Consider the following 56,082-nt stretch of genomic DNA (forward strand, 5'->3'; position numbering starts at 1 on the left):
ACCCCCCCCCGCCCCCCCCACCCCCCCCCCCCCCCGCGGGGGCGGCCCCCGGGGGGGGGGGCCCCCCCCGCCGTGGTTCGCGCGAAGGCTACTTCTTGCCCTGGTTCTTGACGGCCTCGATCGACGCCACGGCAGCCTCAGGGTCGAGGTACGTGCCGCCCGGGTTGGTCGGCTGGAAGTCCTCGTCGAGCTCGTAGACGAGCGGGATGCCCGTGGGGATGTTGAGGGCCGCGATGTCCTCGTCGCTGATCCCGTCGAGGTGCTTCACGAGGGCGCGCAGCGAGTTGCCGTGCGCCGTGACGAGGACGGTCTTGCCGGCCTTGAGGTCTTCCTTGATGTCCGACTCCCAGTACGGGAGGAGACGGATGAGGACGTCCTTGAGGCACTCCGTGCGGGGGACGTCGTCGCCGAGGTCCGCGTAGCGCGGGTCGCCGACCTGGGAGAACTCGGAATCGTCCGCGAGCGCCGGCGGCGGGGTGTCGTAGGAGCGACGCCATTCCATGAACTGCTCCTCGCCGAACTCCGCGAGCGTCTGGGCCTTGTCCTTGCCCTGAAGGGCGCCGTAGTGGCGCTCGTTGAGGCGCCAGGAGCGCTTGACGTCGACCCAGCCGCGGTCGGCCTCCGCGAGCGCGATGTTCGCCGTGTTGATCGCACGCTTGAGGCGGGACGTGTAGAGGATGTCCGGGAGCAGGCCCTTCGCGGCGAGCAGCTCGCCACCGCGCCGAGCCTCTTCGCGGCCCTGGTCATTGAGGTCCACGTCAACCCAGCCCGTGAAGAGGTTCTTGGCGTTCCAGTCGCTGTGCCCGTGGCGCAGCAGGATCAGCGTGTAAGTCATGGAGACATGCTATCGGGCGGGCTGATCCAAGCTCATGCGCTCGTCACATGCTGCCATGAGGCTCTCGTCATGCGTCGCAATGACGACGGCGGCTCCCCGGGCCGCTTCTCCCACGAGGAAGCTCGTGACGAGGTTCCGGTTGTCGAGGTCGAGGGAGGCGGTCGGCTCGTCGGCGAAGATGACGTCCGCCGAGCGAAACATTGCACGGGCCAGGCCGACGCGCTGTTTCTCCCCGCCGCTCAGCGTCGAAACCTTGTCCGAGGACCGGCCGCCCAGCCCCACCCGTTCGAGGACCTCCTCGACGGCCGTCTTGTGGCCCGCCCGGAGGCCGAAGAGGGGCAGCCTCGACAGCGCCACGTTGTAGGCGATCGATTCCTCGTCGATGAGCCCATAGTCCTGGAAGACGAACGCCGCGTGCCGCTGCCAGAACCCACGACGACGGCGGTCCTCCCAGCGGGTGGCGTCTTGGCCTTCGACGAGGACTCTGCCGCCGTCGACACGACGGAGGAGGCCGAGCACGTTGAGCAAGGTGGTCTTGCCGGATCCGCTCGGACCGACGAGCGCGAGAGTGCTGCCGGGCTTCGCGGCGACGCTCCGCCGCGTCACGACGTCGTGCCCGTCGATCGTGACGGTCACATTCTCTGCGGTGATTTCCATGGTGTTCCCCTTCAGGCTTTGCGGGCGAGCGTCTTCGCGAAGACGCTCTTGACGGACGTCAGGTGCAGGGCCACCGAGATGGCGAGGTACAGAGGTATCTCGGCCAGGGTCCAGAGGACTTCCGGCCTCCTTCCCCCGCCGAGCACGGCGAACAGGGCGATGCCGAGAGCCGTAGCGAGCGCTGCCTCCCACACGATCCGGCTCGCGAGTGACTTCAGCCAAGGCCAGCCGGCCGCCCTCTGGGCGAAGAGGCGTTTGGCGCGCGAGATGGCATAGATCATGGCCGAGACCGCAATACTCATAGTGAGTGCGAGCAGTACGAGGGCGAACGAGAGGGTCTTGAGACCGGCGGACTGGTTCTGGAGCTGGCTGTTGTAGAGCGCGGCATCGGAGATCCGGTCGACCGACAGGACGGCAGGTTCGAGGGGCGACGACTCGAGGTAGTCCCTGACCCAAGCAGCATCGGTGAAGGAAAGGTTCCCTGACGAGAGCAACGCGCCGATAGTGCTGTCCTTGAGCGCCTCGGCCGGGCGGGTGACAACGACGATGAGCGGATTACTGAAATACGCCATTTCACCGGGGCCCGGGGGCATTGCAGGGAAAGGCTCCGCGCCGGCATAGCGGTAGTACGTGAGGTTCTCACCTATACCGCCCAGTTTTCTCCCCGAACGATTCCACAAACTGAACTGGTCGCCCCAGGTCGCGCGAACTTCTTCAGGAAGGCTCTCGTAATCGACCTTCTCTCCCGCCGAGCCAAGGGCATCGGTATCTGTGGCATTCGACCCAATGAGCGGCGAGATCTTTTGGAGATAGTCCGGGTTGACGAGAACGATGCAGTCAAACTCCCCGACCTCAGCGCGATTCCTCCGTGAGGGATCGCTGCCACTCCGTGGAGCGAGGGCGTACGAGAATGTGAGCTTTCCGGCATGTGAGGCGGCGGCGACCATGTCACGAAGGGGTCCGTCGTATGTGCGGGAGAACTCCTCCGGCGTTCCGCCACTACCCGACAGCCGCAGCGCCACGTTGTCCTTGAGCACGTGCCATTTCGCGTTCTGGTTCGAGAGATTCGTGGCCTCGGCGATGGACGCCCCCACCACGGGGAGCATGACGGCGACCAGCACGAGCGTGGCCGCCTTCAACACCTCGCTCGAGGCGCGGAAATGCCGCTCGGGCGGCTCACGCGAGGCGATTCCGTCGACACTCGGCCACGTCATGGCCCCGATCACGAGCGCGCATGCGAGCATCCCGGCGACGGTGGCTGCTAGTAGGAGCCCCAGCACGGAGAGGAACTCCGCGAGATGGGACGCCTTGCCCTGGAGGGCGACGGCGACGACAGCGACCACGACTCCGACGAGCGCAGGTCCCGCGAACGAGGAAACCACCGAGAGCAGGTCCTCAAGGACAATCCTCGGCGTCGGCGCGCCGTTGAGGACCTTAAGCGCCCGAGCCTTCGCCCGCAATACGTACCACGTGACAACCATCGTCCCGGCGAGGATCACGCATGTGAGAAAGGCCAGCCACGCGCCGGTCCCCACGAGGGACTGGACAAGGATGTCGCTTGCCTTCTTGGGCATGACATTTCGGTCGATCCCATGGGCATCGACCCACAACACAAGTTCCGCGACCGCCTCTCGGGCGCCCGAGTAAACGTAGGGACCGTTGAGGGAGGCCGCACCGAGATCACGCGCCGAACGAAGTTCGCCGTGCATACCCGGCTTGAACCAATCAATGTCCTGCGGTTCTGACGGGCCGCTGCTCCCGAAGACGTAAAGCGAGCGCGAGTTGAAGAAGTCGCTGGGATCCGCCACGACCTTGGCGATCCGCAGACCTGTCCGGTCCGCGAGCGAGCCGAGTTCCGCGACGACCTGATCCTTCGAAATCTTGCTGTGTGTGAAGTCGAGGCTGGCCGTGTAGTCGGAGCGCCACGGAAACGCGCTCTCTTCGGTCGTGATCACGATCCCGGCGAGCAGGGACAGGAAGATGACGATACCGAAGGAGGTGATCCTGACGAGAGCTTTGAGCATGGTGAAGTGGGCCCCTTGGAGGAGTGCTGGAAATGCGGGCTCGCTTTTGGCGCGCGGGACCGCGCGCCAAAAGCGAGATTTGTCAGCGCAGACTACCCGCAGACCCAGTAGTACCAGCGGTTATTGGTCCAAATGGTGGCAGTATGCCACGCATTCGACCATCTCCCAGGCCAAGTTTCGGCGGTGCGCTGGGTGCCCCAGTCATTCACGACGGTCGACCCATGGCACCGATCGACGAGGTAATCCGAGTAGATCCCCCCGTTGTACCCGTAGTTCCACGTGCCGCCCTCGTTGGGGTACTGCGTCCACGCATTTGCGGCCGCCGCGCCTGTCGTCGTCAGGAGGCCGGTCAAGGCGAGGCCGGCCATCACCTTCTTTGCCTTCATGTTGTCCCCACTCCCGTAGATGCAAAGGGGACAAGTCCAACCGTGCAAAGGATCCAGTCCCCCTGATGGATGCCGCGACCGCATGTGTCGCGGTGATCCGACTTTTCCCGGCATTCGGATTCCGGTCAACACTGAATCGCGTAAGGCGGACCACGCCTCAGTGGTGGGCTCGACTTGGAAACCGCCAAGTCGGACGAGGACGCAGTGGTGGACGGGCTGCGCCCCAACGGGCTCCGTGGTGGCCGCAAATAGCCCTCAGTGGTGGGGTGCCACGGCGCCCCACGCGACCGTGAGCTCGCCGAGCCGCCAGCGCGCGGGCCCGTCGGCGAGGGGCCACCCCGACTCCCGCATGGCGCGGGCCATCGCGATCCAGCGCTGACGGTTGCCGAACGGGGCGAGAGACGCGGCGGCGAGCCACGCGCCGTCGAGCGCCTGAAGAAAGTCGTACACGGGCTCGCCGGGGACGTTCCGGTGGATGAGCGCCTTCGGGAGCCGCTCGGCGACGTCGGACGGCCGCTCGAAGGAACCGAAGCGCACGGCAACTGACAGCGTGCGGGGGCCATCGGCGTCGAGCGCCACCCACGCGGCGCGGCGCCCGATCTCGTCGCATGTGCCCTCGACGAAGAGCCCACCCGGCGCGAGCCGCGAGCAGACGAGCTCCCAGATGGCGCCGACGTCGCCCTCTTCGTACTGCCGGAGGACATTGAAGGCGCGGACGAGCGCGGGCGGCTCGGCGACGGAGAGCTCGAAACCGCCGAGCCGGAAGTCGAGGCCGTCCCGCTCGAGCGGCTTCGCGGCGGCGACACGGGTCGGCTCGATCTCGACTCCCGTGAGCCGAAAGTCCTCGCGAACGGCGCGGAGGCGATCGAAGAGTTCGAGGGCGGTCGTGGGCGACGCGCCGTAGCCGAGGTCGACGGCGAGCGGTGCGCCGGGGAACGACCTCAGGCGGCGCGCGTGGGCCCCCGTGATCCAGCGGTCGACGCGCCGCATGCGATTGGGGTTCGTGGTGCCTCGGGTGACGTTGCCCACGGGTCGGCCGCGGGTGGCCCGGATGGGGGCCGCCTTCTGCACCATGGGCGGCGCGTCAGCGTGACGAGACGGCCGGACGCACGTCGGCGAGATACACGCCCGCAGCGGTGGCGGCGGCGATGTTGAAGAGGCTCATGCCGAAGAACGGATTCGGCACGGGCAGCGCGGAGATCACGCCCACGAACGCGGCCGCGCCGGTGATGCCGAGCCAGAAGCCCTTCGTGCGCTTGGAGCCTGCCTCGAACGCGCGCGGCTTCCGCACGGTGCAGTCGATGAAGGCCCAGAGCGTGAGCGCAGCGCAGAAGATCGAGACGAGGAAGGAGATCCCGAAGTCGGTGTAGAAGATCAGAAGGCGGCCGCTCACCATCCCAGCCTACTCAGCGCCGGGCGCTTGGCGGAAAAAGGGGTCTCAGTCGAGCGCGTCGAGCCCCTGGGCAAGATCGGCCCACAAGTCGTCGACGTTCTCGATGCCCACACTGAGCCGCACGAGCCCCTCGGGCACCGTGAGCGGTTCCGCGGTGTGGCGACGACGCCGCTCGATCGTCGACTCGACGCCGCCGAGCGAGGTCGCAGGGAGCCACAGCGCAAGGGAGGCGACGAGCGCGTCAGCCGCGGCGGCGTCGTCCAGCTCGATGCTGATGATCGAGCCGAAGCCATCGAACTGGGCCGCCGCGCGCTCGTGCCCCGGGTCCGAGACAAGTCCGGGGTAGCGCGTGCGGCGCACCGCGGGGTGGCCCTCGAGGCGACGCGCTAGCTCGCCCGCCGTCTCCTGCGAGCGCTCGACCCGCAGCGCGAGGGTGCGGAGCCCGCGGAGGCCGAGCCAAGCCTCCATCGGCCCGGCGATCGCGCCGTGCAGCGTGCGGTGCGCGAGGAGGCGAGCGCGGAGCGCGTCGTCGGCGGTGACGGCGAGGCCGAGGAGGACGTCGGAATGCCCCGCGAGATACTTCGTGGCCGAATGCACGACGACGTCGGCGCCCACGCTGAGCGGTCGCTGGCCGAGCGGCGTGCTGAACGTGTTGTCGACGACGACGAGCGCCCCGACGGCGTGGGCCGCGGCGACGAGCGCGGGGACGTCGGCGACCTCCATCATGGGGTTCGTGGGGCTCTCGATCCACAGGAGATCAGCGCCGTCGAGCGCGGCGACGACCGCCTCGGTGTCCGCGATGTCCACGGAGCGCAGCTCGAGCTCGCCCCGCTCCCCCTTGCTCTGCGCGAGGCCGAGCGTGCCCGAGTACGAGTGCGCGGGCGCGACGAGCACGCCGCCGACGGGCACGAGGCTCAAGGCCCCGGCGATGGCACCCATGCCCGACGAGAAGAGGAGGGCGGGCACGTCGGTGCCTTCAAGTCGAGCGACGGCCTCCTCGAACGGCTCCCACGTGGGGTTCGAGAACCGCGCATAGCCCCGCGCGCCCTCGCCGACCGAGCCGAGCCCCACAAACGTCGACGAGAACACGACGCTCGGGTTGACCGGAGTGTCGTGGCCGCGTTCCGGGCGGCCCGCGGCCACCGCGAGCGTCTCGGGGGAAAGAGCCGCGAGGGCATCGGAGTCCAGGTGGGGGTACGCGTCCGCCATGCCTCCTAGGGTATGACGAGTTCTCGCGCGGACCGCCGCTGGTTCTCCCTCGCGACTTCTCCTCCACATCTAGGCCCTGGGCACGCACCTGGAGCGAGCAGTCGGTAGGCTTGGTGGGTGCCCTCGGACTCCGCGGCTTCTCCCACCACGCCCGCACTCGCTTCTCCCACCACGCCCGCACTCGCTTCTCCTGCCCTGCGCTCCCCTGCCCTGCCTCTTCCAGGCCTCTTTGTCGCGTTCGAGGGCGGCGACGGCGCCGGAAAGTCGACGCAGGCGAGGCTCCTCGCGGAGGCCCTCCGCGACGCGGGCCACGACGTGCTGCTCACGCGCGAGCCCGGCGGGACACCGATCGGCGAGAAGCTCCGCTCCCTCGTGCTCGACCACGGCCACGGCGAAGTCGACCCGCGCACGGAAGCCCTCATCTTCGCGGCAGCCCGGGCGGCGCACGTGGCCCAGGCGATCCGGCCGGCCCTCGGGCGTGGCGAGGTCGTTCTGACCGACCGGTACATCGGCTCGTCAATCGTGTATCAGGGCGTCGGACGCGGGCTTGGCGCCGAGGCCGTCCGCGATCTCAACGCGTGGGCAACGGACGGGCTGTGGCCCGATGTGACCGTGCTGCTCGATGTCGACGAGGCCGAGGGACGCGCGCGGCGCACGGCCGGCGACGCCGCCGAGGACCGCCTCGAGTCCGAGCCGGACGCATTCCACCGGGACGTCCGGACCGCGTTCCTCGAACTGGCCGCGGCACAGCCGGACGCCTATCTCGTGCTCGATGCGCGGCGCGACTCAGCAGACCTCGCAGGCGAGATCCTCGCCGCGGTTGGCCGGGCGCTCGAGGCGAGGGCCGCCGTCGTGCGTTCTGCGCCGGGCCCCCGGGGAGGGCGCCCATGACGGTCTGGGACCAGCTCGTGGGGCAGGCGTCCGTCGTCGAGCAGCTCCGCCGGGCTGCGGCGGGCGAAGGCCTCACCCACGCGTGGCTCTTCACGGGTCCGCCCGGGTCGGGGCGTTCGACGGCGGCCAAGGCGTTCGCGGCGGCGCTCAACTGCGAGGTCGACGACGTCACGGCGCGGGGCTGTGGCGTGTGCGCCGGGTGCCGCGCGGTGCTCGCGGAGTCGCACGGCGACGTGACGTTCGTGCGAACGGAAAGGGTCACGATCACGATCGACGAGGCCCGCGAGCTCGTCGCGAAGTCGGGCGACCGGCCGTCCACGGGGCGGTGGCGGATCATCGTCGTCGAGGACGCGGACCGCATGGCCGAGCGCACCACGAATGTGCTCCTCAAGGCCATCGAGGAACCGACGCCGCGCACGATCTGGATGCTGTGCGCGCCGTCCCCCGCAGACGTCCTGGTCACGATCCGCTCGCGCTGCCGGCCCGTGGGGCTGCGCCTCCCGCCCGCCGCGGACGTCGCGGCTCTGCTCGTCGAGCGCGACGGCGCCGACCCGGCCCTCGCACTGCAGGCCGCCCGCTCGGCCCAGAGCCACATCGGCATCGCACGGCGGCTCGTGCACGACGCCGCGGCCCGCGAGCGGCGGACCGCGACCGTGCGGCTTCCCCTCACGCTCTCGACCGTCTCGCAGGCCGTGAACCTCGCGGAACAGCTCGTGAAGATCGCGACGGACGAGGCCGCGAGCTCGAACGAGGAGCGCGACGCGCGCGAGCGCGCACGGCTCCTCGAGAGCCTCGGCGTCGGCGCCGACGAAAAGCTGCCCCCGACGCTGCGCGCCCAGCTGCGGCAGCTCGAGGAGGACCAGAAGCGGCGCGCCAAGCGGTCCGTGACCGATTCGCTCGACCGAACGCTCACGGATCTGCTCTCGTTCTACCGCGACGTGCTCGTGCTCCAGCTCGGCGGCGCGGTCGAGCCGGTCAATGCCGAACTCGCGGCCGAGATCGCGGAATTCGCGGCCTCGTCGACGGCAGACGTAACCCTCGCGCGCATGGACGCGATCAATACAACGAGACAACGCATCACGACATCCAACGTGGCTCCGCTCCTCGCGGTCGAAGCCATGGCCGTCAGCCTGATCTGAGGAGAAGAACCCCGTGACGACGCCCGCCCCGAGCCAGGGCCCCGCCCTGCCCGCCGCCGGCACGGCCCGCCCGCGCACCCTCGTCGTCGTCCTCGTGTGCCTCGCCGCGCTCACTCTCACCCTCACGGGCTGTCTGCCGCTGCTCGCCCCGCCGTCCACCTCGGGCCCGAGCACAGAGGCGTCCGCGACGGCCGGTGCGCCGCCCGAGCTCGCGAGGTTCTACCAACAGCAGATCCAGTGGTCGCCGTGCGAAACCGAGAGCGGCCGGTCCCAGTTCGAGTGCACGCAGGTCATGGTCCCGATCGACTATGCGAAGCCCGACGGCGACACGATCAAGCTTGCTGTGATCCGGCTCAAGAATTCGAAGGCGAAGTCCAACTTGTTCGTCAACCCCGGCGGGCCGGGGGTCTCGGGGTACGACCTCGTCCGCGACGCGGGAACGACGATGTTCACGGAGAAGCTCCGCGGCACGTACAACCTCATCGGCTGGGACCCGCGCGGCGTCAAGCGTTCCGCCCCGGTCACCTGCCTCGACGCGGCGAAGCAGGACGCCCTCCGTCAGGAGAGCCCGGACGAATCGACCGACGCCGGCCTCGCGGAGGCGTTCGCGCTGCAGGACAAGGTCATCGACGCGTGCAAGGCCAACACGGGGCCGATCCTCGCGCACACGGACACGCTCAGCTCCGTCAAGGACATGGACATCCTGCGAGCCGTCGCGTCGGGGCGCTCGAAGCTCGACTACGCAGGCTTCTCCTACGGGACGCAGCTCGGCTCGGTCTATGCCGGGCTCTTCCCGGACCGTGTGGGGCGCTTCGCGCTCGACGGCGCGCTCGACCCGAGCCTCGACAACCGCGAGATCACGCTCGGGCAGGCGAAAGCCTTCGAGGACGAACTGCACGCCTACCTGCGCTCGTGCCTCGCGAAGTCCGGCTGCCCGTTCAAGGGGAGTGAGGACGATGCGATCGGCCAGGTCCAGTCGCTCGCCCAGTCAGTCCAGAATCAGCCCCTGCGCAACAACGACGGCCGGCTCCTGCCGATCGCCGACTTCATCAACGGCCTCGTGTACGCGCTGTACTCCGACCAGAGCTGGCCGGCGCTCACGCAGGCGTTCGCAGCCGCGCTCCGCGGGGACGGCTCGGGCATGATGCGCATTTCCGACTTCGCGGCGGACCGGGTGCAGGACGGCACGTACTCGTCGAATGGCTCGTTCGCCTTCCTCGCGTACAACTGCCTCGACTACTCCATGGCGTCCGACACCGCGAGCATGCGGGCCGAGGCGGACGAGCTCAAGAGGGCGGCCCCGACCTTGGGAGAGTTCTTCGCGTACGGCGGCGTCACGTGCCGCGACTGGCCCTACAAGCCGGTCGACGCCGACCCCAAGCCAGCCCGCTACACGGGCAGCAGCCCGATCCTCGTCGTGGGCACGACGGGCGACCCCGCAACCCCGTACCCGTGGGCGCAGGCCCTGCGCTCACAGCTCGGCAACGCGTCCCTGCTCACGTGGAACGCCCAAGGGCACACGGCGTACGGACGGGGATCGGCGTGCATCGACGACGCCTTCGACGGCTACCTCGTCGACGGGAAGCTCCCACAGGACGGCAAACGCTGCTGATCCCCGCCGGGCGCTAGCCCACGGCGGCGCCAGCCTCGCGCTTACCCGGCGGGCTGCCTAGCCTGCAGCGACGGCGCCTCGGCCCCACAGGAGCGCGGGGAGGTCCGCGACCGAGCGGACGACGGCGGTCGCCCCCGCCGCGCGCAGCTCGCCTGCGCCTTGGGCCCCCGTGAGCACGCCGACGGCGGCGCCCGCTCCCGCGCGGAGTCCGGACGTGATGTCCGCGGCGGTGTCCCCCGCGACGAGGACCGTCCGGACGTCCTCGACGTCGAGCGCGAGGACTGCCGTGAGGATCATGTCCGGAAACGGCCGGCCCCGGCCGGCGTCCTCGGGGCATAGCGAGAGGTCGGCGAGGCCCATCCACCCGAGGGCCTCGAGGACGCTGTTCTGGGTATGCCGGCCGAACCCGGTCGCGAGGGCCACGAGGACCCCATGCTCGCGCAGCGCGTGAACCGTCTCTTCCGCGCCTTGCACTGCGCGGAGACAGCCCTCGCCGATCATCCGGTCGTACTCGACGGCGAAGGCGCGCGACGCTGCTCGGGCCGCGTCGGCGTCGTCCGCAAAGAGCCGTTCGAAAACCTGGGCGCGGTCGAGTCCCGCGCTGCGCCGCGACATCGCGAGCGCGGCCTCGAGCCGCTCCCCTGCGACCCCCACCTCGCGGAGTGCTATCGCAACCGCCCGCTCCGCCGCCCCTCCGTCAACGACGGTCGTGCCGTTCATATCCAGCACGGCGAGGCGGATGCCGCTCGCGAAGGCGGGCGGCAGGTTCTGCGCAGTCACGCCAGGTTCCCCCGATTCTCTTGGGCGCCGAGTCATCCCGACGGCTGAGTTCCGAGAATGCCATCCGCTCACGACTCATCCCTGAATTCGCCACGTACGGCGGGTGAACTCCGTATTCGGCGTCCGAGAAAAAATCTCGTCCGAAATCGCGTCATACGGCGAGCCGTGCTTGTTCTCCTAAGCAGGTGGCCGCCACGCTGGGGGTGGCGGCCACCGCCAAGCGGCAACACAATCGGGAGCAAGTCGTGACGGGGACATCGGCGCTGGAGAGACTGCAGGTCAGCAGGCAGCTGCGGGCGGCACTGAAGGGGGACGGCGCTCGCCGCATGGTGGGCACGGTCGGATCGGTGGACATCGTGGTGTATCCGAAGCGACCAGGTGGCCGCGAGAGCACCCTCGCATGTCTCCGGGGGCGCGGCGGGAGCGCCTATGTGGACTCGGCGCACTACCGATCGTGGCGCCTTTTCTCGGCGGCGGTCGCGTGCACTGTCGACTATCTGGCGAAGCCGGCCTGAGTCCCGTTTTGACCCGGGGCGGCGTGCTCCACTAGAGTATTCACTCGGTGGTTCGCCTTGGCGAGCGGCCTGATTGCCTCCCTAGCTCAGACGGTAGAGCGTCTCACTCGTAATGAGAAGGTCAGCGGTTCGATCCCGCTGGGAGGCTCTGTAGAAACCCCCTCGCCGCCCGGTGAGGGGGTTTTTCCGTTAACGGTCCCGTAGACGAGCCACTCGACCGGGACGCCCGTCTTGAGAGCCCACAGACGCAGCGTCTGAGCGCGCGGGTGGATCTTGCCGTTGATCCAAGTGCAACATCCTCAACCCCGGAGCCATCGTCGTCGGCGGAGCCCTCAGCCGCGCTGCCCTGGACGCCCAGCGGGCCATAGCCAAGGGGATCCAGCGCAGTGCGCTGCTGGTCAATCACGACGTCGGGGGCTGCCCACACTGATCCCCCGATCAGTGGTGCGAAAGATGAGGGCCCGTCGAGACCAACCCCCAGGTCTTGATGGGCCTTCCGCCTTTTACGCTCAAGCAGCGTGCGCCAGATCTCATGCGGCCTCTGACTCCAAGGCGATCCAGAGCAGGCGGGCTCGCTCGGCGTTGTGCACCGCACGGTGCGCGCGCTCGCAGGGCGCGGGAATCCCGGCCTCGCGCAACGCGGACGAAAGGCTGATCCGCCCGCCCATGCGGAATAGGGCCCCAGCCAGGGCCATCGTGCATACAAGACCGGTGAACCGCGGCCCACAGACCGCGGCCCGGTCATATTCGCGCAGGACCAGCTCGACATCGACGCGACGCCGTGGCCGCCGAGCAGGTGCCCGTCGAGGATCCCGAGCAGGTCCCGGTCGATGTCCCGGAATGACGGGGCGGTGTCGAGCTCGCGCCCCGTGATCTCGTGGATCTCCTCGGCGACCAGGAACGGTGCGTATCCTCTGTCGCCGAGACAGCTCCGGGGTCCAGGTCAACGTTCTGGAGGAGCCGCCGGAGCCTGCTTCTTGAATCGCAGGGCGACCGAGATTCTCGAAGGCCGGATGCCCAGTGCAGCCCCGGCGATCCTTCGCGCGTACGAGTCGATCATGTGGGCGTCCCGGGTTGCAGTACCCGTCCCGAGTTCGGGCAGGAAAACCTCCCACCAATCGCCGTGGCGGACCACGACCGCTTCCACAGCGGCCTGCGGCGTCCTGGCACCCATCGGACCTGTCCCTTCTTCCCACGCCACGTGGATTGGAGCCGGCGCGAGTCCTGAGAGCCCTTGAACTGATGGCGTGGCCTCGGGCTAGGGAGGGCCAGCAGGGGTCGTCGCAACGGTAGCGTTCTGGGGAGCCACGAGCTGCGCGACCGCCGGAAAGACCCACGCAAACAGCAGGACGACGACGGCGAGCAGCAGCAGCACGCATTGAATCGCCTTCGCGAGCGGCGCCCCGGGCAGAATCCGCCACAGCGTCGCGTACATCACCGGCCTCCCTTGATCTCGGCCGGTTCGCCGCTCGCCCGAGGGACAAAGCGGTCGAACAGCGCGTGCACGATGTACCGGTCGGTCGATCCCCAGCGCGGATTGCATGACGTGAGAGTGAGCCAGCGCTGCGTTGGAGTTTGCCCCGGATGGTCCGGAACCGGCGCGACCACGTCGACCTGGGTCGGCCGGACGATCTCGTGCCCTTGGGCCTTGTACATGTACCAGCCGTCCTTCGTCTCGATGACCATCGCGTCCCCGGGCTGGATCGCGTCGATGTCGATGAGCGGGTTCCCCGCCCCGGAGCGGTGCCCCGCGAAGGACGCGTTCCCCACCTGCCCGGGAAGCGCGGTGCCTTCGTAGTGGCCGACGTTGTGGAGGAGGACGTCGAGCCCCACCCCTTCGCCAATGGGCTTCGCCCATGTTCCCCCGAGGCGCGGGATCCTGATGACACCGAACAGCTCTCCATGCTTGAGCTTCTCCTCGAGCACCGGGATGGTGCCCGGTGCCGATGTTTCCGGGCGCCGAGCCTCGAACTCCTGCGACAGCCGACCGGCCTGCGCGTCCTGCGCCGCTCCCGCGGTCCAGCCCACCCAGCCGAACTCCCACACGAAGAACAGGACCAAAAGCAGCCCTGCTGTCACGAGCAGCTCGCCCGCAGCAACAAGCAGCTTTCTGATCACGCTCTCTCACACTCCTTATAGGGTCGGGCCGACGGCGACCCACGAGCCGACGTCGCTGGGGCCCCTCGCCGTCCGCGACGAGCTGGGGCACGCCCGTGGCGGGGCAGCCAGCGCAGAGCTTCTGGGGCCGAGGAGACCTCGCAGTCTGCACTGCACTCCCTGATCCTTTGCGGGCCGCCGAGCGCCCAGTGAATACGCCACACGGCGCACGGTCCGACGGGATCATCGGCGTCGACGGTTCCAGGCAAGGGAAGCCAGGTAGAAGGCCAGCAGGCCGCCGATGAGGTACGCCGCCCAGAATGGGAATCCAATGTTGGTTTGGCGTCCCGCCAGAGTCTTCTGTTCCGGCGAGTCCTTGGGAATGTCCGCGATCCGTGAGGCGTGGACCAGGAGCCTGTGCGAGTTCACTCCAATGGGGGTGCACGTCACCAAGGTGATGGAATCCTCGCCGGGGGTGACTTTCAGGGACGAGATGTCGTCCGGCTTGACCACCTCGATCTTGTCCACCCGGTACAAGAATGTGCGGTCCATGACTTCGGTGGAGAAGATGTCGCCGGTTTTGGCGCCGCGGAGGGGGTTGAAGAGTTCGGCGTTGGGGATTCCCGAGTGTGAGGTCAGGACACTGTGCGTTCCGGGGCCTCCGACAGGCAGGGAGGAGCCGTAGAGGTGGCCGACTCCCTTGGCCAGGACGTCGTCGCTGGTTCCGTGGTAGATCGGCAGGTCGATGTTCAGGGAGGGGTAGCGGAGTCTGCCGATCACCTCGTCGTCGGCCACGTTCAACTGGCTTTGGTAGTCCCGCAGCTGCCCTTCCAAGGCCGGGGTGGGGGCTTGCGCGGAGTAGGGGTCCCGCAGCTGTCCGGAGGGGATCCGGGAGTTGTATTCGCGCGCCCGGTCCAACACTTTCGTCCTGGCCGAAGGTTCAAGCTGTTCGACTTCCTGGGCGTAGCCGGAAAGCTGGCTGTTGTGGGAGATCGAGCTGAACCAGTCTGCTGCCTGGGGGTAGAGGACCAGGCCTAGCCCGATGGCCGCGATGACCATCATCGCTGCAAGTCTCCGAGCCGCAAGGCCGGAGTGGCCCTTCCATCCAGCCGCTCCTCTGCGGGTTAGGCGGCGCCGGGTGAGGTCATTCGGGCCAGGTTCGGAACCCTCCATGAATTCTTCGAGGGTTTGGGTCATTGGGGCCTCTTGCTTTGATGGACGCGAGCGGTGTGGGGGCATCCACCAAGCGGTGGATGCCCCCACACCCTGCGTCAAGGGACGCAGGTCACCGAGGGATGCTTACTCTGCCTCGTTGCGCTTCCGGCGGCCTGTGACCATGAAGAGGCCTGCACCTGCCAGGACGAGGATGCCGCCGGCGGTCAGGGCCCAGGTTCCTGCGCCACCGGTGAGCGGCAACTGGAATCCGGCGTTGTGCGGGACGTTGTTGACCGTCACGGTGACGACTGTCGGATCGGAGCTGGTGACCGTGGTCTGGACCGGCTGGGCGAGGAGCTCGTAGCCGGCCGGGGCCTGGGTCTCCACGAGCCAGTACGCCTGGTAGCCGGGCTGGCCCGGGCTCACGGCAGCCCCGTTGGCCCAGTTGGAGTAACGCAAGCCGGAGATGACCAGGTTGCCGCTGGCATCGGTGGTCCAGGAGCTGATACCGGCGATGGTGATCGCGTTGGTGCCGGCCAGGGCATCGGCCTGGGTCGGGTACACCGAGAACACGGCGCCGGCCAGGGCCGCGGAGGTCTTGGAATCCTGCTTGTGAAGGACAATGTCGCCCCACTTGGTGATCACCGGCGGAGTGACCACGGGACCGTTGGGCTGTCCGGGGGTGATGGCGAAGCTGGCCGCGTTGGGGTAGACGAAGGCCGTGTTGGAGATCTGGCCGACCGTGTTGACCGTGGTGTTCACTGTCACCACGACCTTGGCCGTGGGGTTGGCGGCCAGGATCGCCCGGCCGCTGGCGGTGAAGTCGACCGTGAGGGTGTTCGTGGCCGTGTTGAACGCGATGGTGTAGTCCGTGCCCAGGGTCAGCGTGGCATTGTTGGACAGCTTTACCGTCGCGCTGGAGTAGGTCAGTTTCGGGTCGAGCTGATCCACGATCCGGTAGCCATCGATCGGGTTCACATTAGGGATGTCTGCCGTGATGGTCCACTGAACCGGGTCGCCGAGCTTGATAGCGGGAGCGTCCGTGACGGTCTTCGTCGCCCCGGTCACCGCGTTCTTGGGGTAGACGTTGACGTTGTACATCCAATTGTTCTCGTTCACCGGGTCCGTCATCGGGAGCGTGACCAAGAACGGGGCAGCCGGGGTCACACCGGCCGGGTAGCCGGTTTCAGTGACCAGGTACAGGCCCAGGGGAAGGTTCGACAGCGTGGCCGCACCCGTCGCGTCGGTCGTGGCCGTGACCCCGGGGGTTGCCGCCTGCGCGGCGGCCTGGGCTGGTGTCAGGGCCGCGGCCGCGGTCCAGCCCGCGTTGGTCGTCAGGTCGATGTTGTTGACCTTCTGGACCGTGAACGTGACACCGGCCATGGGCGTCAGGCCCGCGAGCTGGGTCGGGGTCAGTGCTGTTCCGTTGTTGGGCAGGTTGGTCGGCGTTGCCGGCGTCTGGTACTTGTGGATGGACAGCGTAGCTGTCTTGGTCGGGTCGATGTTGGAAATATTCGCGGCGTTGGCGCCCCCGATTCCGAAGGCAAGCATGCCTGCGGAGGCTATCGCGGCCAGCGAGGCCAGAATGCCTCGTCTCACCTTCGATGATTTCATCGTGTTCCTTTCATTAGTGGTCCCCAGGTCTGTGCATGAAGCTGCGCCCGGCAATCCGGGCTTCATGGGGTTTTCTCCGCTCGCCGGCGGTTGATGACGGCGAGGGAAGCGAGGAGGAGCAGCAGTCCCAGGACGCCGGCCCCATAAAGGGCGAGAGTGCCTGGTCCGCCGGCGGAGGGAAGTTTCACGGCCGGCACATCCTTGACGGTGATAGTCAGGGCGTTGACGGTCACGCCGGTGCCCGCGGTCGCCGGATCCAGGGTGATGGTGCCGTTGGCCGCGACGGTGAACTTCACCGGGGTGGCCAGCAAGGAGTACCCGCTGGGCGCTTGCGTCTCCAGCAGCCAGTACGTTCCAGGGAGCAGGTTGCGCACCTCGCTCAACCCGGTGGAGCCGGAGACGGCGCCGGTCACTCCGACCACCGTGGTGCTCATTTGACCGGCGTTGTCGGTGTGGATCTCAAACGTCGCGCCGGCCAACGGAGCTGTGGATCCCTGGGTTTGCCCGGGTCCGGACTTCTGAACGAACAGGTGGCCGGTGGTGGGGTTCGTGGTGGAACACGCCGGGTCAAGGGGTGCGGCGCTGCCCGTGACGCATCGTGCCGGGGGGATGACCGCATTGCCGGTCGCCGCATTCCTCAGGGTGGCCAGCCATGCACTGGAGTTGACGGTCACCGAATACGTCAAAACCGCGGTCCCGTTGCCAGGGAGAGTGAATGAAGGTGAGACCAGCCTGTTGTCGGCACCAGGATCCGGAACCGCGACGGATGTACCGCCGTTGATGGTGAGCTTCGCCGAACCGGCGGTGAAGGTGGCGTTGTTGAGGACCTGGCTCAGGTCATCGGTGAGGATGACCCCGGTGACGGGATTCACGGTGGAATTGGTGGCGGTCACGGTGTAGGTGATCACCCTGCTTGCGCTGGGGTCACCCGGGTTGATCGCAGTCCCGGAGGGCGGGGAAGCCGTCTTTCCGAGCGTCCATGAGCCCACGGGGTTGACCGTGCAGGTGGTGCTGCCCGCAGGACAGCTTGTCGGCGGGGTTGTGGTGGTTGAGGGTGTCAGGTAATTCTCGATCGAGGCGTTGCCAAGCTTGACGGCGTCGTTGACTTTCACCTGATAGGTCACGACACTCTTCGCGCCCGCAGCCACGGTGCCGGTGATCCCCAGAGTGGGCGGACTCGCGGTGGCGTTGTTGGCCACCACCAGGGCGGTCCCGCTGGTGCTGGTCGTGGTGATGGAGTTGGCCACGAGGGACGTGTCGTCCAGGACGTTCCCCAGCCAGTCGGTGTAACTTACCGTGGCCGGGGCGGTACCGGTGGTGTTGTCGAAGGTCAGCGAGTACGTGAGGACCTGTCCCGGCTGGACCATGGTCCCGGCCGCCGGATCCACGCTCTTGGAGGCCACCAGGTTGGGGGCGGCAATCGGGGTCACCGTCGGGTCTGTGCTGCCAGGCTTGGTTGGATCGTCGGTAGGGATCGGGGGCGAGCCGACGAAGACGACTGTGCCTTGGTTGCGCACCTCGCCGGCGGCCAGTGCTGAGGAGTTGACCACAACCTGGAAGGTGATTGTTGCGGTGTCGCCGGCAGGGATGACGCCCCTGAAGCTCGTGGTGCTGCCGTTGACCGGTTGGGCGGTGGTGTACGGCATCGCACCGCTCGAATCGGCCACGGCAGTGCCGTTGAGCTTCGTCGAGCCAGGAACGTAAGTCGACCCAACGGGGATCGAGTCTTGGAAGGTGGCACCTGTAGCGGAGAGGCTGCCGATGTTCTTGACGGTGATCGTGTAGGTCAAGGTGGTGCCCACGGTCACGGGACCGGGCGGCGAGACGGTCTTGCTCGCGACAAGCTGCGGCTTGGGCAGGGCGCAGGAAGCCAGGTCGGCGGCGTTGCCGTAGGTCGCGCTGCTGAACGTGGTGGCCAGGGTCGTCGTGCCTGTGTCCTTGTTGACGGTGTACAGGTTCGAGTTGGTTCCGTCGTTCGTCGTCGCGTAGAGGGTGCCGTTCGTGTCGAAGGCCAGGCCGTTGTAGAACTTGTTCCCGCCCGGGGAAGTCATGACGCCGACGAGGGTCGCCTGCGGGGTGGCCGTGGCCAGCTGTGCGGCCGAGATCGTGTAGAGGTAGGTCGTGGGGGTGGTGATGCTGCCGCCTGAACCGGTGGAGACGAGCGCCCACATGTTGCCGAGGCCATCGAAGGCGATGTCGCCCGATGTCAGCGTTGTGGGATTGATCGTGCCACCGTTCCCGTCAGGGAACGAAGCAGTCTTAGCGGTCGAGATCCCGCCCGTGGGGGTCCACGAGTAGAAGTTGCCATCGTTGGAGAAAGTCCACAGGGTGCCGGACGCATCGAAGCCCAGCCGGTTGGTCTGGAACGCGGAGATGCCCGAGGCCACCTGCTCTTGGACGCCCGTGGTCAGGTTCACCCGGTAGAGATTCGACAAGAACGTGTTGCCGGATCGGGCGGTGTAGTAGACGTACCCGGGGTCTTTCGGGTTCATGGCGATGGCAGAGGTGCTCGCGTACGAGCCGGTCTGGCCCGGCGGGGATAGGGTCGCTACATTCTGCAGGGTAGGGAGCACTGTTCCGATGCTGCCCGGGGTGGCGCCTGCAGCGACCGATCCGTACCAGATCGCATCGCACGTGTAGTTAGAAGGGGTCGCGACATCGACCGTGGCCTTGGCAGCGACTTGAGACTGGGCACCCGCGCAGCCAGCCCACCAGCTGCAGTCGGTGTTGAAGGCGAAGGTCGCCGTGTTGGTCGTGGTGACCGTGACCGTCTGCGCGCACGTGAAGGTGACGGTGGCGCCGCCGGGGATGTAGTACCTGGCCCGAATAAAGTCATAGCTCAGCTGGCTGCTCGACGGCGTGCCGCACTTGTCGTCAGTCGCGCTCACAAAGTATTCAGGCGCCGTCGTATTATTCGTGACCGTGTAGGTGTAGGTGATTTGCCCGCCGCCGAGCGGAAGGCTGTAGGTGCTGGCAGCCTTCGTCGCCGTGATCCGCCCATCGGCCGAGGTGACACTCCCGCCCGACCCGCCCGCATTCGCCGCAGGGGCGCTTGCTGCGGCCTGGAACGCGACAAGCAACGCGACGATCAGGGAAGCCGCCATGATCGCGGCGACTGGGCGCTGGAATCCCCCAGCTCTCCTGAACCTGCCGAGCACCGTCCGCGCTGCTGACAGGATCGCAAACGGCAAGGTCTCGCGCCTGGTCGGCATTGATCCCCCCAACTCTTCGGAATCGACACGATGCCGTTCCGGGGCCTCTGACTTCGGATGCGGACGCCGACAAGCACGCACACGCTGATTGCCGCGGCCCGAGATCCCAGGACATGGGTGGCGTCCTGGGCCGGGCCTGCAGGCCTCCCGCGTTACGGGAGCTCGACCTGTCTGCGGGAGCTGGGGATTCCCACAGTCAGGCGCTCTGGGCCGTCCGAGACCCGAGCGTAGGGCGCAAATGTGCCCTCTCAGGGCGGTGGTGAGAAAGTTCCGTACAGGCGGGCCAACATTCGAGGGCGAGATGAGGCCCTCATCCGTGCTGAGCGGGCCCCGAGGACCACCGGATCAGTGTTCCGGACCGAACGCGACGCCGGACTCCCACGTCCGCTGCCTTGTGGGACTCGATCCGCGGCAGCCGTCGCGCATCCCCCTGCCCGGGGACAGGAGCCGCCAAACCCGTATTCCGTCGACAGGAATGCCGTCACGAACGCGAATACCGGTCCTCTCAGGAGAGGGGGCGAGCCTGATCAGCGGCTCAGATCACGTGGTCCACTTCTGCGGCGGCTCCCTGGTGGACCATTCGCACCTTGGAGGTTAACGGCGTTGTTCGACCATGAAGTCAGCCGTGTCTTGGATTATGTGGCCCAAGGCCTGAACGTGAGGATCACTGGCCCTGCGGGCAGCGGCAGAACCACCCTCGCCCGCCAGATCGCCGTTGAGCTCGACAAGGCAGGGTTCGAGGTCCAGAGCATCTTCGCGACTCCGTCCCTTCGGACGGTCCCCTTTGCCGGGATCCTCCAGATGGGGCCGGACCTCCAGCCACGCCCCTCCGGGGTCGTTGGGTTCGCCAGCCTCCTTGCCGAGCGGACCTCGAGGCCGGGGGACCATGCCTTGGTCGTGGACAATCTGGAATGCCTCGATCCTGAGTCTCTCTCCGTGCTCGACAGCGTCCTGCTCCGAACGCACGTTCCACTCATCACGACAACAGCCAATTCACCCCTTCGGCCCGGGACGCCAGATCCCTTGGCACTCAGGGCCTCCGCAACCGTTCCCATCGCTGCGCTGCGTTATGAGCAAGTGACCTTGCTCGCAGCGCAGATCCTGGGCGGCCCAGCGGATGCCGATCTCATTGCCCGAATCCACACCAAGTCTGGCGGCAATCTCCGCCTTGCCGTCAGGATCATCGAGACCGGGATGCTCAGCAGGAGGATCGTCTTACGTGAGGATCGCTGGCACATGAGCGGGGAAACCCTCATGAACGAACACCTCAAGAGCACGGTCGAGACCTACCTCGACGGGCTCGGGAACGATGAACTCCGGGCGCTCACCTCGATGGCTCTGAAGGGGGATAGCCCGGTTGATACTCTCGTCGAGTCCCTCGGGGTCGAGTTCCTCGACGGCCTTGAGCAGCGTGGGCTGGTCGTAGCGTTGCCCGGCCCTGACGGAGGCCCGCTCGTCTCGGTATTCCCTCCCGTCCTGGAGGACTACCTCCGGGACCACGCGCGCGCTACGCGTCGGATTCTCAGCAGCGGCTCCGGCGGCGACCCTCCGGTAGTGGGCGTCGGGATCCTCACGCAGAACCGCGTCCGGAAGTCGGCTCTCGAGGAACTCAGGGCCGAACTCGCAGGCAACCACACGGCCTCGGCCCGGCGCTTCCATCGCACCCTCGAGGCCCTCGAACAGCTGCATTACCAACGCTGGGCCGCACATCCGAGCCTGCCCAACGCTGTCGCATTCCTGAAGGTCTGCTGGGGCGCACCAACCGACCGCGACCGCGTCGCAGACATCTTCTCCCTGACCAGCCTCCAGGGAGGCGACCCGGACGATGCACTGTTCTTCGCCATCACCCAAGCTCTGTGGACCGCCCTCGAAGCCGAAGATCTCGACCATGCCACGAAGATCATGTCGGACCTGGCGCGGACCGTCCCCGAACGCGCCGTCGAGGCCCGGGCCTGGACCCTGTTCCTTCAGGCAAGCTACAGCGGCATGCCAGCAGACCTCGATTCGCTGCTGGACGGCCTCACCGGAGCAGATCCCGCCGCCGGCGTCGTGCCCCTCGTCAAGGGCATTCTCGAGCTGTACCGGTTCAACCCCGACAGAGCACTCGCCGCCATCGAGTCCGTTCCGGAGTCCGGAATCCTTCCCCGCTTCGAACCGCTCATCCGCGGGCTCGCGCTCTTCGCCTCGGGCCGGGTCGACGACGCACTGAGCTACGCGCTCGAGCGTCGGAAAGACGCCCTACAGCGAGTCGACCAGCTCAGTCTCGTCACGAGCACCTATGTCGCAACCCTCGCCCTGCTCTACCGGGGACTGTTCGACGAAGCCGAATACCTCATGGGCTGGGCCTTCGCCCTGCGCCGACCAGGGTTCCTCGTCGGATCCCTGTACAACGCCATGCTTCGCCTCTCCTCACTCCGAGACAACGCGGGGTTACGTCCCCTCGCCGAACGCGCAGCCGAAGGAATCCCCGAAGTCGGCCCGCTGCCAGCAACAGGCCGGGGCGCCTACGATCTCGCAGCCAGGCCCCCGCACACCGCCGACGACTTCGACACCGCCGCAGTCCAAATCCTCGACACCGCCCTCGATCACGGGTACATTCTCGAAGCCGTCCAGAGCGGCCTCTTCCTGCTCTGCCTGCTCCCTGGCCCCAAGATCTTGGCACGGCTCCGCGAGAAGCTGGGAGCGTGCGCAAACGCCGCTCACTCCCAGCTTCTCGCCGTCGCACAAGCCGCTCTCGACGCCGACATCAGACGGCTGGAACAACTGCTCGCCGGCTATGCCCCAGACGGAGACGCCTACCAGATTTCGATGCTCCTGCGCGGCGCCAGCAGTCGCTTCCGCTCCGCGGGAGACTATTCCACAGCCGCAGCTATCGGGCGCGCGGCGAATACCTTGACCCCCCGAATCCCCTCCGAGGGCACATACATCGTCTTCGAGCCAGGAGCCCGGAAAGCAGGCCCCCTCACCGAGCGCGAGAAGGAGGTCGCTCTTCTGGCTTCAGCGTTCGGCAACCAGGACATCGCGGCACAGCTGAAACTGAGCGTACGCACGGTAGAGAGCCACATCTCCAACGCGCTCCGCAAGACCGGTGCCATTTCCCGCGAGGAGCTCACAGAGATCACGCGCAACCTCCACACCTAGCCTTCCGCTGAGGCTCGGCTAGGGCAGCTTGACAAGGCTACCGAGACTCTCCCAGATTTTGGGGACAGGCTCGGAGGCCCCCGGGACCCGCTTCACGACGGGTCAGGGAGGGGCTTTTTGCGCGGCTTCGCGATCCCATGGTGCTACACGGGTGCTACGCTGGGCAGATGCGAACTATCACGCAGCGAGAGCTTCGCAACGACAACGCCGAGGTGATCCGCGCCGTCGAACAAGGCGAGTCCTTCCTCGTGACCAAGAACGGCGTGAGCGTCGCCGTCCTGCGCCCAGCGCTGCCTTCGGAAAAGAACCCCGGCCTTCCCTTGAGCCGCCCCGCGAAACGACGGCTCCGCTTCACGGACCTGCCGCGGGTCACGAGCCCCGTGCCGACTCAGACCACTCTCGACGAACTGCGCGAGGAGCGCTGAGTCCATGCCGGCTTGGTACATGGACACATCCGCTGCTCTCAAGCTCATCGTGGAGGAACGAGAGTCGGCTGCCCTCGCGGAGTCCATCGATTCAGCCGAGGCCGTGCTCGTCGCATGCCGGCTGCTCGAGACCGAGATGCGGCGCGCCGCCCAGCGCGATCCGTCCATCCACCAGGACCTCGTCTCGACATTCCTCGAGGGAGTCGACCTCTACGAGATGCCGGCGTCCCTATTCCGGCAGGCAGGACTCCTCCCGGGAGCCTCCCTCCGGTCGTTGGATGCGCTCCACCTCGCCGCGGCGGTAGCGCTCGATGTCGACGCCATCGCAACGTACGACATCCGGCTCGGCGACGCGGCCCTCGAACTCGGCATCGACGTCGTCCGGCCGGCCGTGTAGCGAGCGCGCCCAGATCTACCTGGGCCCGTCACCCCGCGCGGACGGCAGGCTCGTGCCGGAGGTACTCGCGGCGGAAGCGACCCGTGCCTGCCGTCAGCGCGCGGAGCTCGACGGCGTAGCGGAGGAGTTCGGCGTCGGGCACTTCCGCGCTGATCTCGGTGGTCTCGCCGCCCGACGACGTCGTGCCCGTGAGCCGCCCGCGCCGCGCCGAAAGATCGCTCATGACGGAGCCGACGTAGTCGTCCGGGACGCTGATCGTCACGGAGGACACGGGCTCGAGCAGTTGGATCTTCGCCGCCGCGGCGGCCTCGCGGAGCGCGAGCGCGCCGGCCGCCTGGAACGCCGCGTCCGAGGAGTCGACGCTGTGCGTCTTCCCGCCGATGAGCGTCACCCGGATGTCGACGACGGGGAAGCCCGCGGAGACGCCCTTCAGCATCTGCGAGCGCACGCCCTTTTCGACTGACACGACGAACGGACCGGGGATGACGCCCCCGACGATCCGGTCGACGAACTCGAACCCCGCTCCCCTCTCGAGGGGCTCGACCTCGATATCGCAGATCGCGTACTGGCCATGGCCGCCGGATTGCTTGACGTAGCGCCCGTGGCCCGCCGCGGGGGCGGCGAACGTCTCGCGGAGGGGCGTGACGACGTCGACCGTCTGAAGTTTGACGCCTTGGTCCCGCAGCCTGTCGAGCACGACGTCCGCGTGGGCCTCCCCCATGCACCACAGGATGAGCTGATGTGTCTCGGGATTGCGCTCGACGCGGAGCGTCGGGTCCCCCGCGGCAACCTTCGCGAGGCTCTTCGCGAGGGCGTCCTCGTCTCCGTGGGACGCGGCCTCGATCGCGACCGGCATAAGGGGCTCGGGCATGTCCCACGGATTGATGAGGAGCGGCGTGTCCCGGGCCGACACGGTATCGCCCGTCTCGGCGGAGGCGAGCTTCGCGAGGGCGCAGATGTCCCCGGCGACGACCCGCGGCACGGCCCGCAGGCTCGCCCCGAACGGCGCGTACAGGTGGCCGACCCGCTCGTCGCTGTCGTGGTCCGGGTGGCCGCGGTCGGCGAGGCCGTGGCCACCCACGTGCACGGGCGTGTCCTCGCTCAGCGTCCCCGAGAAGAGCCGGACGAGGCACACGCGCCCGAGGAACGGGTCCACCGTGGTGCGCACGACCTCGCCCACGAGGGGGCCGGCCGGATCGCACGTGAGTTGACGGGCCGGCTTCCCGTCGAGATCGGTCACGGATGGCACGGCGTGCTCGGCCGGGGACGGGAAGCCGCGCACGAGCAAGTCGAGGAGCTCGGCCGTGCCGATCGCCGTGGTCGCCGCGGTCGCAAGCACGGGGAAGAACGTGCCACGGGCGACGGCCGTCTCGAGGTCATCCACGATCGCGTCGAGAGCGATGTCGTCCCCTCCGAGGTAGCGGTCCATGAGCGTCTCGTCCTCGCTCTCGGCGATGATGCCTTCCATGAGCTCGCCGCGCGCGAGGGCGAAGCGCTCGAGCTGGTCCTCGCCGCCGGGGCGGAGCACGGGCTGGAAGGCCCCGTCGGAGTAGTCGGAGACCTCCCCGGACAGGAGGTTCAGCACCCCGATGACCGCGCCGTCGCTCTCGACGGGCACGGACAGCGGGAGCACCGACTCGCCGAACGCTGCGCGGCATTCCGCCAGGACTGCGTCGTAGTGAGCGCGAGGGTGGTCGAGGCGGCTGATGACGACGGCGCGGGGCATCCCCACGCGCTCGCACTCGCCCCACAGCGCGATCGTCGCCGCGTCGACGCCGTCGACCGCCGAGACGACGAAGAGCGCGCCGTCCGCCGCCCGGAGGCCCGCGCGCAGCTCGCCCACGAAGTCCACGTAGCCCGGGGTGTCGAAGAGGTTCACCTTGACCTCGCCGACGACGATGGGCGCAACCGAGAGAGCGACCGACCGCTGCTGGTGGACCGCGACGGGATCCGCGTCGCCGACCGTCGTGCCGTCCGCGATCGAGCCCATGCGCGTGATCGCCCCGGTCGAGGCGAGAAGGGCCTCGAGCAGCATCGTCTTGCCCGCTCCTGAGCGCCCGACGAGCACGATGTTCCGCACGAGCTCGGGGCGGTCGACGCCGGTCGGCGCACCGGAGGGCTCGGCGCGTTTGGGCTCGACCCCGGCTCGGCCCGAGCCTTTCGACGTGCTGTTTGTGCCTTTCATCGACATGAGCACCTCCCGATCGAACGCCCGTGGGCGGTGGCCGCGAGCCATCACCTCATGGTGTGCCCTCGGACCCATCTGCGGATAGGGCTGAGCGCCAATAGGAGCTGCCGTCGCGCTCGCGGGCCAGGACGCCGTCGTCGACCATCGCCCGGCGGACGCGCGGCACGTCGGTCACGAACTCGCCCAGACGCGCGTTGAGCTCGGGCTCCGACACCCTCTCGTCGGTCGCGATGATGCGTTCTGCGAGGCCGGACAGGGCCACGAGCCGCTGCCCCAGATGCCGCGGGAGCTGTTCGAGCTTGGGCTCGGGCTTCGGCGGCAAGGCTGCTCGGGCATGGTCGAGCAGCGCCCTCAACGCGGCTTCGTCGACGCGGACCCGGCCGCCGGGAAGCTCTTCGATCACTCCGGCGGAATCGAGGAGGCGATCCGCGGCCGGGTCGGCGGGGACGCCGTCGTGATGGCCGAGCGCGATCTGGGCGAAGCGCTCCCTCGCCCGGCCGTTGGACATCGCGGCGAGAAACCGCATGTGCTGCTCCTGCATGGTTCCACTGTGCACAGTTCCGCGGCGGAGCGCATCCCCCGGGGGGCTGGAGGCGTCACGCCGTGGCGATCGCCGCGCCGAGCCGGGCCACGCCTTCCGCGAGGGTCGCCTCGTTCTCGAGCGAGAACGCGACGCGCAGGTTGCCCTGCCCCTGGCCGTCCGCGAAGAACGCCGTCCCGGGCACGAACACGACGCGATTCTCGATCGCGGCATCGAGGACGTGGCTGGCGGACGCGCCCTCGGGCAGGGTGAGCCACGTGAAGAAGCCGCCGCGCGGCACGGACCACTGTGTGCCCGCGGGGGCGTGGGCCACGAGAGCGTCCTGGACGGCCTGCGAGCGCGCGAGGTACAGGGCACGGGCGCGGTCCAGGACTCCGAGCCAGTCGTGCCGCGTCACGTACTCCTCGATGATCATCTGGCTCAGGACCGACGCGCAGATCGTCGTCGCCTCGGCGGCGAGCTGGAGCCGGCGACGCGCGGAGCGCGGCACGGCGGCCCAGCCGACGCGGAGTCCCGGCGCGACGATCTTCGAGAACGAGCCGAGGTAGAAGACGTTCTCGGGGTCGAGGTCGTGGAGGCTCGGGAGGGTCACGCCGTCGAACGCGAGGAGGCCGTAGGGGTTGTCCTCGATGATCGCGATCCCGGCGTCGGCGCAGATCCGCACGATCTCGGGGCGGCGATCGGCCGCGAGCGTGATGCCAGTGGGATTGTGGAAGTTCGGGATGGTGTACAGCGCCTTGATCCGCCGGCCCTCGGACCGGACCTGCGCGATGGTGGCCTCGAGCGCGTCGGGCCGCAGCCCGCCGTCGTCCATCGGCACGTGTACGACGCTCGCCTCGAGCCCCGCGAACACCCCGATCGCGCCAACGTAGCTCGGGCCCTCGGCGAGGACCACGTCCCCCGGATCGCACAAGAGCTTGACGACGAGTTCGAGGGCCATCTGCGAGCCTGCGGTGATCTGGATCGAATCGGGGTCGACGGCGATGCCTTCCGCGTCCATGACGCGGACGACGGCGGCCCTCGCCCCGTCCGTGCCCTTGCCGGCTCCATACTGGAGCGCGTCGAGGCCGCGCGTCGCGACGAGGCGCGCGGCAACGTCGCCGAGCTCGCCGAGAGGGAGGACCGAGAGATCGGGGTTGCCGCCCGCGAGGGAGATGACCCCGGGCTGCATCGAAACGGCCCAGAAGTCCCGGACGGGTGAAGGCCGGTAGCCCTCCGCGCGGGCGGCGAACAGGGGGAAGTCGAGAGTTGTCGTCATGGGGGTCCTTGCGGGTGGGTGGGCAGGTGGAGGCGCGGCTAGGCGCCGAGGTCGATGCCTAGCTCATCGGCCGCGAAGCGGTGGAGGAGTTCGTGCATACGCCGCTCGGTCATGCCGTACGTCGCGTTGACGGCCTGCATCGCGAGGCCGTCGGAGAGGGCGAGGAGGGCGTGGGCGAGTTCGTCGACAGGGCGCCGGGGCTTCGCGGCGCCCGAGTCGATGGCCTCGGAGATCGTGTCGTGGAACATCCGGTGCCAGAAGATCAGGCGTTCGTTGACCTTCTCTCGCAGGCTCTCGTCGAGCCGTGCCGCGGCGTAGAGCTCGAGCCAGAAGCCCCACGCGTCGGCGAAGTCCTTCTCCCCCACGACCGCGTAGTCGAGGAGGGCGCTGAGCCGCTCGGCGGGGCTTCCGCCCTGTTCGGAGATCGCGCGCCACTCCCCCTCGGACTCAGCGACGCGCTGATCGATGCAGGCGTCGACAAGACGGTCCCGCGTGCGGAAGTAGTGCTGGATCATCCCGATGCTGAACCCGCTCGCCTCCGACACGGCGGCGAACGAGCAGCCCGCCACGCCGGAGGCCACGATCACGGTGGCCGTGTGCCGCAGGATCTCGGCGCGACGCTCGGCGATGGCCTCTTCCGTGACGGCGTTGGTACGCCTCCGGACAGTCGTTCCCATCCGAGCCCTCCTCTCGTCAGTTCTGCACGCGAAGCTTCGCTTTCTAGCAACCTAGCGGACGCCTCTTGACAGTGGCCTCCGCCACACAAAGAATAAGTTGCACTTATTGAAGTTATCAACATCATTCTGGAAGGCCCCCATGAAAGCGCTGGCCCGCAAGACCCTCTTCGCCCTCACCGCCGTCGCGCTCGTCGCAGGCACCGCCGCCTGCACGAACACCGAGTCTCCCGCGGCAGTCAGCGGCAACGCGCCGAGCGGCTCGGCAAGCGCCCCCACGGGCGTTGGCGCAGGCGGGCGGGCCGCGGCCGGCGCCGTCAAGGCCGACCCGGCCGTGCAGGCCCTCGTCCCGGACGCGTTCAAGTCGAAGGGCACGCTCCAGCTCGTCACCGACCCGACGTACGCGCCGATCGACTTCACCGACGACCAGGGCAACATCGTGGGCCTCGAGCCCGATCTCGCGGTGGCCGCCGCGAACAAGATGGGCCTCAAGGTCAACTTCAACAAGGGCGACTTCAACGGCATCATCGCCGGCATCCAGGCGCGCCGCTACGACGCCTCGTGGGCTGCCTTCTCGGTCACAGCCGACCGCGAGCAGCAGGTGAACATGGTGAGCTACCAGAACGCCGGCACCGCGATCATGGTCAAGCACGGCAACCCGGACAAGGTCGCGCAGGTCACTGACCTGTGCGGCAAGACCGTCGCGGCGCAGACCGGGACGACGCAGGCCCTCACCGACCTCCCGACGTTCCAGAAGCAGTGCTCGGACGCGGGCAAGCCGCAGATCACGGAACTGATCCTCCCGCAGCAGGACAACGTCAACCAGGCCGTGCAGACGGGCCGGGCGGCCGCGATGGCCGCCGACAATGCGCTCGTCGCGTACTACAGCCAGCTCCAGCCCGACCTCTTCTCCCAGGTCGACAGCATCCTTGTCGACACGGCCCCCGAGGCCGTCATCGTCCACAAGGAAGACACGGCGCTCGCGAAGGCGTTCAAGGCCGCCATCGATTCGCTCATCGCGGACGGGACCTACGGGAAGATCATGGGCGCGTGGAACCTCGGCTCCTCCAAGGTCACCTCGGCCGCCGTGAACCCCGCGGCATCATGAGCCGCGTTCCCACGATGGAATCGACCGAAGCCGCGACCCACGAACGGGTCGACTTCCTCGCGATGTCAGGCCGGCCCGTGCTCAAGCGGCGCCGGCCCGGGCAGGCGGTCGCCATCGTCGTCCTCGTCGTCGTGCTCGCGATCGCGGCCGTGACGCTCGTGACGAACCCGGGGTTCGGCTGGCCAACGGTCGGCAAGTATCTCTTCGACACGCGCATCCTCGCGGGCCTCGCGATGACGCTCGAGCTCACGGTCGTCGCCGAGGCGATCGGCTTCGCCGTCGGCATGGTCCTCGCCGTCATGCGGATGAATGACAACCGCATCATCTCTGGGGTCGCGAGCGCCTACATCTGGTTCTTCCGCGGCACCCCGCTGCTCGTGCAGCTCCTCTTCTGGGGCTTCTCGGCCGCGCTGTTCCCGAAAATCGGCATCGGCGTCCCGTTCACGGGCCTCAACCTCGTCGAATGGAACACGAACGACCTCATCTCGCTCATGACCGCCGCGATCCTCGGCCTCGGGCTCAACGAAGCCGCCTACACGGCCGAGATCGTCCGCGCGGGCCTCCTGAGCGTTCCCGCAGGGCAGACCGAGGCGAGCCGCGCGATGGGCTTCAGCCGGCTGCGCACGCTGTGGTACGTCGTGATCCCGCAGGCGATGAAGGTCATCATCCCGCCCATCGGGAACAACGTGATCTCGATGCTCAAGACGACGTCGCTCGTGATCGTCATCGGCGTTGGCGACCTGCTCTACAACGCGCAGCAGATCTACGCCCAGAACCTGCGCCAGATCCCACTCCTCATCGTCGCGAGCATCTGGTACGTGGTCCTCACGACCGTCCTGAGCCTCTTCCAGGCCCGCCTCGAGCGGCGCTACTCGAAGGGCGCCGCCCGCGTGACCGGAAAGGAGGCCCGCTGATGGCCGCGGTCGAATTCCTCAACGTGCACAAGAGCTTCGGAACCGTCGAGGTGCTCAAGGGGATCGACTTCGCGGTCGAGCCGCGTCAGGTCGTGTGCCTCATCGGCCCGTCCGGCTCCGGCAAGTCGACGCTCCTACGCTGCGTGAACCACCTCGAAGTCACGACCTCGGGCGCAATCCTCGTCAACAACCGCATGATCGGCTACGACGTGCACGGCGACCGGCTCGTCGAGGCGTCCGAGGCTGAGATCGACCGGCGCCGTTCGACGATCGGCATGGTGTTCCAGAGCTTCAACCTGTTCGGGCACATGACGGCGCTCGAGAACGTCATGTTCGGCCCCATCAAGCTCCTCAAGACCCCCAAGGCCCGGGCCGAGGCGGAGGCCCTCGAGCTCCTGCGCAAGGTGGGGCTCGCGGGCAAGGAGGGCAACTACCCCTCGCAGCTCTCCGGCGGGCAGCAGCAGCGCGTCGCGATCGCTCGCGGCCTCTCGATGAAGCCGGACCTCATGCTGTTCGACGAGCCAACCTCGGCGCTCGACCCCGAACTCGTAGGCGAGGTGCTCGACGTCATGAAGCAGCTCGCCGCGTCGGGCATGACGATGATCGTCGTGACGCACGAGATGGGCTTCGCGCGCGAGGTCGCGGACGTCGTCGTCTTCATGGACGACGGCGTCATCGTCGAGCAGGGGCTGCCCTCCGACGTCCTGATCAACCCGCAGCACGAGCGGACGAAGTCCTTCCTCTCGAAGGTGCTGTGATGCGGCCGTCGCCCTCAGGGCTTGGGCCCGCGTGGCATCGCCTCAAGCGGCCGCTCGTAGCGCTCCTGCACGATGGCGAGGTGCACCCACGACTCGACGGACGCGACCGAGGCGAGGGCCCGCGCGTCGTCCATGAGCCGGAGCGCTTCGGCGGGCGTCGTGACGCCGACGGTCGCGACGAGGTCGAAGCGGCCGAAGCAGGTCGTGACGAACTCGACGCCTTGCGTCGTGGCGAAGAACGCGACGGCCTCGTCCGCGGGGCCGCGGGTGCGCACGCCGAAGCCGACGGCGAACGACGGCGTGTCCCCCTTTCGCGTGCGGATCGCGCCGATCTGCATGACCCTCGCGCCAAGCAGCCGCAGGACCCTCGTGCGAGCGGCACTCGTCGAGAGGCCGATCTCCCGCCCGAGCGCCTCGAAGCCGATGCGGCCGTCGCGCTGGAGGACGGTCATGAGATCGAGGTCGGTCTCGTCGAGCTCGATCCCGGGTGTGGGCGGCTCGGCGCTCAGGAAGAGGCTTTTCGCGATGTCGCGGTAGAGGAGGACGTCGACGCGCTCGACCCCGGGCACGGCGCGCACCGCGTCGATCTGCGCGTAGAGATCGGGCATTCCCGGGTGGCGAAACTCCGCCACGATTCCCGCGGCGCCCGACGTGAGGGACACGAAGACGCAGCCGTCCAGGTCCTTGAGCTGCTCGGCGACCTCGCCGGCGGGGCGCGACACCGTGATCGAGAGGTGCGCGAGGGCATTGAGGCCGAGGACGCGCGGGTGGACGGCGGCGACGATGCGGAGGTGGCCGCTTTCCGTGAGCTCGCTGACGCGGGCACCGACCACGGCCCGGCTCACCCCGAGCTGACGCGCGAGGTCGCTGAACGAGACACGGCCGTCCTGCTGGAGGGCTCGGACGAGGCCCTCGTCCAGTTCCGCGGTGGTCATCTTCCCATTCTCCGTTCCCCCCTCGGCCGACGGCGGCCAGCCGCGAAACGGCGTGCCGAGGAATGATCTGAACGATCTTCGCCACAGAATACGACAGATTTGCTGTTTTGGATGATTTTCGCAGCAAATTAGCTTGCGCCGACGGCAAATTGGCCTTACCGTGTGACTGTCGCCACACGGCGCCTCGTCCCCCGTCCGCGCAGTCACGTCCCCCTTTGGAGTTCCCCCATGCGCACTTCCGTCCTCGCCGCCGCTGCGGCCGCCGCCCTCCTCCTCGCCGGCTGCTCCGGCGCCGCGACTTCCGCGCCCGCATCGTCCGGCGGGGCCGCCTCGTCCGGAGGGGCCGCGGCCGCCCCCGCCGGTCTCGTGACCTCAGGCAAGTTCACGCTGTGCATCGACCCCGAGTACGCGCCGCTCGAATACTTCGAAAACGGCTCGAGCGGGAACATCGTGGGCTTCGACGCCGACGCGGCCCGTGCGCTCGCGAAGCACTGGGGCGTCGAGACGAAGTTCGAAGTCTCCGCGTTCGACGGACTCATGCCCGCGCTCCAGGCGAAGCGCTGCGATGCGATCTTCGGCGGCCTCTACATGACCGAGACGCGCCTCGGCGTCGCGGACGCGGCAGCCCTCATGAAGACCGGGCCCTCGATTCTCACGAGCCCTGCGCGCCAGAAAGACTTCACGAAGCCCACGGACCTGTGCGGCGTCTCCGTGGCGGCACAGTCGGCGTCGGCGAACGCGGCGAAGATCAAGTCGCTCGCCTCCGATTGCCAGGCCGCGGGCAAGCCCGCTCCGAAGCTCGCCGAGTACCCCAAGACGGCCGAGACCGTCCTCGCGGTCATCAACGGCAAGGCCGACGCGCTCATCGAAACCGACGTCGCCGCCGCCTACATGGCCTCGCAGAACGAGGGCAAGCTCGTCATCGCGAAGGGCGTCTTCGCCCCCGACACGAAGTTCGGCGTGTTCTCGCGCAAGGGAGACAAGCTCTCCCCCGCGATCGCGGACGGCATCAAGGCCCTGCGCGCTGATGGGACGCTCGCGAAGATCGCCGAGCAGTACAAGCTCGACCAGTCCACGGTCACCGTCGACTGAACTGCCGCTAGGACATCTCTATGGAATTCGATATCGGAGTCTTCCTCCAGCAGCTCGCGAGCCCGGACTACGCCAAGGGCGCCCTGCTCTCGGTCGGGGTCGCGGTGCTCGCCCTCGTCCTCGCCACCGCGATCGGCTTCGCCCTGGCCCTGGGCAAGACCTCGGGCACCCGGTGGGCCCAGGCCACCGCCTCGGCCTACATCTGGTTCTTCCGAGCCATCCCGGCCCTGCTCGTGCTGCTGATCATCTGGAACGCGTTCCCGCAGCTGTTCCCGATCCTGCGCCAAGACTGGTTCTCCCCATTCCTGGCCGCGTTCGTCGGCCTAGGCATCGTCGAGGCCGCCTTCATGGCAGAGATCATCCGCTCGGCCCTGCTCAGCGTGGACGAGGGCCAATACCTTGCCGCCCGCGCCCTCGGCATGGCCCCCGCCAAGGTCATGGCCAAGGTGATCCTCCCCCAGGTCGTGCGCATCGCCCTGCCCCCCACCGGCAACGAGTTCATCGGCCTCGTGAAGTTCTCCTCCCTCGCCTCGGTCATCTCCCTCCAAGAGCTGCTCACTACCGCCCAGGTCGGGGTCAACATCACCTTCCGCTACGCCGAGTACTACGCCGTCGCCATCATCTACTACCTCGCCATCGTCACCCTCCTGACCCTCGCCCAGAACGCCGTGGAAAAGAAGTTCCTCTGGACCTCCCGCAAGGCCCCCACCCGGCCCGCCCCCGCCCAAGCCGAGGGCACCGCAACGGAAGGAGCACCGGCATGAACAGCCAGCTCATCCCCGGCCTAGGCCCCGCCCCCGCCCGCCCAGACGCCCCCGTCCTCGAGGTCCGCGGGCTCGCCAAGGCCTACCACGGCCAGAGCGTGCTCAAGAGCGTGGACTTCAGCATCCGGCGCGGCCAGGTCAAGGCCGTCCTGGGCCCGTCCGGCTCGGGCAAGTCCACCATGCTCCGGCTCATGGCCCTCCTCGAGCCCGCCGACGCAGGCCGCATCCTCCTCGACGGGCACGAGCTCGGCGGCCTCGGCGCCCGCGGGAAGCCCAAGCCCGAGCGTGCCCTGGCCCGCGAGCGCCAGTCCATCGGCATGGTGTTCCAGAGGTTCAACCTCTTCCCCCACCTCACCGCCGCCCGCAACGTCGCCCTCGGCCTCACCGCCGTGAAGGGCACCCACCACCGCGACGCCCACGACCAGGCCATGGCCATGCTCGAGCGCGTCGGCCTCGCCCACCGCGCTGGTCACTACCCATCGGAGCTCTCCGGCGGGCAGCAGCAGCGCGTCGCGATCGCCCGCGCCCTGGTCATGAACCCCACCGTCCTGCTCTTCGACGAGCCCACCTCCGCCCTGGACCCAGAGCTCGTCGGCGAGGTCCTCAAAGTCATGGAAGACCTCGCCGAGGACGGCATGACCATGATCGTCGTCACCCACGAGGTCCGCTTCGCCCGCCGCGTCGCGGACGAGGTCACGCTCTTCGACGAAGGCGTCATCGTCGAAGCCGCAGCGCCAGACGAGTTCTTCGACAACCCCCACCACGAACGGACGCGGCGGTTCCTGAGCCACGTCCATTGATGCCCGCGGAGCAGAACCGCGCAGCAAAACCGCAGCAAGATCCAGCAGCAAGACACAGCAGCACGTAGGAGCATTCCGTTGCGTAAACTCGCCACCTTCCACCGATCCGCGTCCGACGCGGCCCCCGTCATCCTCACGGGGGCCACGTTCCACACGCTCGAGCCAGCAGCATCGGGGGACCCGGCCGCGCCCGAGGCCGTGCTCGTCTTCGGCGCCGACATCGCGGCCGTCGGTTCCCTCGAGGAGTGCCGCGCCGCCGCGGCCCAGGTGAGCCCTACGGAACCAGACGTGACGGACCTGGGCGGCGCCGTCGTCGTCCCCGGCTTCATCGACGCCCACGCGCACCCCCTCATGCTGGGCCAGATGATGACGTGGGTGGACTGCGGGCCGGAGAAGGCGGGATCGATCCCCGAGATTGTCGCGCTCCTGCGCGGCGCGGCCGAGCGGACTCCCGCGGGGCGGCCCGTGCGAGGCTTCGGCTACGAGCACCGCAACCTCGCAGAGGGCCGGCACCCGACGCGCTTCGAGCTCGACGGCGTCGCGACGGACCGCGAGGTGTACCTCATGAACGCGTCGGGGCACGGCGGGGTCGTGAATTCGTACACGCTCGGGCTCCACGGCGTCACGCGGGAGACGCCGAACCCGAAGGGCGGCGAGTTCTTCCGGGACGCGGACGGCGAGCTCACGGGCGAGCTCTCCGACGCGGCCTGCAACGTGCTCACGGGCCTGCACGGGGTCAAGATCGGCCACCACGGGCCCAACTTCCACCTCGCCGACGAGCCCGAGGAACATCTCCGGCAGCTCGCCGCGGCACAGGAGAACTTCCTCGCGGGCGGCGTCACGACGATCGGCGACGCGCAGGTCTCGCGGCGCGAGTTCGACATGTATCTGCGGCTCGCGGGCGCCGGCGGGCTCAAGACCCGCGTGAGCATGTACCTGCTCTCGCATCTCCTCGACGAGGCGCTCGAGATGGGCCTGCACGGCGCGTTCGGGAACGACATGCTGAGCTTCGCGGGCATCAAGCTCTACGCCGACGGCACGCTCGGCGGCTGGACGGCGTACTTCCCCGACGGCTACGTGGGCGACCCGTGCCGCACAGGCCAGCTCTACCACGAGCCGGACGAGTACCGCGAGCTCGTGCGCCGTGCCCATGCGGCCGGGCTCCAGACGGCGACGCACGCACAGTCGCCGACAGCGCTCGAGATGGTCATCGGCGCGATCGAGGCGGCGCAGGCTGAGAGGCCCGACGACGACGCGCGGCACCGGATCGAGCATTGCGGCCTGCCGACGTCCGAGCAGATTGAGCGCATGGCTGCCGCGCGCATCTACCCCGTGAACCAGCCGCAGCACCACTACAACTGGGGCGAGGGCGTCACCGCGGCAATCGGAACGCCCGGCGAGCGCTTCAACCCGCTCGGCGAGTTCGTCGCGGCGGGTGTGCCCGTGACGATCAGCTCCGACGCACCCGTCGCGGACCCGCGCCCGCTCGAGGCGATCCAGGCCGCCGTCACACGCGTCACGCGGCGCGGCCACAAGCTCGGTCCCGACGAGTTGCGGATTTCGCGCGAGGAGGCACTGCGCGCGCACACGATCAACGCGGCCCGCGTGATTGGGCGCGAGGACGAGCTCGGCTCGATCGCGGTCGGGAAGCGCGCCGACTTCGCGATCCTCTCGGCGGATCCTTTCGAGGTGCCCGAACACGAGATCGCCCAGATCGAGGTGCTCGCGACGTGGGTTGACGGCCTCGTGCGGCACACCGCCCAGATCAAGCAGCCCGCCGGCGCGTAGAAGGAAGCCATGGAAACGCTCACCGAACAGGCCCTTGAGGCGAGGGTTGCCACGAGCAACGCGGGCCTCGCCGTCATGACGACCCTGCGGAACTACGGGATCGACACGATTTTCGGCATCCCCGGGACGCACAATCTCGAGTTCTACCGCCACCTCGCTCCCCTCGGTATCCACCCGGTGACGTCCCGCCACGAGCAGGGCGCGGGCTACGCCGCCGACGGGTGGGCGCAGCAGACGGGCCTGCCCGGCGTCGTCATCACGACGTCGGGCCCGGGGCTGCTCAACGCGCTCTCGGCGGCGGGGACCGCGTTCTGCGAGTCGCGGCCGCTGCTCATCCTCTCCCCCGGACCGGCCCTCGGCGAGGAGTTCGCGGACCGCGGCGCGCTGCACGAGACGAAGGACTCGACGGGTGCGGCCGCCGCCGTCGTCGAATGGAGCCGTCGGGTCTCGACGGCCGCGGAGGCCGTCGAAGCCGTGCACGACGCGTTCGCCCTCTTCCGCGGCACCCGGCCGCGGCCCGTGCACGTCGAGGTGCCGCTCGACGTCCTCGAAGGCGAGGCGGCGCTTCCCGACGGCTTGCTCGCGGCGCGCCCGGCGCCGTCGCCGGCCCCCGCGGACGACGACGACGTCCGGGCGGCCGTGCGCGTCCTCGCCTCCGCAACGTCCCCCGTGATCCTCGCGGGCGGCGGCTCGCTGCCAGCGGGCGACGGCGTGCGGCGGCTCGCGGAACTCCTCGGCGCGCCCGTCGTGACGACCCTCAACGGCAAAGCGGCCGTGCCCGAATCGCATCCGCTATCGCTGGGCTCGGACATCCGCCTCCCGGGCGCCCAGCGGCTGTGCTCGTCCGCCGACGTTCTCCTGATCATCGGATCCAAGGTGGGCGAGGCCGAGATGTGGGGCGGCGCCGTCGTTCCCTCGGGGACGGTCGTTCGCGTGGACATCCTCGAACGGCAGATGGACACGAATGTCCCGGCGGACGTGCGGCTCGTGGGCCATTCGGCCGCCGTCGTGCCGCAGCTCGTCGGGGCGCTCGAGGCGACAGGCGCGCACGCCGAAGGCGGCGCTGAGCGAGCCGCGGCCACGCGCGTTCGGCTCACGGCCGAGGCGCGAGCGATGGCGCCCGGCCTCGCGACCCTCGCGGGCGAGCTCGCGGCGGTGCTGCCGGCGGACGCGATTGTCGCCGGGGACTCGTCCCAGATCACCTACTTCGGGACGTCAACCTTCATCCCGCAGGACCGGCCGCATTCCTTCCTCTACACGCCCGCGTACGCGACGCTCGGCTATGGGCTGCCCGCGGCGATCGGGGCGAAGGTCGCCGCGCCCGGGCGGCCGGTCGTGTGTGTGGCCGGCGACGGCGCGCTCATGTTCGCGATCCAAGAGCTCGCCACTGCCGTCGAACAGCGCCTTGACCTCGTCGTCGTGTGCGCGGACAACGGCGGCTACGCCGAGATCCGGCAGAACGAGGCCGATCGGGGGATTCCCGCCGTCGGCGTCGACCTCCACCAGCCCGATTGGGCCGCCCTCGCGACGGCCTTCGGCGGGCACGGCGTGCGGGTGGGCTCGGCCGCTGAGGTGGGTCCCGCCGTCGTCCGCGCCCTCGACGCGGGTGGCCTCCAGCTCGTACACGTCCCCCTCGCCCTCTTCTAACCCGCGCCCCAACCCGCCCCACCCGCCCTTTCCAGTACGCGTACTGGAAGGGACACGCCCGAACCGGGGCGCCGGACCCCGTGATTCCGCGGTTCGACCCAGGCCGAGTCCGCCCGACATCGACTGCAGAACCCCCAACGCGTACAGAACGGAACACGATATGACCGCCAAGGCGACCGCTCAGCATTGGATCGGCGAGAACATGCCGCGGCTTTCCGAGTGGCATCGCCACATCTGGGAACTCGCCGAGCCTGCGTGGCGCGAGCACCGCTCGGCGGCGTGGTACGTCGAGAGGCTGCGCTCCGAGGGCTTCTCGGTCGAGGCCGGGAGCGCCGGGATGCCGACGGCGTTCGCTGCCGAGTGGGAGAGCCCGGCAGGTCCCGGCCCCACGCTCCTCACGTACGCCGAGTACGACGCCGTGCCGGGCAACTGCCAGGCCGCGACGACGTACCCCGAACCACGCGACGGGCTCAGCTCGCATGCGCCGGGGCACACCGACCCGCATTCAGCGCTCGGCATCTCGACGCTCGCGGGCCTGCTCGGCACGAAGCACGCGATGGAGGTCCACGGCATCTCGGGCACGCTCCGCTACACGGGCGAGCCGGCGGAGAAGGTCCAGGGCTCGAAGGTCGTCCACGGGCTGCGTGGCTATTATGACGGCGTGGATGCGATCGTGAGCTTCCACCCCTTCTACATGCTCCCGCTGTGCAACACCGCCCGCTGGGACACGCAGTGCGGCGCGTACTATTCGCGCGTCTACACCTTCGTGTGCGACGAGCCCGAGACATGGCAGCTCAGCGCCTCCGACGCCGTCAACCCGAACTCCCCCATCCCGGCGTCGCATTCGGCGGCCCGTGCACCGGGGGCGAACGTCGCGCTCATGGCGATGTACACGTCGTCGCGCGTCATGCAGGACGCGATGCTGCCGAGCTTCGGCGGGTGGAGCCTCTCCGACGCGATCCTCGCCCATGGGCAGGCGACGGCGGACAACCTTCCCGCGCGCGTCGCCTCGATCCAGTACTCGTGGCGGTGCCCGAATCTCGAGATGGCCGAGCACGTGCTTGCCGTCCTCGACCGCAACGCCGAACACGCGGCTGCCATGGCGCACTGCCGGCTCGAGACAACGTGGGTCGCGCGGAACCGCCCGGGGCGGACCAACCATGTGCTCGCCGCGGCGCTCTACGCGAACCTCGAGTGCGTCGGGGCACCCGGGTACGGGCCCGAGGCCGTTGACGCCGCGCGCAAGATCCAAGCCTCGCTCGGAATCGAGCCGATGGACCGCCCCTTCCTCGAGGAATGCGAGCGGCTCATCGCTCCGCAGGACGCGGAGGCAGCTCTTCGCGAGCATCTCGCGCCGTGGCAGAAGAACTGGACGAGCGACGACTATGTCGAGATGACGCATTACGCCCCGACCGTGCGCTTCTACGTCTCGCGCCCCGCGCTCAAGCCCGCGGCCGGACGCGGTCCTTACCCCGCGTGGGTCATGAACGCCCTCGGCGGGATCCCCGCGGCGATCGATCCGACAATTTCCGTCGCCGGGCGCACGATTGCGGGGACATTCATCGACCTCCTCACGCGGCCCGAGCTGCTCGACGACGCGCGGGCCGAGTTCGACCGGAGGACGGCGGAGGATCCGCAGCCACCGCTCCTCCCCGCGGACTTCATGCCGCCGACCGAGCTTCCGTGGCCCGACTACCGCCGTGAGGCCGACGGCTCTCGCAGCTGGCAGCCGTAGGGCAGCCGGCGCGCTCCCGATCCAACCGCCGGACGCGGCGACTGCCCGGCACGCGCTAACCCGGGAGATCGTCGAGGCGCTCGCGGGCGCGCTGAGCCACGCGGCGACGCTGATCGGCGAGGCGCGCAGCCAGTTTGCGCGAACGTTCGGCGTCGGCAGTCTGCCGTTCGGCGCCGAGCAGCTCCTCCTCGAGGTCAGCAGCCTGGGCGCGGAGTTCGCGGAGTCGTGCGGCGAGTTCGCCGCGGCGTGCCCGAGTCTCGGAAGTGCGGCGCTCGGCCTCGGCAAGGTCGGCGCTGGCCCGCTCGGCAGCGCGTTCGGCGTCGTCGGCGTCGGCCTGTGCTCTCGCCTGGGCGGCGCGCTCGCGCTCCGCTCGGCGCCGCGCCTCGTCGTCGGGCTCACGATACGCCGTCGGCTGCTCCGAGCCCCGAGCCCCCCTCGATTCCGGGGCGCCAGGCGTGGCGTTCTGACCGACAGTCTCCTGAACCGCCACGTCAGGGGCCGCTGCGCCGGCGCTCGAAACCGCCGCCGCGCCCGGAACCGCTGTTGCGCCCCGGACCGCGGTTGCGCGCCGGACCGCGGTTGCTCCCGGAACCGCAAGCGCCCCCGGAACGGCAACCGCCCCCGAGAGGTCGACTGGATCGATGCCGTTGCTCGACAACGCGCGCACGAGCTGCCCACTCGCGGCAGCGAGCCCAGCCTCGGGGTCGGCCATCGCGGCCCGCAGGGTCTGCTCGACGTCAACCGCCGCGGCGTTGCTGATGGCCGCACCGCATTCCCCAGCGGCCGCGCGGACGTCGGCGACGGCGCCGGCCAGCACCTTCTGGCGATCTTGGCCGAGCCGACGCAGAGCGTCAGGGTCGCGCTCGTCTTGGGCGTGGCGCAGCGACGCTCCCAAGCCGAGGACGCCCTCAAGTGTCCCCGGGCGATGCCGCGCAAGCATGTTCACGGCCCACGCAGCCATGGAGGGCTTGGAAAGCTTCGCGATCTGTTTCGCGAGGAGTGGGTTCCCCTCCGACCGGGCGGCCTTGGCCTGATCGTTCCGCGCCGACGTGAACTCCCCGATCGGCAAGCCGTACAGTTCCGCCGCGACCGCAGCCAGATCCATGCGTCACATCATAAGGCTGGGCATGCAAGGCACGCGGGCCGTGATCCGCACGACGGCGGCCGAGAAGGGCGGCGTGGAAGCGTCTGCGGTGGTCCCGTCGCTGCCTTAGCCGGACTGGCTCGCGTAGGCTCGGAGCCGATGGCTGAGACGGAGGTTCGGGACGCGTATTCCCGACGGGCGGCGGAATATGCGGAACTGTTCGGGGCGGTGGACAAGGCCCACGAACAGGATCAGGGGCTCATCGCGCAGTGGGCGATGACCGTGCGCGGGCCAGTCCTCGATGCAGGTTGTGGGCCGGGCCATTGGACCGCTTTCCTTCACGACCGAGGCCTTGAGGTCGAAGGCGTCGACCTCACGCCCTCGTTCATTGAGCACGCCCGGACGCATTTCCCTGGTGTGCGGTTCCGAGTTGTGTCGTTCGCTGACCTTGGAGTTCAGCGCGGCCTTTTTGGAGGGATCCTCTCCTGGTACTCCCTCATCCACATTCCTCCGGATGATCTCGAGTCCGTGCTGCGCGTATTCGGGCGCTGCATCTCCCTTGGGGGGACGCTCCTGGTGGGCTTCTTCGAGGGTCCCGACGGCGAGGCATTCCCCCATGCTGTCACTACTGCCTACTACTGGTCCGCCGATGGAATGTCCTCCCACCTTGCCCGCGCAGGCTTCGAAGTCGTCGGCATCCAGGGGAGAACTGATCCTGGACACCGCCCCCACGCTGCGATGGTCGCCCGCCGACTCCCCGACGAGGGCGAATGATGCTTCCAATACCTTCGGGCAGACGCTGAACGCTTACGGCGACGGATCGGCCACAGCACCTCTTCGATGGCGATGCCCAACGCACCTTCACTCCGCTGCGCGCGGTCGGGCACGTCATCGATGTGCTGCATTCGAGCGGATCGTGACGCCAGCGCTGAGCTCGAGGGCTCCGGTCGCTCTGCTGTCGACGTGCACCGTGAGGCCTCGGGCCCCGCTCGGCGTGGTTGTCGGGAACCAGTGTCGGCCGGAGGTCACGAAGATGAGAAGCCCTTCGACGTTTCCAACAGGCTGGAATGTCGGCGCACCGTTACCGTAGGCGTCGATGCCGAACACCGATCCCACCCGCGCCGCGGCTCGGGGGACGTCTTCGACTGCGATGCCGACCTCGCTGATGCATTGGACGTGCTCCGGGCGGAACGGCCCGATCCGCTCGTCGGGGATGTCCCTGCGGATGATGAACTCAAGGATGTTGCCATCGGGGTCCAGGAAGTAGAGGGAGCGAGCGTTCCAGTGCGGCGACGTTTCGAATTCGTCCCTGCCCTCGGCATCGCGCAGCAGCGGCACGCGGTCGGCGATCCACTCCTTGGCGCTGTCGAACATGAGCCGCGGGACCGTAAACGCGAGATGCTGTCTGCCCGGGCCAATCGACCCCTCGTGAAGTGCGAGCCGCGACGAGCCCGCCCGTACGGTCAGGGACCTTCCCCTACGGGTCGTGTGAAGCCGGAGGACGGAGCCGTAGAACGACTCCGCGCGGAGAACGTCCTCTGTTTCGAAATCCACCGAGATGATGCGCATGGTCCCCACCCAACATGCTCAAGCCCGCTTGAGGTCAAGTTCGCCGGAGTGGCATCCTTGAACGATGCCCCGGATCGCCCCCGACGAACTCCTCGCCATCGGCTTTGTGGCGCGTCGTTCCGGGACGAGAGTCTCCGCACTGCGCTACTACGAAGAGCGCGGCCTCATCCGCGCGGTCCGGTCGGAGATCGGCAGACGACTGTTCCCGCGCCACACGCTGCGCCGGCTGGCCGTGATCGCCGCCGGGCAGCGCATCGGGCTCTCATTGGAGCAGATCAGCAGCACGCTCAGCGGCGTCCCAGCTGATCGCGCTCCGACCCAGCGCGAGTGGACGCGGATCAGCGCCGATTGGGCCCGGCTGGTCGCAGCCCGCATCGCCGAGCTCCAAGCCCTCCAGAATGACCTCGAAGGGTGCATTGGCTGCGGCTGCCTCTCCTTGGGGCGCTGTACCCTGTTCAATCCCAGCGACGCCGCAGCTTCGGAAGGCCCAGGCTCCCGGTGGGTCAGATCGGCATCGGCCCCAACCTCGACCGGCCAAACGAAGCCATAGCCGGCAAAGAGGGCATGCTCGCTCACTTGAGCACCTGCGGGGGCACTTCACGCAATCAGATGCCGATTGGTCGTGTCCTAAAAGGGCGGAGGATCGGAGCTCCGTCCGTGCATCGCAGCGCCGCCGTCGCCAACCGCGTCCGCCGAGGACTCTCCCGTTCCCGCCGCGCGTTGCCCTGAAGCCGAGGGTTCCCCTACACCCACCACGCGTTGTCCTGAAGCCGAGCGTTCCCCTACTCCCGCCGCGCGCTGTCCTGAAGCCGAGCGTTCCCCTACTCCCGCCGCGCGCTGTCCTGAAGCCGAGCGTTCCCCTACTCCCGCCGCGCGTTGCCCTACTCCCACCACGCGTTCCCCCACGGCCTGGTCTTTCTCGTCGTCACAGTCAGAAAGCTCCGCCAGATCGACGCCGGCGGGTCCTGCGACGGCACGACCTCCCAACGGCGAGACCCAGATGATGTCGGAGACTCCGCCGTCATTCGTTCGGTCCCTCGTTCGCGGAGGGAGCCGTTGCGCGTTCCAGTGCCCGAGACTCTTGAGCGCGTGATGCTTGGTGCAAAGCGCCTGCAGATTGTCCGAATCAGTGTGGCCGCCGTCCTGCCATTCGACCATGTGATCGATCTCGGCAGTTCGGGCGGGCCGCGCGCAGCCAGGGAATTGGCAGGTGCCGTCCCGATACTCGATGAAGCGACGGAGTCCCTTCGGCGGGCGATACGCAGTTCTCCCGAGAACGAGGGGAACGCCGTCGACGCTCGTCGCGAGCCGCTGCCACGTGGGCGCGGCGAGGGCAAGGTTGCGCGCGGTCCCCGCGTCCACGACGCCATATCCTTCGAGTTGAGCGTGTTCATCATTCGCACCGAGCAGCGTTGCCGCGGAAATGTGGACCACGATCTCTGCTGTGGGCCGCGGGACGCCCACAATCGGTGCGCCTGCGATGCCCGAGTCCGCGTTCGTGGCGCCCACCCCGGGGACGAGAGCTCGACCTCCGGAGTAACCAGCGTCTGCAACGCCGCCAGACCCGCCGTCGCCCGCACCGCTCCCGACCGAACCGGCACAGAGTGCACCTGCGGCCTCCCCGCCGTCGCCCGCACCACCCGCGCCAGCGGCGCAGCCAGACATTCCGTCCCATGCGACGCTCCCGACACGACCGGCGCCGTCGGGGGCATGAATGCCAGAGGGCTCAGAGGTCTGATCGCCGAGAACGAGGCAGGCCAGCGCGTCTGCCCGCAGCTGAGGAAGGGTACGCCCGTCTTCCGGGTCAGCGCCGCGCTGGGCCCGAGCGAGGGCATCGAGCCGGTTGAACGCGGCGAGCCCTGCCTCTGCGGGGATGAAAGCGCTCAGAGTGCACATGCCGTCAGGCTCGGGCCGGAATGCGACATGCCGATCGGCCTTCGCTCGTGCCTTGCGCGAGCGAAGCGACTCGGGATGAAGTTTCTCCCGGAGAGCCCGAACGGCGCGCCGGAACTCAGCAGCAGTGCGCTTGCGTCCCGTGCGCGTCTCGAGGCGCCCCAGGGCCTTGATCCCGAACTCCTCGGCGACGCCCTCAGGCAGCGTCGCAGTTTCTTCTGTCACGGCGCGGGCATGAGCCTCGGACAAGATGCCGCCCTCAAGCCGTTGGAGCACGGCGAGCTGGGGCCCGCAAAGTGCCTCGGAGGACCTCACGAGCCGTGCCGCCGCCATCTCCGAAATGCACTCGGCCACCGCGACCTCCGACACGGCGAGCGCGTGCGCGACGTCGCCGTTGAACCGCACCGGCTGGCCTTCCGCCTGGCCTGCCCATTTCTCCGCCGTCTGGCGCGCATCCTCTTCGAACCCGACGCGAATGCGTTCGACCGCAAGAGCCTCGAGAGCACCAAGGAAAGAGCGGACTCGCCCGATATCGACAAGCACGCGCCGCGCCTGCTCAGCCGAGAGGACGGTCGGATCCGGATGCCATAGGGACCCCTCGAGATGCGAATCCGGCCACGGCTCGTAGACGACGGCGTCCCAACGCTTCGCCGCGGCCATCTGGCCTGAATCTAGATCCCTGAGCATCGATGTCCCCCATCATCGAACCTTTGCACGCAATACTATCAGAGATCGAGCCTTGTATCGAATATAGATTCGACTGATGGTGAAGTTCGTTCCTGTGAAAACTGCGGCGACGCGCTTCAGCTACGAATCGATCACCGTCATCACGCCCGACGGCTCGTCAAGTGCGTCCGCAGTGATGCGCGCGGCTTCATCGATCTGCACTCGAGGATGCCCTGGCGGCGCGTCCGGGTAGAACGTCCCGGGCCCATAGAACTGGCCGTAGCGCAGCACGAGCCCGCTCACTCCCAAGACGGCGCGCTCGAGCTCGTCGACGGCCTCCGCTCCGGGCCCGGCTGGCAGCTCCCACGCGACGCTCTGCGCGATGACCTTCGGATGGCCAGCCGCCTCGGCAGCATCGAGAAGATGACGTGTTCCTTCCCGGCGGATCCGCGCGTTGTCGTCGCGCTTCGCGGGAAGAGATGCGGCGTCGTCCGGGAGATCGGTCAGCTGGTGCATGAGCACGCTGGGCGCGAAATCGACGACGGCCGCGATCACTGCGTCGCGATCGTAGACATCGCACACAACGGGAAGGGCCCCGACCTCGCGCAGCCATGCGGCCCCACCCGCGGAACGGGTCATGCCCGCCACGACGTGGCCCGCGGCAACCAGCCTCGGCACGAGGCGCTGACCAATGACGCCGGTGGCCCCGGCCACGAAGATGCGCATGGCACCCCACTGTACGGCCCAGACGCGGAACACAGCCGATGCAGGTCAGGGAGCGGTCGCGCGGAAGGAGGGCCGACGCAAAGAACGGCCGCGGTGCCCGAGGCGCCGCGGCCGCTCCGTGAAACGGGATTCCCAATCAGTGCGAGGGCATCATCTTGTGATGCGTGTCGATAGCCGGCTTGATGGCAGCCGCGGTCACGCCCGCAGCAACGATGCCAGCGATCCAGGATGTCCAGGCCGCACCAGAGGAGCCGGTGTACGACCCAATCCACGGAGACACGAACAGCAGAACGCCGAAAGCAGCCTGCACGTACTCGAGCCACGGTGTGCCCGGCATGGACAGGTTCAGCACAGCTGAAGCGATCAGCAGGATGCCGAAGACGATCATGAGAGACGTCGCCGCAGCAGACGGCATGGTCACGATCACCGAAAGAGCGGCAACCAGACCGCAGACCCCTGCGACATAGTCTTCCCAGCGCATCCACTTCTTCATATGGGTTACTCCCTCCCAACTATCCGCACCCCCGGACTCCCGGGGGAGCCGGTCAGTGGCGGTAGTCGGTGCTTCCGCGCCGGCACCCGTAGCCGCTGGCCTCTTCCAGTACACGACGTTGAACGCATGCTGTAAAGGGCACATAAGATCACGAGCCGAGCAAGGTTTTGGGGCTCACACGCCCCGAGAACGCCACCATTCGATGGTCGCAGCGGCCGCCACGGGCAGCGGAGTGGGCTCCATCCCGAGCAGCCTCTGCGTCTCAGCGGAATCCATGACGAACGGCCGATCGAATTGGTAGAGCATCTCCGACACCGAGCGCATGAGCGGGGCTCCAACGCCAACGAGTCGCACGACCCACCCGGGAATGGCCGAGACGCGAGGCTCGGGCAGGCCGGCGGCTGTCGCGAACGCCCGGGCCATCTCGCGCTGGGTGAACGCGGGGAGGGTGGGCGCATGCAGCACTCGGTTCCAGAGCTCGCGATGGCGGGCCGCAGCGACCATCGCGGCGGCCATGTCGGGGACATACGTGAAGGAATGCGGCTGGTCGGCGCTGCCGATGACCTGAACGCCCTTCCGAGCGAGGATGCGCGGCACCATGCGGTCGCCGACGTGCGAATTGAGGACGAGCGGCCCGAAGAAGTCGCCCGCAGCCATGGTCACAGTGTTGGCCGCGTGCGCCTCTCGCTCGCGGATGAGCTGGGTCCGGACGCCGCGCTTGCCGCCGACGGCGTCCCGCGGCGAATCCTCGGTCATGGGCTCGTCGGGGCGTGAGTACGCGTAGAGGTTCTCGGCGAAGACGACGACGGCGGAGGCCCCTGCGGCGGACCACGCGGCGTCGAGCACCGAGCGCTGGGCGGGCGGGAGCTCCGCGGCCCAGACCTTCGCGAAGTAGGGCGCATTGAGGGCGTAGAACACGGCCGTGGCGCCGTCGAACGCCTCGGCGAGCCGGGCGCCGTCGTTCGCATCCACGGCGCGGCGCTCGATGAGGGGGTGCTCGGGGCCGCCCCCCGAGCGCGTGAGCACTGTGACGCGCTCGCCTTGGGCAGCGAGCTGGGCGGCGACAGTCGAGCCGACGGGGCCCGAACCGATCACAACGTAAGTCGAGGACATCGGATTTCCTTCGTTTGAGAGAGCGCTGCTCTCTCAGTCTGGAGAGCGGATCCACGGAAGTCAAGAGCAGTGCTCACAAAAGTGAGCGTCGCTCTAGACCGGCAGGGCCGCGGGTGGCAGAGTGAAGCGCATGCCAGCTTCTCCCCGGGCGAAGGCCAGAGCCCAGACGATGACGGACATCCTCCGGCTCGGGCGTGAGCACCTCGCGACCCATGGCGCAGCGGCGCTGAGCCTGCGCGCGATCGCGCGCGAACTCGGCCTCGTCTCGTCGGCCGTCTACCGCTACGTCGCGAGCCGCGACGAGCTGCTCACGCTCCTCGTCATCGACGCGTACTCGGACCTGGGCAACGCCGTCGACGCCGCCGTCGACCGCGTTGCGAGCTCGCACCCCACCGACTATCGCGCGCAGTTCACGGCCCTCGGAATCGCCGTGCGCGAGTGGGCCCTGCGCGAGCCCGCACGCTACGGCCTCATCTTCGGGACCCCCGTGCCGGGGTACGCGGCACCGACCGAGCGGACGACCGCGCCGGGCACGCGCGTCGTCGTGCGGCTCATCGGGATCTTCGACGCCGCGTGGCGGGCGGGGAACCGGCCGAACGACGGCGGCCGCCCCGTGAGCGGTCGACTCGCCGAAGACATTGCTCGGATCCGCGGAGAGGGTGAACTCAGCGTCGGCGACGAGGCCATCGCGACCGGCGTCCTCGTGTGGACGTCGCTCTTCGGAGCCGTGACGTTCGAGGTGTTCGGCCAGTACGGCCCGGGCACCTTCACGGACCTCGAGCAGCTCTTCCGCCGCAGCCTCGATCTCCTCGCGGACCTCGGCGGCCTCGGCTGACCGGATGCGGCTGAGCAAGCCCGACCGAGGCCGCAGGCCGAGCCCACGGCCCTAAGGACTCGGCACTATCCTTGCGCATCCATTACGGTTGGCCCCTGACAACGCGAGTCAGACAGAGAGGACAGCCCGATGACGGCCACCCAGCGGCCGCGCGGAGCGCACTCGGCCCACGAGTCCGCAGATCCGTCCGGCTCCGGCGGGCTTCAAGAACGACTGCTCGCTGGACTCGGGCTCAGTGGCTCCGAATATGTCGACGTTCTCATGAGATCTCGACGCGCCGCCGCGACGGGCGCAGCCAAGGACGACAGCGGCGTGCCCGCCTGGGTGAAGGACGCAATCCTCGACCCCACCGAGCCGACGTTCGAGACCGCCCCCGTCGCGATCGCCGTCGCCGACTCGGCCGTCGCGGCGTTCCTGAACCTCGCCCCGGACGCCATCGCCGACGGCTACCACGCAGCGCACCGCAAATACCCCGACCTCGGCGTTGACGACACGTGCGCCGTGTCGCTGCGCGCACTCAACATCAAATGCCGCGCGGTCAAGGACGTCGCCCACGGGAAGCCTGTGGCCCCCGTGGGCTATGCCGTGTTCGTGATCGATCTGCTCGACCCGTCCCGCATCACCAAGGTCGCGTGATCGGCGCGTCGGCCCGATGCCGGACTCCCCGCCGTCGGCCGACCTTTGTTACATGATTTTCTGTATCATTGAACCGTGAAGACCTTGACCTCAAGCGGCGTCCTGGCGCGCTTCGGCAAGGCGCTCGCGGATCCGACCCGGGCGTCCGTGCTCATGCGTTTGAAAGACGGTCCCGCCTACTCCGGCGAGCTGGCCGAGCTCATCGGGGTGAGCCGGCAGGTCCTCTCGAATCATCTCGCGTGCCTGCGGGATTGCGGGCTCGCGGTCGCCGAGCCCGAGGGGCGGCGCGTCCGCTACGAGCTCTCCGACCCGAAGCTCGCCCATGCCCTCGAGGACCTGCTCGGCGCCATCCTGACGGTGGACTCGGTCTGCTCGTGCGACGTGCCGGAGTGCCCCCAATGACCGGCCACGACCACTCGCACGCCGACGCGACCCAAGACCGCAAGCGTCTCGTCGCGGCGCTGTGTGTGACGGTGCTGATCCTCGCCGCCGAGATCGTCGGCGCGGCCCTGTCCGGCTCGCTGGCCCTCCTGGCCGACGCGGGGCACATGTTCACGGACGCCTCGGGGCTCGTCATCGCCCTCATCGCCGCCTCGTTGGCCATGCGCCCGGCGACGCCCGAGCGCACGTGGGGATACAAGCGGGCAGAAGTCCTCGCGGCGGCGCTGCAGGCGGGGCTGCTGCTCGTCGTCGGCGGGTTCGTGCTCGTCGAAGCTGTCCGTCGCCTCATCGAACCGCCGGAAGTCGGCTCGTCGGCGATGCTCTGGTTCGGGATCATCGGGCTGACCGGGAACGCGATCGCCCTGCTGGTCCTGGCCGCGGGCCGGCACACCAGCTTCAACCTGCGGGCCGCCTTCCTCGAGGTGCTCAACGACGCCCTCGGCTCGGCCGCCGTCATCATCGCCGCCGTCGTGATTGCCGTGACGGGCTGGACCCGGGCCGATGCGCTCGTCTCGCTTCTCATCGGGGCCCTCATCGTGCCCCGGACGCTCCGGCTGCTCAAGGAGACCACCGACGTCCTCCTGGCCGCAACGCCCAAGGGACTCGACCTGCGCAGTGTGCGCGACCACATCCTCGCCCTCCCCCATGTCGTGGACGTGCATGACCTGCACGCAACGCTCATCGGCACGGGCACCCCCGTCATCACCGGGCACGTGACGCTCAAGGACGAATGCCTCTCGGACGGGCACTCGCAGGAGATCCTCGCCCAGCTGCAGGAATGCGTGGCCGAACACTTCGACGTCCCCGTCGAGCACTCCACGTTCCAGCTCGAGTCGGCGGCTCACCGGGACCAGGAACACCTCCACCACTGAACTGCGCCGCGACCTGTTCGCAACCGGCAGCGCGCATGTGATGATGAGGCTGCCATGAGTCCCCCCACGGCCCTCGCCTACTGGACCACCGGCCCGCACGCCGGGGAGCTGCGTCGCGAGCCGCTGCACGAGCCGGGCCCTGGTGAAGCGCTCGTGCGGGCGCTCTATTCCGGCTACAGCCGCGGGACCGAACGGCTCGTCCACGCCAATCGCGTCCCCGAGCGCGTCGCGGAGCTCATGGCCGCGCCGCATCAGGAGGGCGCATTCCCGTGCCCCGTCAAATACGGGTACCTCTCGGTCGGCGTCGTCGAGGATGGGCCGGCGGACATCCTCGGGCACACGGTCTTCTGCCTCTACCCCCATCAGGACCGCTACGTCGTGCGCGCGGACGAGCTCGCCGTCGTCCCCCATGGCGTGCCGGCCCGCCGCGCGGTCCTTGCAGGCGCCGTCGAGACCGCCGTCAACGCACTGTGGGACGCCGCGCCCCGCCTCGGCGACCGCGTCGCGGTCGTCGGATGTGGCCTCGTGGGCTCGGCGCTGCTCACGCTCTTGCGGCGGTTCCCCCTCGCGCGTCTCGAGGCCATCGACAGCGATCCGGCGCGCGCGGGGCTCACCGAGCGGCTCGGGGCCGATTTCGCGCTCCCGGCGGACGCGCACGACGACTGCGACGTCGTGCTCCACTGCTCCGCGAGCGCCGAGGGCCTCGCGCGGTGCCTCGAACTCGTCGGCGACGACGGCGAGGTGACCGAGCTCTCGTGGTACGGCGATCCGCGCGTCGTCGTGCCCCTCGGGGCCGACTTCCACGCGCGCCGCCTCTCACTCCGCGCGAGCCAAGTGGGCCAGGTCGCGCTCGCGCGGCGACACCGCCGGACGCGCGCGCAGAGGCTCGCCTTGGCCCTGGGCCTCCTCGCCGACCCCGTGTACGACGAGTTCCTCGGCGGCCCCTCGGACTTCGCCGAGCTCCCTGCCATCGTCGAGGCGCTTGCGTCGGGCAGACTCGACGGGCTCTGCCACGTGATCCGCTACCCCGGCGCGGAGGAGGATTCATGTACACCCTGACCGTGCGCGACCACATCATGATCGCCCACAGCCTGCACCGGCCCGAGTTCGGCCCAGCCCGGGCCCTGCACGGCGCGACTTACGTCGTCGAACTCACCGTGCGGGCGCGCGAGCTCGACGAGAACGCGACCGTCGTGGACCTGGGCGCCCTCGCCCAGATGCTCTCCGACGTGCTCGCGCCGCTCCGCTACCGCAATCTCGACGAGCACCCCGCGTTCGAGGACCAGCTCACGACCACCGAGGCCCTCGCCCGGCACGTCGCGGAGGAGGTCGCCGCGCGCCTCGGCTCGCGCGCCGGGAACCGCCTCACGGGACTGAGCGTCGTGCTGCGCGAGCATCCCGATGCGTGGGCCGGATACAGCCTCGAGCTGCCGTAGCCTGGCCTCGGTGCGCCTCGATTTCGTCGTCCCCGCGCCGCTCGCGTGGCGTTCCGGCGGGACCGTGTATGACGAGCGGCTCGCCGCCGCCCTGGCGGCAGCCGGCGCGGACGTCCGCATCACGTCCGCGGAGGGCGCGTGGCCAGTGGGCAGTTCCGCCGATCGTGCGCGCCTCGGCGCGCTTATCCGAGAGATTGCCGACGACGGCGGAGGGCGCCTCATCGTCGACGGCCTCGTCGGCCTGGGGTGCCCGGGCGAGATCGCGGGCGCCCGACGCGCGGGGCTCGACGTGTGGCTCCTTGTGCAGATGCTGATCAGTGAGTGGCCAGGCGGCGAGCGGCCAGGCGCAAAGTGGCCAGGCGCAGAGTGGCCAGGCGGCGAGCGGCCCAGCGGCGAGATCTTGGCGGCTCCGGGGCGTCACGCGGCCCTCGAATCCGCGGCCCTCGCCGCCGCGTCGGGCGCCATCACGCCGAGCAGCACTACGGCCTCCGAGGTCCTGAGGCGCTACGGGGTCGTCGCCGCCGTAGCGCGCCCCGGCGTCGACCGCGCTCCGATCGCGCACGGATCGGAACCGCCGCGAATCGTGTGCTTCGCCGCGCTCATGCCGAGCAAGCGACAGCTCGCGCTGCTCGACGCCCTCCGCGGCCTCGCCGACCTCCCCTGGACTGCCGAGCTCGTCGGCTCCGACCGGGCCGACCCCGAGTACGCGCGGGCCGTGCGCGAGGCCGCCTCTGCGCCGCCGCTGCGCGGGCGCGTCCGGATCGCGGGCGAGCTCCGCGGTGAGGCGTTCGAGGCCGCATGGGACGCCGCGGACCTCAGCGTGCTCGCGAGCGCGTCCGAGACGTTCGGCCTCGTCGTCGTCGAGTCGCTCGCGCGCGGCGTGCCAGCGATCGTGCCGGCCGGAACGGGAGCCGAGGAGGCGCTCGGCCTCTCGCGGCGCGGCGGGGCGGGATTGGCCGGGGCCGGACTGGCCGAGGCCGGACTGGCCGAGGCCGGACTGGCCGGGGCCGGACTGGCCGGGGCCGGACTGGCCGGGGCCGCATGCCGATTTGCCGGCGATGTGGGTGCCGCCAGCGACGCAGTCACCGTGCTGCGCTCGTGGCTGACCAACCCCGTCCTCAGGAGTCAGTGGCTGGCCATCGCGCGGGCGGCGCGACCCGTCCTTCCCGGATGGAACGCGACGGCGCGGGCCGTCCTCGCGGCCGTCGGGCCATCGTGACGCGCCGCCAACGTCCCAGCCTCAGCGCCAACCTCCCCAACTTCAGAACCGGGTTCCCCAGCTCTAGGACCCCCTCGCAGCGGCGGGCCGCGCTATCCCGGGCGAGCGCCGCCGTCGTACGCCCAGAAGCTGGGGAGCGCGGAACAGAAGCTGGGGACTCCGGCGCCACCCGACCCCCGGCCCCCGGCCCCCAGCCCCCAGCCCCCAGACTCCCAGCCCCCGGCCCCCGCTCCAAGCCCTCACGCCGCGAGACGCCGCCGCAGGCGGGCGAGCACGCGACGCAAGAGCCGGGACACCTGCATCTGGCTCACGCCAAGCTCGCGCGCGATCTCCTGCTGGGTCAGCTCCTCGTCGAAACGCAGGTGCAGGAGCACGCGGTCCTGGTCTGTCGCGTCGATGAGCGCATCCACGAGCGATCGGTGCAGATCAACCCGCTCGAATCCCGGCTCCTCATATGACACGACGACCATGAGGCGCCGTTCGCGCGAATCGTCGGGCGAATCGCCGTGCTCGATCGGGTCAGCGGCCATGGCCGCGTTCGCGAGCCTGGCCTCCTCGACGTCCTCGATGGGGACACCGAGCTCGGCACTGAGCTCGCACGTCGTCGGTTCGCGGCCGAGGCGCTGCGTCAGGTCCGGGCGCAGGCGGTTGACCGTGAGCCGGAGCTCCTGAACCGACCGCGGCGGCCGGACGACCCACGACTGATCGCGAAGGTAGCGCTTGATCTCCCCCGTGATCGTCGGGACCGCGTAGGGCAGGAATCCGTGACCCTGCCCGCTGCGATATCGATGCGCGGCCTTCACGAGCCCGAGGCGCGCGACCTGGCGCAGGTCCTCCGGGTCGTGGCCGGGGCACCGAAAGCGGCGCGCGAGCGCGTCCGCCACGCCAAGGTACTCGACGGCTAGGTCGTTGGCCTCTTGCGCTGTGGCCAGCGCATCCGTCGCCCCCGGCGTGGGCAACGGCAGGGTGGGAACGGATGTCATCGTGGCCCCTGGGCGGCTTCCGTCGTCATTCCTCGTCTGCGCGGCCTCAGACGGCCAGTACGCGATCGCGACGCCGTCTCTTTTCAACCGTAGGCCTGAAAATGGCGGGGAACAACGGACGCCGTTGCGACATGCCTGTGGCGGCGATCGCACGGGGCACGAGCCGGGCACGCCGCGACCCGGGACGCGTTCCGGGCCTGCCGGGGAGGGGCGCGAACGCGTTCCGGGTCGCGGGTTGAGTTGCCGGGGCGTGGTGATCAGTGCTTGCGGAGGGCCGTGATGAGATCGGCCTTTCGCAGCGACGAGTAGCCGTGGAGTCCCATCTCCTTCGCCCTCGCGCGGAGTTGCATGACGGTGCGGTCTTCGTACCGAACGACCGCCCCGCGGCGGCCCGTCCTTGCGGCGCCCGCGACTGCCTTGTCCTGTGCCATGGTGCTCCCCTTGCTGGTGTTGACCCGATGGTGATGGCGGGCCACGGCCCCCTCCCGAAACCCGCGCATAACATATGCACACCAACAAGTCAAATACAACAGCTCGGCCCGCCGGATTCGCCAGCGTGCGGCACCGTGCGGCACGCTGCCGCAGGGTGCGTCAGGGGCCGCCTGCCGCACGCCTCCGTGCTACCCCGCTCGCGGCTCGCCCGACGACGGCGGCCCGAATCGTCCGCGCAACGGTCGCGGGGTCCTCGTGGCTCCAGAACCGCAGGACGAGCCAACCGTGCGAGGCGAGCGCCGCCGTCGTCTGCTCATCACGCTCGCGGTTCCGGGCGATCTTGGGGCGCCAATAGTCCACGTTGCGCTTCGGCTCGATGTAGTGCTCGGGGCACCCGTGCCAATAGCAGCCATCGATGAAGACGGCGATGCGCGCCCGTGTGAAGACGAGGTCCGCCGTCCTGCGCAGCTCGGGCTCCGGCCGAAACGCGACCCGGTAGCGGAGGCCCATCGCGTGCACCGCGCGTCGCACGAGGAGTTCGGGGGCCGTGTCCCGCGAACGGTTGCCCTGCATGGTCTTCCGGATGGCGGGAGTGGAGGCCCAGGAGGGTACGACGGCGCGCTCCTGGCTCATGCTGCCAGCGTACGCCGGCGGGGCTCGCGCGAGCCCGCCCGCCCAAGGGTCACCTACTGCGGGTGCCAGCCCGCCCAAGGGTCACCTACCGCGGGTGCCAGCCCGCCCAAGGGTCACCTACCGCGGGTGCCAGCCATCTAAGCGAACGACGGCGGCGCCGCCCTCTCCCGTCCAACCTCCCCATTGTTTGGGCCAACCTCCCCATCGTTTGGGCCAACCTCCCCGGTTTTCGAGCGGGCGACGGCGGGACGCGCCGGGAGTTCTAGGCGACACGCCGGGATCCGCACCTTGGCCGCCGCAGAAGCTGGGGAAGCCCGCGCAGAAGTTGGGGAGTTCGGGCGCGTGAGGGCTAGAGGACCGTTGGGCCGTCACGTTTGCTGGGTTCGGACCCTGCAAACATGACGGCGCAAGCGGAAGGGAGCGTCCTCGTCAGGCGAAGTCGCTCACCGCGGGGTCGGGGCCGATGCGGCCCTCGGCGCCCTTGTCGAGCAAGGCGATCGCGGCAAAATCCTCGGCGTCGAGGGAGACGCCGAGCGAGGCCCAGTTCTCGGCGATGCGCGCCGGAGTGACCGACTTCGGGATCACCACGTTGCCGAGCGCGAGATGCCACGCGATGACGACCTGCGGAACGGTCGCGCCATGCTTCTCGGCGATCGCGGCGAGGGTCTGGTCCTCAAGGAGTTCCTTGCCCTGGCCGAGCGGCGACCACGACTCGTGCAGGATGCCGCTCGAGGACTCGAATGCGCGGAGCTCGGCCTGCGGGAAGTACGGGTGGGTCTCGACCTGGTTGATGACGGGGAGGACTCCCGTCTCGCGCTCGATCTCCTGGATCGCCTCGACCGTGAAGTTCGAGACGCCGATCGAGCGGACGCGACCCGAAGCCTGAAGCTTGACGAGCTCCTGCCACGTCTCGACGTACAGGCCGCGCTTCGGCTGGAGCCAGTGGATGAGATAGAGGTCCACGTACTCGAGGCCGAGCTTCTCGAGCGACTTCTCGAATGCGGGGGCCACGTTGCCGGCGCCCTGGTCCGCGTTCCAGAGCTTGGTCGTGATGAAAAGGTCTTCGCGCGCGAGGGCCGAGGACGCGATCGCGCGGCCCACGCCCGCCTCGTTGCCGTAGATCGCAGCAGTGTCGATGTGGCGGTAGCCAGCCTCGAACGCCTCGCCGACCGCGCGCTCCGCGACGGAGTCCTCGACCTGCCACACGCCGTAGCCGAGCTGCGGGATCTTGAGGCCGTCGTGGAACGTGAGCACAGGGGAAGTCAGGGAATCGGTAGATGCCATGCGCACATCCTGTCACTGCCGTACAAGCGGCAGCGCGCATTTGTCAGATATTTCCGCGAACTTCGCGATCCGCGAAACACGGG

Annotated in this window: 53 protein-coding genes and 1 tRNA gene; 26 read left to right on the top strand and 28 right to left on the bottom strand. The window is 68.9% G+C overall.

The window, feature by feature from the left end; all coding sequences use genetic code 11:
* Positions 1–88 precede the first annotated feature (88 nt).
* From RBS12_RS16145 to RBS12_RS16175, 7 genes are all read right to left on the bottom strand, one after another.
* Positions 89–835, bottom strand: coding sequence for a phosphoglyceromutase (locus RBS12_RS16145; RefSeq protein WP_307967158.1), 747 nt, complete (start codon positions 833–835; stop codon positions 89–91).
* Positions 836–844: 9 nt separating this feature from the next.
* On the bottom strand, positions 845–1,492 hold the full coding sequence (locus tag RBS12_RS16150; RefSeq protein ID WP_307967159.1) for an ATP-binding cassette domain-containing protein: 648 nt from the start codon (positions 1,490–1,492) through the stop codon (positions 845–847).
* A gap of 11 nt (positions 1,493–1,503) precedes the next feature.
* Complete coding sequence (locus RBS12_RS16155) at positions 1,504–3,516, bottom strand: hypothetical protein (protein WP_307967160.1); 2,013 nt, start codon at positions 3,514–3,516, stop codon at positions 1,504–1,506.
* Between the two features lie 92 nt (positions 3,517–3,608).
* On the bottom strand, positions 3,609–3,902 hold the full coding sequence (locus RBS12_RS16160; protein ID WP_307967161.1) for a lactococcin 972 family bacteriocin: 294 nt from the start codon (positions 3,900–3,902) through the stop codon (positions 3,609–3,611).
* A gap of 255 nt (positions 3,903–4,157) precedes the next feature.
* Complete coding sequence (locus tag RBS12_RS16165) at positions 4,158–4,976, bottom strand: class I SAM-dependent methyltransferase (protein ID WP_307967162.1); 819 nt, start codon at positions 4,974–4,976, stop codon at positions 4,158–4,160.
* 10 nt (positions 4,977–4,986) lie between these two features.
* Positions 4,987–5,295 carry a DUF2516 family protein gene (locus RBS12_RS16170; protein WP_307967163.1) on the bottom strand — a complete coding sequence of 103 codons (309 nt, stop codon included), beginning with the start codon at positions 5,293–5,295 and terminating at the stop codon, positions 4,987–4,989.
* 45 nt (positions 5,296–5,340) lie between these two features.
* Complete coding sequence (locus tag RBS12_RS16175; protein ID WP_307967164.1) at positions 5,341–6,504, bottom strand: PLP-dependent aspartate aminotransferase family protein; 1,164 nt, start codon at positions 6,502–6,504, stop codon at positions 5,341–5,343.
* A 210-nt stretch (positions 6,505–6,714) separates the two neighbouring features.
* Between RBS12_RS16175 and tmk the strand changes: the two genes are divergently transcribed.
* From tmk to RBS12_RS16190, 3 genes are read left to right on the top strand one after another with little or no spacing between them, the layout of a single operon-like run.
* The gene (tmk, locus tag RBS12_RS16180) at positions 6,715–7,395 is read left to right on the top strand and encodes a dTMP kinase (RefSeq protein ID WP_307967215.1); all 681 of its coding nucleotides are present in this window, start codon (positions 6,715–6,717) and stop codon (positions 7,393–7,395) included.
* A complete protein-coding gene (locus RBS12_RS16185; RefSeq protein WP_307967165.1) occupies positions 7,392–8,534 on the top strand; it encodes a DNA polymerase III subunit delta' in 1,143 nt (380 codons plus the stop codon). Before tmk ends, RBS12_RS16185 begins: the two co-directional genes overlap by 4 nt.
* A 13-nt stretch (positions 8,535–8,547) precedes the next feature.
* Positions 8,548–10,146, top strand: coding sequence for an alpha/beta hydrolase (locus RBS12_RS16190; protein ID WP_307967166.1), 1,599 nt, complete (start codon positions 8,548–8,550; stop codon positions 10,144–10,146).
* Positions 10,147–10,203: 57 nt separating this feature from the next.
* Here RBS12_RS16190 and RBS12_RS16195 read toward each other — a convergent pair whose 3' ends face one another.
* Complete coding sequence (locus RBS12_RS16195) at positions 10,204–10,926, bottom strand: HAD family hydrolase (protein WP_307967167.1); 723 nt, start codon at positions 10,924–10,926, stop codon at positions 10,204–10,206.
* Between the two features lie 245 nt (positions 10,927–11,171).
* Between RBS12_RS16195 and RBS12_RS16200 the strand changes: the two genes are divergently transcribed.
* Both RBS12_RS16200 and RBS12_RS16205 read left to right on the top strand, forming a co-directional pair.
* Positions 11,172–11,441 (top strand): hypothetical protein, encoded by a 270-nt coding sequence (locus RBS12_RS16200; protein ID WP_307967168.1) that lies wholly within the window; start codon positions 11,172–11,174, stop codon positions 11,439–11,441.
* A gap of 75 nt (positions 11,442–11,516) precedes the next feature.
* Positions 11,517–11,589: transfer RNA gene (locus RBS12_RS16205), tRNA-Thr, on the top strand.
* A 1,110-nt stretch (positions 11,590–12,699) separates the two neighbouring features.
* Here the strand turns inward: RBS12_RS16205 and RBS12_RS16210 are convergent.
* From RBS12_RS16210 to RBS12_RS16230, 5 genes are all read right to left on the bottom strand, one after another.
* Positions 12,700–12,879: a hypothetical protein gene (locus RBS12_RS16210; RefSeq protein WP_307967218.1), complete on the bottom strand. Its 180-nt coding sequence runs from the start codon at positions 12,877–12,879 to the stop codon at positions 12,700–12,702.
* Positions 12,876–13,559 (bottom strand): class E sortase, encoded by a 684-nt coding sequence (locus RBS12_RS16215; RefSeq protein ID WP_307967169.1) that lies wholly within the window; start codon positions 13,557–13,559, stop codon positions 12,876–12,878. Before RBS12_RS16215 ends, RBS12_RS16210 begins: the two co-directional genes overlap by 4 nt.
* A gap of 222 nt (positions 13,560–13,781) precedes the next feature.
* Positions 13,782–14,600: a class C sortase gene (locus RBS12_RS16220; protein WP_307967170.1), complete on the bottom strand. Its 819-nt coding sequence runs from the start codon at positions 14,598–14,600 to the stop codon at positions 13,782–13,784.
* 237 nt (positions 14,601–14,837) lie between these two features.
* On the bottom strand, positions 14,838–16,307 hold the full coding sequence (locus RBS12_RS16225; protein WP_307967171.1) for a SpaH/EbpB family LPXTG-anchored major pilin: 1,470 nt from the start codon (positions 16,305–16,307) through the stop codon (positions 14,838–14,840).
* Between the two features lie 62 nt (positions 16,308–16,369).
* The gene (locus RBS12_RS16230) at positions 16,370–19,519 is read right to left on the bottom strand and encodes a SpaA isopeptide-forming pilin-related protein (protein WP_307967172.1); all 3,150 of its coding nucleotides are present in this window, start codon (positions 19,517–19,519) and stop codon (positions 16,370–16,372) included.
* 657 nt (positions 19,520–20,176) lie between these two features.
* On the opposite strand from RBS12_RS16230, the gene RBS12_RS16235 reads away from it, so the two are divergent.
* The 3 genes from RBS12_RS16235 (at position 20,177) to RBS12_RS16245 (ending at position 23,482) form a co-directional block, all read left to right on the top strand.
* A complete protein-coding gene (locus RBS12_RS16235) occupies positions 20,177–22,660 on the top strand; it encodes a LuxR C-terminal-related transcriptional regulator (RefSeq protein ID WP_307967173.1) in 2,484 nt (827 codons plus the stop codon).
* Positions 22,661–22,827: 167 nt separating this feature from the next.
* A complete protein-coding gene (locus RBS12_RS16240) occupies positions 22,828–23,085 on the top strand; it encodes a type II toxin-antitoxin system prevent-host-death family antitoxin (RefSeq protein ID WP_307967174.1) in 258 nt (85 codons plus the stop codon).
* Positions 23,086–23,104: 19 nt separating this feature from the next.
* On the top strand, positions 23,105–23,482 hold the full coding sequence (locus tag RBS12_RS16245; protein ID WP_307967175.1) for a PIN domain-containing protein: 378 nt from the start codon (positions 23,105–23,107) through the stop codon (positions 23,480–23,482).
* A gap of 28 nt (positions 23,483–23,510) precedes the next feature.
* Here RBS12_RS16245 and RBS12_RS16250 read toward each other — a convergent pair whose 3' ends face one another.
* From RBS12_RS16250 to RBS12_RS16265, 4 genes are read right to left on the bottom strand one after another with little or no spacing between them, the layout of a single operon-like run.
* Entirely contained in the window at positions 23,511–25,673 is a 2,163-nt protein-coding gene (locus RBS12_RS16250; RefSeq protein WP_307967216.1) for an elongation factor G-like protein EF-G2, read from the bottom strand.
* A 49-nt stretch (positions 25,674–25,722) separates the two neighbouring features.
* The gene (locus RBS12_RS16255; RefSeq protein ID WP_307967176.1) at positions 25,723–26,211 is read right to left on the bottom strand and encodes a DUF2087 domain-containing protein; all 489 of its coding nucleotides are present in this window, start codon (positions 26,209–26,211) and stop codon (positions 25,723–25,725) included.
* A gap of 55 nt (positions 26,212–26,266) precedes the next feature.
* Positions 26,267–27,469 (bottom strand): PLP-dependent aminotransferase family protein, encoded by a 1,203-nt coding sequence (locus RBS12_RS16260; RefSeq protein ID WP_307967177.1) that lies wholly within the window; start codon positions 27,467–27,469, stop codon positions 26,267–26,269.
* 38 nt (positions 27,470–27,507) lie between these two features.
* Positions 27,508–28,146 (bottom strand): TetR family transcriptional regulator C-terminal domain-containing protein, encoded by a 639-nt coding sequence (locus RBS12_RS16265; RefSeq protein WP_307967178.1) that lies wholly within the window; start codon positions 28,144–28,146, stop codon positions 27,508–27,510.
* A gap of 139 nt (positions 28,147–28,285) precedes the next feature.
* Here RBS12_RS16265 and RBS12_RS16270 point away from each other — a divergent pair, with 139 nt between their 5' ends.
* Genes RBS12_RS16270 through RBS12_RS16280 form a run of 3 tightly spaced genes read left to right on the top strand, consistent with a single transcriptional unit; the run spans position 28,286 to position 30,923 of the window.
* The gene (locus tag RBS12_RS16270; protein ID WP_307967179.1) at positions 28,286–29,251 is read left to right on the top strand and encodes an ABC transporter substrate-binding protein; all 966 of its coding nucleotides are present in this window, start codon (positions 28,286–28,288) and stop codon (positions 29,249–29,251) included.
* The gene (locus tag RBS12_RS16275) at positions 29,194–30,165 is read left to right on the top strand and encodes an amino acid ABC transporter permease (protein WP_307967180.1); all 972 of its coding nucleotides are present in this window, start codon (positions 29,194–29,196) and stop codon (positions 30,163–30,165) included. Before RBS12_RS16270 ends, RBS12_RS16275 begins: the two co-directional genes overlap by 58 nt.
* Entirely contained in the window at positions 30,162–30,923 is a 762-nt protein-coding gene (locus RBS12_RS16280; protein ID WP_373886545.1) for an amino acid ABC transporter ATP-binding protein, read from the top strand. Before RBS12_RS16275 ends, RBS12_RS16280 begins: the two co-directional genes overlap by 4 nt.
* Before the next feature lie 14 nt (positions 30,924–30,937).
* Here the strand turns inward: RBS12_RS16280 and RBS12_RS16285 are convergent, their stop codons facing one another.
* A complete protein-coding gene (locus RBS12_RS16285; protein ID WP_307967182.1) occupies positions 30,938–31,858 on the bottom strand; it encodes an Lrp/AsnC family transcriptional regulator in 921 nt (306 codons plus the stop codon).
* Positions 31,859–32,086: 228 nt separating this feature from the next.
* Between RBS12_RS16285 and RBS12_RS16290 the strand changes: the two genes are divergently transcribed.
* The 6 genes from RBS12_RS16290 to RBS12_RS16315 all read left to right on the top strand — a co-directional run bounded on the left by RBS12_RS16290 (position 32,087) and on the right by RBS12_RS16315 (position 39,684).
* The gene (locus RBS12_RS16290; RefSeq protein WP_307967183.1) at positions 32,087–32,950 is read left to right on the top strand and encodes a transporter substrate-binding domain-containing protein; all 864 of its coding nucleotides are present in this window, start codon (positions 32,087–32,089) and stop codon (positions 32,948–32,950) included.
* A 20-nt stretch (positions 32,951–32,970) separates the two neighbouring features.
* On the top strand, positions 32,971–33,714 hold the full coding sequence (locus tag RBS12_RS16295) for an amino acid ABC transporter permease (RefSeq protein ID WP_307967184.1): 744 nt from the start codon (positions 32,971–32,973) through the stop codon (positions 33,712–33,714).
* Entirely contained in the window at positions 33,711–34,514 is an 804-nt protein-coding gene (locus RBS12_RS16300; protein WP_307967185.1) for an amino acid ABC transporter ATP-binding protein, read from the top strand. Before RBS12_RS16295 ends, RBS12_RS16300 begins: the two co-directional genes overlap by 4 nt.
* A 78-nt stretch (positions 34,515–34,592) precedes the next feature.
* Positions 34,593–36,302: an amidohydrolase gene (locus tag RBS12_RS16305; protein ID WP_307967186.1), complete on the top strand. Its 1,710-nt coding sequence runs from the start codon at positions 34,593–34,595 to the stop codon at positions 36,300–36,302.
* Positions 36,303–36,311: 9 nt separating this feature from the next.
* On the top strand, positions 36,312–37,949 hold the full coding sequence (locus tag RBS12_RS16310) for a thiamine pyrophosphate-binding protein (protein ID WP_307967187.1): 1,638 nt from the start codon (positions 36,312–36,314) through the stop codon (positions 37,947–37,949).
* A gap of 160 nt (positions 37,950–38,109) precedes the next feature.
* Positions 38,110–39,684 (top strand): amidohydrolase, encoded by a 1,575-nt coding sequence (locus RBS12_RS16315; RefSeq protein WP_307967188.1) that lies wholly within the window; start codon positions 38,110–38,112, stop codon positions 39,682–39,684.
* A gap of 55 nt (positions 39,685–39,739) precedes the next feature.
* Here the strand turns inward: RBS12_RS16315 and RBS12_RS16320 are convergent, their stop codons facing one another.
* Positions 39,740–40,789 (bottom strand): hypothetical protein, encoded by a 1,050-nt coding sequence (locus RBS12_RS16320; protein WP_307967189.1) that lies wholly within the window; start codon positions 40,787–40,789, stop codon positions 39,740–39,742.
* A gap of 138 nt (positions 40,790–40,927) precedes the next feature.
* Between RBS12_RS16320 and RBS12_RS16325 the strand changes: the two genes are divergently transcribed.
* A complete protein-coding gene (locus tag RBS12_RS16325; RefSeq protein WP_307967190.1) occupies positions 40,928–41,542 on the top strand; it encodes a class I SAM-dependent methyltransferase in 615 nt (204 codons plus the stop codon).
* A 114-nt stretch (positions 41,543–41,656) separates the two neighbouring features.
* On the opposite strand, the gene RBS12_RS16330 is transcribed toward RBS12_RS16325, so the two are convergent.
* Positions 41,657–42,337, bottom strand: a complete 681-nt coding sequence (locus RBS12_RS16330; RefSeq protein ID WP_307967191.1) for a hypothetical protein — start codon at positions 42,335–42,337, stop codon at positions 41,657–41,659.
* Between the two features lie 64 nt (positions 42,338–42,401).
* Here RBS12_RS16330 and soxR point away from each other — a divergent pair, with 64 nt between their 5' ends.
* On the top strand, positions 42,402–42,887 hold the full coding sequence (gene soxR, locus RBS12_RS16335) for a redox-sensitive transcriptional activator SoxR (RefSeq protein ID WP_307967192.1): 486 nt from the start codon (positions 42,402–42,404) through the stop codon (positions 42,885–42,887).
* A gap of 77 nt (positions 42,888–42,964) precedes the next feature.
* Here the strand turns inward: soxR and RBS12_RS16340 are convergent, their stop codons facing one another.
* The 4 genes from RBS12_RS16340 to RBS12_RS16355 all read right to left on the bottom strand — a co-directional run bounded on the left by RBS12_RS16340 (position 42,965) and on the right by RBS12_RS16355 (position 47,228).
* Positions 42,965–44,890 (bottom strand): DUF222 domain-containing protein, encoded by a 1,926-nt coding sequence (locus tag RBS12_RS16340; RefSeq protein ID WP_307967193.1) that lies wholly within the window; start codon positions 44,888–44,890, stop codon positions 42,965–42,967.
* A 147-nt stretch (positions 44,891–45,037) separates the two neighbouring features.
* Complete coding sequence (locus tag RBS12_RS16345) at positions 45,038–45,622, bottom strand: NAD-dependent epimerase/dehydratase family protein (protein WP_307967194.1); 585 nt, start codon at positions 45,620–45,622, stop codon at positions 45,038–45,040.
* A 136-nt stretch (positions 45,623–45,758) separates the two neighbouring features.
* Entirely contained in the window at positions 45,759–46,115 is a 357-nt protein-coding gene (locus RBS12_RS16350; RefSeq protein WP_307967195.1) for an SPW repeat protein, read from the bottom strand.
* 174 nt (positions 46,116–46,289) lie between these two features.
* Complete coding sequence (locus RBS12_RS16355) at positions 46,290–47,228, bottom strand: NAD-dependent epimerase/dehydratase family protein (RefSeq protein WP_307967196.1); 939 nt, start codon at positions 47,226–47,228, stop codon at positions 46,290–46,292.
* Positions 47,229–47,358: 130 nt separating this feature from the next.
* Between RBS12_RS16355 and RBS12_RS16360 the strand changes: the two genes are divergently transcribed.
* The 7 genes from RBS12_RS16360 (at position 47,359) to RBS12_RS16390 (ending at position 52,667) form a co-directional block, all read left to right on the top strand.
* Positions 47,359–48,063, top strand: coding sequence for a TetR/AcrR family transcriptional regulator (locus tag RBS12_RS16360; protein ID WP_307967197.1), 705 nt, complete (start codon positions 47,359–47,361; stop codon positions 48,061–48,063).
* Positions 48,064–48,192: 129 nt separating this feature from the next.
* A complete protein-coding gene (locus tag RBS12_RS16365) occupies positions 48,193–48,699 on the top strand; it encodes a hypothetical protein (protein WP_307967198.1) in 507 nt (168 codons plus the stop codon).
* Positions 48,700–48,774: 75 nt separating this feature from the next.
* On the top strand, positions 48,775–49,101 hold the full coding sequence (locus tag RBS12_RS16370; protein ID WP_307967199.1) for a metalloregulator ArsR/SmtB family transcription factor: 327 nt from the start codon (positions 48,775–48,777) through the stop codon (positions 49,099–49,101).
* Positions 49,098–50,012, top strand: coding sequence for a cation diffusion facilitator family transporter (locus RBS12_RS16375; RefSeq protein ID WP_307967200.1), 915 nt, complete (start codon positions 49,098–49,100; stop codon positions 50,010–50,012). The genes RBS12_RS16370 and RBS12_RS16375 overlap by 4 nt, the downstream gene beginning before the upstream one ends.
* A 54-nt stretch (positions 50,013–50,066) precedes the next feature.
* Complete coding sequence (locus RBS12_RS16380; RefSeq protein ID WP_307967201.1) at positions 50,067–51,071, top strand: zinc-binding alcohol dehydrogenase; 1,005 nt, start codon at positions 50,067–50,069, stop codon at positions 51,069–51,071.
* Entirely contained in the window at positions 51,059–51,448 is a 390-nt protein-coding gene (locus RBS12_RS16385; protein WP_307967202.1) for a 6-carboxytetrahydropterin synthase, read from the top strand. Before RBS12_RS16380 ends, RBS12_RS16385 begins: the two co-directional genes overlap by 13 nt.
* 10 nt (positions 51,449–51,458) lie before the next feature.
* Positions 51,459–52,667 carry a glycosyltransferase gene (locus RBS12_RS16390; RefSeq protein WP_307967203.1) on the top strand — a complete coding sequence of 403 codons (1,209 nt, stop codon included), beginning with the start codon at positions 51,459–51,461 and terminating at the stop codon, positions 52,665–52,667.
* Positions 52,668–52,906: 239 nt separating this feature from the next.
* Here the strand turns inward: RBS12_RS16390 and RBS12_RS16395 are convergent, their stop codons facing one another.
* The 4 genes from RBS12_RS16395 to RBS12_RS16410 form a co-directional block, all read right to left on the bottom strand.
* Positions 52,907–53,650, bottom strand: coding sequence for a sigma-70 family RNA polymerase sigma factor (locus RBS12_RS16395; RefSeq protein ID WP_307967204.1), 744 nt, complete (start codon positions 53,648–53,650; stop codon positions 52,907–52,909).
* Between the two features lie 257 nt (positions 53,651–53,907).
* A complete protein-coding gene (locus RBS12_RS20245) occupies positions 53,908–54,081 on the bottom strand; it encodes a Rho termination factor N-terminal domain-containing protein (RefSeq protein ID WP_373886543.1) in 174 nt (57 codons plus the stop codon).
* 160 nt (positions 54,082–54,241) lie between these two features.
* Positions 54,242–54,715, bottom strand: coding sequence for a very short patch repair endonuclease (locus RBS12_RS16405; RefSeq protein ID WP_307967205.1), 474 nt, complete (start codon positions 54,713–54,715; stop codon positions 54,242–54,244).
* 429 nt (positions 54,716–55,144) lie between these two features.
* The gene (locus RBS12_RS16410) at positions 55,145–55,999 is read right to left on the bottom strand and encodes an aldo/keto reductase (protein ID WP_307967206.1); all 855 of its coding nucleotides are present in this window, start codon (positions 55,997–55,999) and stop codon (positions 55,145–55,147) included.
* Positions 56,000–56,082 lie beyond the last annotated feature (83 nt).

It is taken from the genome of Sinomonas sp. ASV322, assembly GCF_030908245.1.
Classification (GTDB): Bacteria; Actinomycetota; Actinomycetes; order Actinomycetales; family Micrococcaceae; genus Sinomonas.

Coding starts and splice junctions, on each gene's coding strand:
- RBS12_RS16185 (WP_307967165.1), top strand. CDS start 7,392: ATGACGGTCTGGGACCAGCTCGTGGGGCAGGCGTCCGTCGTCGAGCAG.
- RBS12_RS16365 (WP_307967198.1), top strand. CDS start 48,193: ATGACGGCCACCCAGCGGCCGCGCGGAGCGCACTCGGCCCACGAGTCC.
- RBS12_RS16285 (WP_307967182.1), bottom strand. CDS start 31,858: ATGACCACCGCGGAACTGGACGAGGGCCTCGTCCGAGCCCTCCAGCAG.
- RBS12_RS16240 (WP_307967174.1), top strand. CDS start 22,828: ATGCGAACTATCACGCAGCGAGAGCTTCGCAACGACAACGCCGAGGTG.
- RBS12_RS16225 (WP_307967171.1), bottom strand. CDS start 16,307: ATGAAATCATCGAAGGTGAGACGAGGCATTCTGGCCTCGCTGGCCGCG.
- RBS12_RS16250 (WP_307967216.1), bottom strand. CDS start 25,673: ATGTCGATGAAAGGCACAAACAGCACGTCGAAAGGCTCGGGCCGAGCC.
- RBS12_RS16265 (WP_307967178.1), bottom strand. CDS start 28,146: ATGGGAACGACTGTCCGGAGGCGTACCAACGCCGTCACGGAAGAGGCC.
- RBS12_RS16300 (WP_307967185.1), top strand. CDS start 33,711: ATGAACAGCCAGCTCATCCCCGGCCTAGGCCCCGCCCCCGCCCGCCCA.
- soxR (WP_307967192.1), top strand. CDS start 42,402: ATGCCCCGGATCGCCCCCGACGAACTCCTCGCCATCGGCTTTGTGGCG.
- RBS12_RS16290 (WP_307967183.1), top strand. CDS start 32,087: ATGCGCACTTCCGTCCTCGCCGCCGCTGCGGCCGCCGCCCTCCTCCTC.
- RBS12_RS16175 (WP_307967164.1), bottom strand. CDS start 6,504: ATGGCGGACGCGTACCCCCACCTGGACTCCGATGCCCTCGCGGCTCTT.
- RBS12_RS16155 (WP_307967160.1), bottom strand. CDS start 3,516: ATGCTCAAAGCTCTCGTCAGGATCACCTCCTTCGGTATCGTCATCTTC.
- RBS12_RS20245 (WP_373886543.1), bottom strand. CDS start 54,081: ATGGCACAGGACAAGGCAGTCGCGGGCGCCGCAAGGACGGGCCGCCGC.
- RBS12_RS16150 (WP_307967159.1), bottom strand. CDS start 1,492: ATGGAAATCACCGCAGAGAATGTGACCGTCACGATCGACGGGCACGAC.
- RBS12_RS16375 (WP_307967200.1), top strand. CDS start 49,098: ATGACCGGCCACGACCACTCGCACGCCGACGCGACCCAAGACCGCAAG.
- RBS12_RS16350 (WP_307967195.1), bottom strand. CDS start 46,115: ATGAAGAAGTGGATGCGCTGGGAAGACTATGTCGCAGGGGTCTGCGGT.
- RBS12_RS16310 (WP_307967187.1), top strand. CDS start 36,312: ATGGAAACGCTCACCGAACAGGCCCTTGAGGCGAGGGTTGCCACGAGC.
- RBS12_RS16220 (WP_307967170.1), bottom strand. CDS start 14,600: ATGATGGTCATCGCGGCCATCGGGCTAGGCCTGGTCCTCTACCCCCAG.
- RBS12_RS16405 (WP_307967205.1), bottom strand. CDS start 54,715: ATGAGCCAGGAGCGCGCCGTCGTACCCTCCTGGGCCTCCACTCCCGCC.
- RBS12_RS16260 (WP_307967177.1), bottom strand. CDS start 27,469: ATGACGACAACTCTCGACTTCCCCCTGTTCGCCGCCCGCGCGGAGGGC.
- RBS12_RS16410 (WP_307967206.1), bottom strand. CDS start 55,999: ATGGCATCTACCGATTCCCTGACTTCCCCTGTGCTCACGTTCCACGAC.
- RBS12_RS16165 (WP_307967162.1), bottom strand. CDS start 4,976: ATGGTGCAGAAGGCGGCCCCCATCCGGGCCACCCGCGGCCGACCCGTG.
- RBS12_RS16330 (WP_307967191.1), bottom strand. CDS start 42,337: ATGCGCATCATCTCGGTGGATTTCGAAACAGAGGACGTTCTCCGCGCG.
- RBS12_RS16230 (WP_307967172.1), bottom strand. CDS start 19,519: ATGCCGACCAGGCGCGAGACCTTGCCGTTTGCGATCCTGTCAGCAGCG.
- RBS12_RS16380 (WP_307967201.1), top strand. CDS start 50,067: ATGAGTCCCCCCACGGCCCTCGCCTACTGGACCACCGGCCCGCACGCC.
- RBS12_RS16320 (WP_307967189.1), bottom strand. CDS start 40,789: ATGGATCTGGCTGCGGTCGCGGCGGAACTGTACGGCTTGCCGATCGGG.
- RBS12_RS16325 (WP_307967190.1), top strand. CDS start 40,928: ATGGCTGAGACGGAGGTTCGGGACGCGTATTCCCGACGGGCGGCGGAA.
- RBS12_RS16315 (WP_307967188.1), top strand. CDS start 38,110: ATGACCGCCAAGGCGACCGCTCAGCATTGGATCGGCGAGAACATGCCG.
- RBS12_RS16270 (WP_307967179.1), top strand. CDS start 28,286: ATGAAAGCGCTGGCCCGCAAGACCCTCTTCGCCCTCACCGCCGTCGCG.
- RBS12_RS16245 (WP_307967175.1), top strand. CDS start 23,105: ATGGACACATCCGCTGCTCTCAAGCTCATCGTGGAGGAACGAGAGTCG.
- RBS12_RS16345 (WP_307967194.1), bottom strand. CDS start 45,622: ATGCGCATCTTCGTGGCCGGGGCCACCGGCGTCATTGGTCAGCGCCTC.
- RBS12_RS16360 (WP_307967197.1), top strand. CDS start 47,359: ATGCCAGCTTCTCCCCGGGCGAAGGCCAGAGCCCAGACGATGACGGAC.
- RBS12_RS16385 (WP_307967202.1), top strand. CDS start 51,059: ATGTACACCCTGACCGTGCGCGACCACATCATGATCGCCCACAGCCTG.
- RBS12_RS16355 (WP_307967196.1), bottom strand. CDS start 47,228: ATGTCCTCGACTTACGTTGTGATCGGTTCGGGCCCCGTCGGCTCGACT.
- RBS12_RS16295 (WP_307967184.1), top strand. CDS start 32,971: ATGGAATTCGATATCGGAGTCTTCCTCCAGCAGCTCGCGAGCCCGGAC.
- RBS12_RS16255 (WP_307967176.1), bottom strand. CDS start 26,211: ATGCAGGAGCAGCACATGCGGTTTCTCGCCGCGATGTCCAACGGCCGG.
- RBS12_RS16160 (WP_307967161.1), bottom strand. CDS start 3,902: ATGAAGGCAAAGAAGGTGATGGCCGGCCTCGCCTTGACCGGCCTCCTG.
- RBS12_RS16145 (WP_307967158.1), bottom strand. CDS start 835: ATGACTTACACGCTGATCCTGCTGCGCCACGGGCACAGCGACTGGAAC.
- RBS12_RS16395 (WP_307967204.1), bottom strand. CDS start 53,650: ATGACATCCGTTCCCACCCTGCCGTTGCCCACGCCGGGGGCGACGGAT.
- RBS12_RS16340 (WP_307967193.1), bottom strand. CDS start 44,890: ATGGCCGCGGCGAAGCGTTGGGACGCCGTCGTCTACGAGCCGTGGCCG.